48 protein-coding genes (2 of these 48 only partly in view) are annotated in these 57,671 nt (G+C 57.4%); 21 read left to right on the top strand and 27 right to left on the bottom strand.

The annotated features are described in order from the left end of the window. From ACP7AJ_RS05190 to ACP7AJ_RS05165, 6 genes are all read right to left on the bottom strand, one after another. A protein-coding gene (locus ACP7AJ_RS05190; RefSeq protein WP_426059136.1) for an ATP-binding protein crosses the window boundary here: on the bottom strand, nucleotides 1-2,537 show its 5' portion. Its footprint begins 277 nt before the window's first position; the window shows 2,537 of its 2,814 coding nt (coding positions 1-2,537); it begins with the start codon at nucleotides 2,535-2,537; the stop codon falls past the left edge of the window. Between the two features lie 104 nt (nucleotides 2,538-2,641). Further along, the gene (locus tag ACP7AJ_RS05185) at nucleotides 2,642-2,884 is read right to left on the bottom strand and encodes a hypothetical protein (RefSeq protein ID WP_426059135.1); all 243 of its coding nucleotides are present in this window, start codon (nucleotides 2,882-2,884) and stop codon (nucleotides 2,642-2,644) included. Between the two features lie 105 nt (nucleotides 2,885-2,989). Further along, nucleotides 2,990-4,498, bottom strand: coding sequence for an MFS transporter (locus ACP7AJ_RS05180; protein WP_426059134.1), 1,509 nt, complete (start codon nucleotides 4,496-4,498; stop codon nucleotides 2,990-2,992). A 46-nt stretch (nucleotides 4,499-4,544) separates the two neighbouring features. After that, a complete protein-coding gene (locus tag ACP7AJ_RS05175) occupies nucleotides 4,545-6,182 on the bottom strand; it encodes a hypothetical protein (RefSeq protein WP_426059133.1) in 1,638 nt (545 codons plus the stop codon). A 165-nt stretch (nucleotides 6,183-6,347) separates the two neighbouring features. Further along, complete coding sequence (locus ACP7AJ_RS05170) at nucleotides 6,348-6,770, bottom strand: transposase (RefSeq protein WP_426059132.1); 423 nt, start codon at nucleotides 6,768-6,770, stop codon at nucleotides 6,348-6,350. 89 nt (nucleotides 6,771-6,859) lie between these two features. Next, on the bottom strand, nucleotides 6,860-7,801 hold the full coding sequence (locus ACP7AJ_RS05165; protein WP_426059131.1) for a M28 family peptidase: 942 nt from the start codon (nucleotides 7,799-7,801) through the stop codon (nucleotides 6,860-6,862). Between the two features lie 138 nt (nucleotides 7,802-7,939). On the opposite strand from ACP7AJ_RS05165, the gene ACP7AJ_RS05160 reads away from it, so the two are divergent. Next, nucleotides 7,940-8,872 (top strand): flavin reductase family protein, encoded by a 933-nt coding sequence (locus ACP7AJ_RS05160; protein WP_426059130.1) that lies wholly within the window; start codon nucleotides 7,940-7,942, stop codon nucleotides 8,870-8,872. Nucleotides 8,873-8,920: 48 nt separating this feature from the next. Here the strand turns inward: ACP7AJ_RS05160 and ACP7AJ_RS05155 are convergent, their stop codons facing one another. After that, the gene (locus ACP7AJ_RS05155; protein WP_426059129.1) at nucleotides 8,921-9,781 is read right to left on the bottom strand and encodes a GNAT family N-acetyltransferase; all 861 of its coding nucleotides are present in this window, start codon (nucleotides 9,779-9,781) and stop codon (nucleotides 8,921-8,923) included. Between the two features lie 58 nt (nucleotides 9,782-9,839). Here ACP7AJ_RS05155 and ACP7AJ_RS05150 point away from each other — a divergent pair, with 58 nt between their 5' ends. Next, nucleotides 9,840-10,046, top strand: coding sequence for a hypothetical protein (locus tag ACP7AJ_RS05150; protein ID WP_426059128.1), 207 nt, complete (start codon nucleotides 9,840-9,842; stop codon nucleotides 10,044-10,046). A 23-nt stretch (nucleotides 10,047-10,069) separates the two neighbouring features. Here ACP7AJ_RS05150 and ACP7AJ_RS05145 read toward each other — a convergent pair whose 3' ends face one another. The 3 genes from ACP7AJ_RS05145 to tsaE all read right to left on the bottom strand — a co-directional run bounded on the left by ACP7AJ_RS05145 (nucleotide 10,070) and on the right by tsaE (nucleotide 12,510). After that, a complete protein-coding gene (locus ACP7AJ_RS05145; protein WP_426059127.1) occupies nucleotides 10,070-10,726 on the bottom strand; it encodes a hypothetical protein in 657 nt (218 codons plus the stop codon). Nucleotides 10,727-10,744: 18 nt separating this feature from the next. After that, entirely contained in the window at nucleotides 10,745-11,971 is a 1,227-nt protein-coding gene (locus ACP7AJ_RS05140; protein WP_426059126.1) for an alanine dehydrogenase, read from the bottom strand. A 101-nt stretch (nucleotides 11,972-12,072) separates the two neighbouring features. Further along, nucleotides 12,073-12,510 carry a tRNA (adenosine(37)-N6)-threonylcarbamoyltransferase complex ATPase subunit type 1 TsaE gene (gene tsaE, locus ACP7AJ_RS05135; RefSeq protein ID WP_426059125.1) on the bottom strand — a complete coding sequence of 146 codons (438 nt, stop codon included), beginning with the start codon at nucleotides 12,508-12,510 and terminating at the stop codon, nucleotides 12,073-12,075. A 290-nt stretch (nucleotides 12,511-12,800) separates the two neighbouring features. Between tsaE and ACP7AJ_RS05130 the strand changes: the two genes are divergently transcribed. The 3 genes from ACP7AJ_RS05130 (at nucleotide 12,801) to ACP7AJ_RS05120 (ending at nucleotide 17,193) form a co-directional block, all read left to right on the top strand. Beyond that, entirely contained in the window at nucleotides 12,801-15,197 is a 2,397-nt protein-coding gene (locus tag ACP7AJ_RS05130; RefSeq protein WP_426059124.1) for an outer membrane beta-barrel protein, read from the top strand. A 258-nt stretch (nucleotides 15,198-15,455) separates the two neighbouring features. Continuing rightward, on the top strand, nucleotides 15,456-16,712 hold the full coding sequence (locus ACP7AJ_RS05125) for a pyridoxal phosphate-dependent aminotransferase (RefSeq protein ID WP_426059123.1): 1,257 nt from the start codon (nucleotides 15,456-15,458) through the stop codon (nucleotides 16,710-16,712). A 49-nt stretch (nucleotides 16,713-16,761) separates the two neighbouring features. Further along, nucleotides 16,762-17,193 (top strand): TonB-dependent receptor plug domain-containing protein, encoded by a 432-nt coding sequence (locus tag ACP7AJ_RS05120; RefSeq protein WP_426059122.1) that lies wholly within the window; start codon nucleotides 16,762-16,764, stop codon nucleotides 17,191-17,193. A gap of 33 nt (nucleotides 17,194-17,226) precedes the next feature. Here ACP7AJ_RS05120 and ACP7AJ_RS05115 read toward each other — a convergent pair whose 3' ends face one another. Beyond that, a complete protein-coding gene (locus ACP7AJ_RS05115; protein ID WP_426059121.1) occupies nucleotides 17,227-18,795 on the bottom strand; it encodes a PglZ domain-containing protein in 1,569 nt (522 codons plus the stop codon). A gap of 359 nt (nucleotides 18,796-19,154) precedes the next feature. Between ACP7AJ_RS05115 and ACP7AJ_RS05110 the strand changes: the two genes are divergently transcribed. The 6 genes from ACP7AJ_RS05110 (at nucleotide 19,155) to ACP7AJ_RS05085 (ending at nucleotide 25,300) form a co-directional block, all read left to right on the top strand. Then, nucleotides 19,155-20,384: an HD domain-containing protein gene (locus tag ACP7AJ_RS05110; protein WP_426059120.1), complete on the top strand. Its 1,230-nt coding sequence runs from the start codon at nucleotides 19,155-19,157 to the stop codon at nucleotides 20,382-20,384. Between the two features lie 162 nt (nucleotides 20,385-20,546). Next, nucleotides 20,547-21,587: a UDP-3-O-(3-hydroxymyristoyl)glucosamine N-acyltransferase gene (gene lpxD, locus ACP7AJ_RS05105; protein WP_426059119.1), complete on the top strand. Its 1,041-nt coding sequence runs from the start codon at nucleotides 20,547-20,549 to the stop codon at nucleotides 21,585-21,587. 99 nt (nucleotides 21,588-21,686) lie between these two features. Next, nucleotides 21,687-23,081: a bifunctional UDP-3-O-[3-hydroxymyristoyl] N-acetylglucosamine deacetylase/3-hydroxyacyl-ACP dehydratase gene (locus ACP7AJ_RS05100; protein WP_426059118.1), complete on the top strand. Its 1,395-nt coding sequence runs from the start codon at nucleotides 21,687-21,689 to the stop codon at nucleotides 23,079-23,081. Nucleotides 23,082-23,187: 106 nt separating this feature from the next. Beyond that, nucleotides 23,188-23,994, top strand: a complete 807-nt coding sequence (gene lpxA, locus ACP7AJ_RS05095; RefSeq protein WP_426059117.1) for an acyl-ACP--UDP-N-acetylglucosamine O-acyltransferase — start codon at nucleotides 23,188-23,190, stop codon at nucleotides 23,992-23,994. A 106-nt stretch (nucleotides 23,995-24,100) separates the two neighbouring features. Then, nucleotides 24,101-24,736 carry an ABC transporter ATP-binding protein gene (locus tag ACP7AJ_RS05090; RefSeq protein ID WP_426059116.1) on the top strand — a complete coding sequence of 212 codons (636 nt, stop codon included), beginning with the start codon at nucleotides 24,101-24,103 and terminating at the stop codon, nucleotides 24,734-24,736. 198 nt (nucleotides 24,737-24,934) lie between these two features. Continuing rightward, nucleotides 24,935-25,300, top strand: a complete 366-nt coding sequence (locus tag ACP7AJ_RS05085; RefSeq protein WP_426059115.1) for a hypothetical protein — start codon at nucleotides 24,935-24,937, stop codon at nucleotides 25,298-25,300. An 85-nt stretch (nucleotides 25,301-25,385) separates the two neighbouring features. On the opposite strand, the gene ACP7AJ_RS05080 is transcribed toward ACP7AJ_RS05085, so the two are convergent. Next, nucleotides 25,386-26,228, bottom strand: a complete 843-nt coding sequence (locus ACP7AJ_RS05080) for a DUF4197 domain-containing protein (RefSeq protein WP_426059114.1) — start codon at nucleotides 26,226-26,228, stop codon at nucleotides 25,386-25,388. Between the two features lie 112 nt (nucleotides 26,229-26,340). On the opposite strand from ACP7AJ_RS05080, the gene ACP7AJ_RS05075 reads away from it, so the two are divergent. After that, on the top strand, nucleotides 26,341-27,654 hold the full coding sequence (locus ACP7AJ_RS05075) for a competence/damage-inducible protein A (protein ID WP_426059113.1): 1,314 nt from the start codon (nucleotides 26,341-26,343) through the stop codon (nucleotides 27,652-27,654). 419 nt (nucleotides 27,655-28,073) lie between these two features. Here ACP7AJ_RS05075 and ACP7AJ_RS05070 read toward each other — a convergent pair whose 3' ends face one another. From ACP7AJ_RS05070 to dnaG, 6 genes are all read right to left on the bottom strand, one after another. Beyond that, nucleotides 28,074-28,280 carry a hypothetical protein gene (locus ACP7AJ_RS05070; RefSeq protein ID WP_426059112.1) on the bottom strand — a complete coding sequence of 69 codons (207 nt, stop codon included), beginning with the start codon at nucleotides 28,278-28,280 and terminating at the stop codon, nucleotides 28,074-28,076. Nucleotides 28,281-28,517: 237 nt separating this feature from the next. Beyond that, nucleotides 28,518-29,747, bottom strand: coding sequence for a bifunctional 3,4-dihydroxy-2-butanone-4-phosphate synthase/GTP cyclohydrolase II (locus tag ACP7AJ_RS05065; protein ID WP_426059111.1), 1,230 nt, complete (start codon nucleotides 29,745-29,747; stop codon nucleotides 28,518-28,520). An 81-nt stretch (nucleotides 29,748-29,828) separates the two neighbouring features. Further along, nucleotides 29,829-31,022 (bottom strand): glycosyltransferase, encoded by a 1,194-nt coding sequence (locus ACP7AJ_RS05060; protein WP_426059110.1) that lies wholly within the window; start codon nucleotides 31,020-31,022, stop codon nucleotides 29,829-29,831. After that, entirely contained in the window at nucleotides 31,022-32,248 is a 1,227-nt protein-coding gene (locus ACP7AJ_RS05055; RefSeq protein WP_426059109.1) for a glycosyltransferase family 4 protein, read from the bottom strand. Before ACP7AJ_RS05055 ends, ACP7AJ_RS05060 begins: the two co-directional genes overlap by 1 nt. 44 nt (nucleotides 32,249-32,292) lie before the next feature. After that, nucleotides 32,293-33,363 carry a potassium channel family protein gene (locus ACP7AJ_RS05050; protein WP_426059108.1) on the bottom strand — a complete coding sequence of 357 codons (1,071 nt, stop codon included), beginning with the start codon at nucleotides 33,361-33,363 and terminating at the stop codon, nucleotides 32,293-32,295. A gap of 96 nt (nucleotides 33,364-33,459) precedes the next feature. Then, on the bottom strand, nucleotides 33,460-35,550 hold the full coding sequence (gene dnaG, locus ACP7AJ_RS05045) for a DNA primase (protein WP_426059107.1): 2,091 nt from the start codon (nucleotides 35,548-35,550) through the stop codon (nucleotides 33,460-33,462). Between the two features lie 222 nt (nucleotides 35,551-35,772). On the opposite strand from dnaG, the gene leuS reads away from it, so the two are divergent. Then, entirely contained in the window at nucleotides 35,773-38,556 is a 2,784-nt protein-coding gene (gene leuS / locus ACP7AJ_RS05040) for a leucine--tRNA ligase (RefSeq protein ID WP_426059106.1), read from the top strand. A 162-nt stretch (nucleotides 38,557-38,718) separates the two neighbouring features. Beyond that, complete coding sequence (locus tag ACP7AJ_RS05035) at nucleotides 38,719-40,398, top strand: T9SS type A sorting domain-containing protein (RefSeq protein WP_426059105.1); 1,680 nt, start codon at nucleotides 38,719-38,721, stop codon at nucleotides 40,396-40,398. 75 nt (nucleotides 40,399-40,473) lie between these two features. On the opposite strand, the gene ACP7AJ_RS05030 is transcribed toward ACP7AJ_RS05035, so the two are convergent. Then, nucleotides 40,474-40,737 (bottom strand): hypothetical protein, encoded by a 264-nt coding sequence (locus tag ACP7AJ_RS05030; RefSeq protein ID WP_426059104.1) that lies wholly within the window; start codon nucleotides 40,735-40,737, stop codon nucleotides 40,474-40,476. Between the two features lie 277 nt (nucleotides 40,738-41,014). Between ACP7AJ_RS05030 and ACP7AJ_RS05025 the strand changes: the two genes are divergently transcribed. Next, the gene (locus ACP7AJ_RS05025) at nucleotides 41,015-43,624 is read left to right on the top strand and encodes a M14 family metallopeptidase (RefSeq protein WP_426059103.1); all 2,610 of its coding nucleotides are present in this window, start codon (nucleotides 41,015-41,017) and stop codon (nucleotides 43,622-43,624) included. A 306-nt stretch (nucleotides 43,625-43,930) separates the two neighbouring features. On the opposite strand, the gene ACP7AJ_RS05020 is transcribed toward ACP7AJ_RS05025, so the two are convergent. The 3 genes from ACP7AJ_RS05020 to ACP7AJ_RS05010 form a co-directional block, all read right to left on the bottom strand. Continuing rightward, a complete protein-coding gene (locus tag ACP7AJ_RS05020; protein WP_426059102.1) occupies nucleotides 43,931-44,275 on the bottom strand; it encodes an MmcQ/YjbR family DNA-binding protein in 345 nt (114 codons plus the stop codon). An 11-nt stretch (nucleotides 44,276-44,286) separates the two neighbouring features. Further along, nucleotides 44,287-44,460, bottom strand: a complete 174-nt coding sequence (locus ACP7AJ_RS05015) for a DUF6728 family protein (protein ID WP_426059101.1) — start codon at nucleotides 44,458-44,460, stop codon at nucleotides 44,287-44,289. A gap of 213 nt (nucleotides 44,461-44,673) precedes the next feature. Next, nucleotides 44,674-45,414 (bottom strand): phytanoyl-CoA dioxygenase family protein, encoded by a 741-nt coding sequence (locus ACP7AJ_RS05010; RefSeq protein ID WP_426059100.1) that lies wholly within the window; start codon nucleotides 45,412-45,414, stop codon nucleotides 44,674-44,676. 89 nt (nucleotides 45,415-45,503) lie between these two features. Here ACP7AJ_RS05010 and ACP7AJ_RS05005 point away from each other — a divergent pair, with 89 nt between their 5' ends. Then, nucleotides 45,504-45,974: a nuclear transport factor 2 family protein gene (locus tag ACP7AJ_RS05005; protein WP_426059099.1), complete on the top strand. Its 471-nt coding sequence runs from the start codon at nucleotides 45,504-45,506 to the stop codon at nucleotides 45,972-45,974. Nucleotides 45,975-45,980: 6 nt separating this feature from the next. Here ACP7AJ_RS05005 and ACP7AJ_RS05000 read toward each other — a convergent pair whose 3' ends face one another. Together ACP7AJ_RS05000 and ispG are read right to left on the bottom strand one after the other, a co-directional pair. Continuing rightward, nucleotides 45,981-46,301 carry a DUF6984 family protein gene (locus ACP7AJ_RS05000; protein ID WP_426059098.1) on the bottom strand — a complete coding sequence of 107 codons (321 nt, stop codon included), beginning with the start codon at nucleotides 46,299-46,301 and terminating at the stop codon, nucleotides 45,981-45,983. A gap of 38 nt (nucleotides 46,302-46,339) precedes the next feature. Continuing rightward, a complete protein-coding gene (gene ispG / locus ACP7AJ_RS04995) occupies nucleotides 46,340-48,328 on the bottom strand; it encodes a (E)-4-hydroxy-3-methylbut-2-enyl-diphosphate synthase (RefSeq protein WP_426059097.1) in 1,989 nt (662 codons plus the stop codon). A 171-nt stretch (nucleotides 48,329-48,499) separates the two neighbouring features. Here ispG and ACP7AJ_RS04990 point away from each other — a divergent pair, with 171 nt between their 5' ends. Then, complete coding sequence (locus tag ACP7AJ_RS04990) at nucleotides 48,500-48,985, top strand: TlpA family protein disulfide reductase (protein ID WP_426059096.1); 486 nt, start codon at nucleotides 48,500-48,502, stop codon at nucleotides 48,983-48,985. Between the two features lie 32 nt (nucleotides 48,986-49,017). Then, nucleotides 49,018-49,626, top strand: coding sequence for a thioredoxin family protein (locus tag ACP7AJ_RS04985; RefSeq protein ID WP_426059095.1), 609 nt, complete (start codon nucleotides 49,018-49,020; stop codon nucleotides 49,624-49,626). 165 nt (nucleotides 49,627-49,791) lie between these two features. Here the strand turns inward: ACP7AJ_RS04985 and ACP7AJ_RS04980 are convergent, their stop codons facing one another. After that, nucleotides 49,792-50,766 (bottom strand): NAD(P)H-quinone oxidoreductase, encoded by a 975-nt coding sequence (locus tag ACP7AJ_RS04980; protein WP_426059094.1) that lies wholly within the window; start codon nucleotides 50,764-50,766, stop codon nucleotides 49,792-49,794. 147 nt (nucleotides 50,767-50,913) lie between these two features. Then, nucleotides 50,914-51,069: a hypothetical protein gene (locus ACP7AJ_RS04975; RefSeq protein WP_426059093.1), complete on the bottom strand. Its 156-nt coding sequence runs from the start codon at nucleotides 51,067-51,069 to the stop codon at nucleotides 50,914-50,916. 208 nt (nucleotides 51,070-51,277) lie between these two features. Between ACP7AJ_RS04975 and ACP7AJ_RS04970 the strand changes: the two genes are divergently transcribed. Beyond that, nucleotides 51,278-51,874, top strand: a complete 597-nt coding sequence (locus tag ACP7AJ_RS04970) for a hypothetical protein (RefSeq protein ID WP_426059092.1) — start codon at nucleotides 51,278-51,280, stop codon at nucleotides 51,872-51,874. 155 nt (nucleotides 51,875-52,029) lie between these two features. On the opposite strand, the gene ACP7AJ_RS04965 is transcribed toward ACP7AJ_RS04970, so the two are convergent. Continuing rightward, the gene (locus ACP7AJ_RS04965; RefSeq protein WP_426059091.1) at nucleotides 52,030-54,219 is read right to left on the bottom strand and encodes a glutamine synthetase III; all 2,190 of its coding nucleotides are present in this window, start codon (nucleotides 54,217-54,219) and stop codon (nucleotides 52,030-52,032) included. A 247-nt stretch (nucleotides 54,220-54,466) separates the two neighbouring features. Here ACP7AJ_RS04965 and ACP7AJ_RS04960 point away from each other — a divergent pair, with 247 nt between their 5' ends. Then, on the top strand, nucleotides 54,467-56,329 hold the full coding sequence (locus ACP7AJ_RS04960) for an LTA synthase family protein (protein ID WP_426059090.1): 1,863 nt from the start codon (nucleotides 54,467-54,469) through the stop codon (nucleotides 56,327-56,329). A gap of 125 nt (nucleotides 56,330-56,454) precedes the next feature. Continuing rightward, nucleotides 56,455-57,671: the 5' portion of a tRNA (N(6)-L-threonylcarbamoyladenosine(37)-C(2))-methylthiotransferase MtaB gene (mtaB, locus tag ACP7AJ_RS04955; RefSeq protein WP_426059089.1), read on the top strand. 118 nt of this gene lie beyond the right edge of the window; only the first 1,217 of its 1,335 coding nucleotides appear in the window; it begins with the start codon at nucleotides 56,455-56,457; its stop codon lies beyond the right edge, outside the window.

Genomic DNA, 57,671 nt, shown 5'->3' with positions numbered 1-57,671 from the left:
CGCAAAGGCAGTGCGGCATAGGTAAGGGCCAGTTTAATTCGGCCAGAGCCATCGGGCCGGCAGGCTTTAATGGAGTTGGACAGCAGGTTGACCAACACCTGCATCAGGCGGTCGCGGTCGGCGGGCAAGGCGGGCAGACCGGGGGGCACGGCCACTTCCAGTGCGATGTGCTTGTCGCGCAGCAGTTGGCCCACAGCTTCCACGGCCTCGTCGAGCAATTCGGCCATGGGCACGGGATGGCGCTCCAGCGTGGCCTGGCCCGATTCAAACTTCTCCAGGTCGAGCACCAGGGAAATGAGGCGGGTCAGGCGCTCTGCCTCGCGGCTGATGGTGAGCTGGAATCGCTGCCGTTCTTCTTCCTCCAATTCGGGGTTGTCGGCCAGGATTTCGGCCAGCGCCCGAATGCTGGTGAGCGGCGTGCGCAGCTCGTGCGTGACGGTGTATAGAAACTCGTCTTTGCGGTGGTCCAGGGCCTGAAGCTGGTCATAGGCCACGCGTAGCTCGTCGGTGAGGCGCTGCAGTTGGCGCGACTGTTTCTGGAGCTGGCGGTTGGCCTCGAGCAGCTGCTGGCTTTCTCGGAGAATGCCCACCACGTTGTCGTAGTTGATTTGCTCCTCCCCCGCTACCGAGGCCACCAGCATGCGCGCCGAGGCCGGCCCTAGGCTACCGGCCAGCAGCTTTTCGGCGTAGGTGAGCAGGCGCGGGTCAGCCGAGGCAGCCGGAAGCGGCAGGCCCGCCGAAGGAGGCCCGTCAGTGGGAAGCGGCAGGGCGTCGGGAAACCGCGTGGCAAAGGTTCGCAGGGCTTGGTTGGTGCGCTTTTTTCCCAGGAAGCCAAGCAGCAGGCCCCGCACATCGGGGAAGGGCGTGAGGCCCTGCCAGCCAGCCACCTCCTCGGCCAGACTGCGGCGCTGAAACACGTCGACAAACACATCGGCCTGCCGCAGCTCGAGAGCAGTGGGCGGCTTGGCCAGCGAAATGCCCACATACAGCCCAATGTTAAAAAACCAACTCCAAAACAGGCCGTGCGAGAGGTAGTCGAGGCCTTCTAGGCCAAATAAAGCAAAGGGCCGTAGCACCGCCAGGCCGCCTATTCCCTCAGTAAGGATGGATACAGGCAGCTTACCGGACCCAATTATCGTGGGCAATACCAGCGTATAAAACCAAATACCAAAGCCCGCCAGCAGCCCTACCGTGGCTCCGCGTCGGGTGCCGCCCTTCCAATAGAGGCCACCCAACACGGCCGGCACAAACTGCGCCACCGCTGCAAACGAAACCAGACCTGTATTCACCAGCGGTAGCTGCTTGCCCACCTCGGCATAATAGCCATAGGCCAACAGCAGCACCGCCACCACGGCCAGGCGGCGGCTTTGCAGCGCCACCCGGCCCAAATAAGCAAACCAGCGGGTTTGGAGCGAGGGCCGCGTTGCGGGTACCCGCACCAGCAGGGGCATGAGCAAGTGATTGCTCATCATCACGCTTAGGGCAATGGTTTCGACGATAATCATGCTGCTGGCCGCCGAAATACCTCCCAGGTACGTGAGCAGGGCCAACCAAGAGTGCCCCGCTGCCAGCGGCAGGGCCAGCACAAACGTATCGGCGTCGATGCCACTGCTACCCAGCCGCAGCATGCCGCCAAAGGCGATGGGCAGCACAAAAATGTTGATGATGATGAGGTAGAGCGGAAAAAGCCACATGGCCTTACGCAGGTGGTCCTCGTCGACGTTTTCGACCACCGAGACCTGAAACTGCCGGGGCAGCAGCAACACCGCCGACATGCTGAGAATAAGCAGCGTCAGCCAGCCGCTGCCCGTTACGCCGGCCCCGTGCAGGGTAAACAGCTGCCGCAGGGCAGGCACCGCCGCAGCCTGGTCAAACAAATCGGTGAAGCCGCCGAACAAGCCAAACGTGACAAACAAGCCCAGCACCAGAAACGCCACCAGTTTCAGCAGGCTCTCGACCGCCACCGCCAGTACTATGCCCTCGTGGCGCTCGGTGGCTTCTACCGAGCGCACCCCGAATAGGATGGTGAAGACCGCAAGGGCCCCCGTAGTGTATAAAGCCGTAGCCGCCGCCGGGCCCTCTACCCCGGCGCCGCTGCCTGTCATGGTCACAAACGAAGCCGCAATAGCCTTGATTTGCAATGCAATATAGGGCACCACCCCGAGCACGCACACCACCGTTACCAGCGCCCCCAAGGCAGCACTCTTGCCGTAGCGCGCCGAAATAAAGTCGGCTATGGAGGTTAGCCGCTGTTGCCGGCATATCCTAATAATCTTGCGTAATACCAGCCACCAAACCGGGGCCAGCAAGGTGGGTCCAAGGTAAATGGCCACAAATTCGAGGCCGTGATTCGCGGCCCGCCCTACGCTGCCATAGTATGTCCAGGCGGTGCAATACACGGCCATGCTCAGGGCGTAGACGTACGGGTTGCTCACCAGGCTTTTGTGCGCTTTTGAGCGGCGCTCCGCGGCATAGGCTACGCCAAAGAGCAAAGCCAGGTAGCCAAACGAAAAAGCGATGACAAGCAGCTTGGACATCGGAACAGTTAAGAGTAAACAGTTAGCCGCATCTGGCGCTCCGGCATAAAACGTATCCGGAGCACTTTTCTGGGGTGAGCTCCTTCCCCGTCGGAACGCGTTGCTTATTCAATTTTTCGGACCAAGTAGCCCGTCACGGCCACAATGGCGACCCACATCACCAGAATATACACGTAGACCAAAGGCAACCCACCCACGCGGCCGTCGTGGTCGAACACGGCCAACAGGGGAAAGCTGAGCATCAATCCAAACAGAACAGCCAGAAATAGGAGGCGCTGCCCGCGCCGAATCTCAGCATCTTCGGGGCGCGTGCGGTTGGGCATGGGCAAGAGGGGCTCGGTGGGCATGGCGGGGGCGTGACGGTGGTTGCAGTAGCCCTCCAATTTAACGGAAAAGCCGCTGGCCCTACAGGCCAGCGGCTTATTTCACGCTTAGGAGCTACGAGTCAACCCTCAGGTAGTCGACGGATTGTCATCCATGAGCTTCACGTTGCGCACGTCCTTCATGTAGATGGAACCGATGAAGAAGCATATAAGCGCAATAACAACGGGATAAATCAGGCCCATATAAATGCTGTGCTCCTTGGCAAAGGTGCCCTCGGGGCGGGTGGCAGCCCACACCGTAAGCGACGTGGCGATGAACGGCACAAAGCCACCAAACACGCCGTTGCCAATGTGGTAAGGCAGCGACAGTGAGGTATAGCGGACCTTGGTCGGAAATAGCTCGACCAAGTAAGCGGCAATGGGACCGTAGGCCATGGTCACGAACAGCACTAGGCAGAAGGTGAGCAGAATCATGGGCAGCAGCTGCGGCGAGGCCGACTGCATTACGGCAGGCACGGCGTCTACGGCGGCGCCAGTGGCGTCGACGGTGGCTGGAACCGCGGCAGTTTTCTCTGTTAGCGGCCCTGCAAACTGCTTCAGGCCGTAGAAGATGGGCACCGTGAAGAGCGCACCGCACAGCAGGCCGGTCATGATAATTTTCTTCCGCCCGATGCGGTCCGAGAGGCTACCGAAATACACAAAGAAGGGCGTGGCTAATGCCAGAGCGGAACATAACACAATGGCGGCGTCCACAATACTCATTTTAAGGGTGGAGAGCATAAACGAGTAGGCGTAGAACTGGCCGGTGTACCACACCACGCCCTGGCCCATGGTAGCCCCAAACAAGGCGATGAGCACCAGGCGGCGGTTAACGGGGTTCACGAAGGACTCGCGCAGCGGGTTGGTGCTGGTTTTGCCCTCGGCTTTGGCTTTGGCAAACAGTGGCGATTCGGCCAGCTTGCGGCGGATGTAGTAGGAGGCCACAATCAGCACACCCGACAGCAGGAAAGGCAGGCGCCATCCCCACTCCTTGAAGGCTTCTTCGCCCACAATCTTGCGAGTAGCCAAAATCACGAGCACCGACAGAAACAAACCGGCCGTGGCCGTAATCTGAATAAAGCTGGTGTAGTAGCCCCGCTTATTGTCAGGCGAGTATTCGGCCACGTACGTTGTGGCGCCGCCGTACTCACCGCCCAAGGCCAGGCCCTGCAGCAGGCGCAACACCACTACAATGGCGGGGGCTGCCAGCCCGATTTTATCGTAGCTCGGAATCAGACCCGTCACGAACGTGGCCCCGCCCATGATGAGCAGCGTGAGCAAGAAGGTGTACTTACGGCCAATCATATCGCCGATGCGGCCAAAGAACACGGCCCCAAACGGGCGCACCACAAAGCCGGCCCCAAACACAGCCAGGGCCCCGAGCAGGGTGTCCTCAATTTTGCCCTTCGAGCCGAAAAGCACCGGACCGATGATGGTAGCCAGCGAGCCAAAAATGTAGAAGTCGTACCACTCGATAACCGTGCCTACAGAAGAGGCCGTTATCACCTGCCAGATTTTGCTGGTCGGCGTGGTGTTATTGTCGTGGGCAACCTCGGTATCGACCGGAGCACCGTACGGGGGTGAAACGCTTTGTTCCATGGTTTTGCAAAAAAGATGGCTGAATAAGAGATTATGAGGGGTCGGCCTACAAGGCCACCTGCGTCTGCAGCGTGATTTCGGGGCGGTACTTCACGTCGTTCACGTTCGTGAAGTCGGGCCGGGGGCGGTAGTTCAGGGTGACCTTGGCGTTGTGGCCGTCAATGTAAAAGTTCGAGCCGATGTCGAACACGTTCACGTTCTTGATATTGCCGTCGCTGGTCCGGAGGCCTTCGTAGCTGGCGAGCAGGTGCGAGGCATAAGGCTGCACGCGCACTTTAGGCCCAAGCAAGGCTTTTGGCAAAAGGTAACCGGCTTCGAGAAAGCCAATGTGGCCTGTGCCCGAAGTCGGTATGGCGTTGCCACGGCGCGGGTCGGTGCCATAGCCGGTGTTCGAAAGCCCGATAAAACGCGTGTGGTTCGGACCCATATTATAGTTGTAGTACACAGCGTAGGCAGTGAAGGCCGTTCCTGTTTCCTTGTTGATGGGCGTATCGAAGAAGGCGTCCAGCGACCACAGGCCGATGTCGTGCAGCCGCGTGCCGTTCGCACCGTTGCTGTAGGAGCCGATGCCTCCGCCCAGCGCGGCGTCGATGGCGGCGGCATTCATGATGCTGCCACCGGGACGGGATACCATACCTTCCGGGTTGTAGAAGAAACCGCCGCCTAGGTTAAACACCCGTTTGGTGCCCAGGTACGTGCCCACGTTGAAGGGAATTAGGTTGGCTTCCAGGTCTAGGAACTCCCAACTCACGTAGCCCTGGTATATTTTCTTGGTGCCCTGAGGGTTGTATTGAGCCGTGTTGGTGCCCGTGTTTACCCGGCCAGCACCCGTCCCGGTCGTCACGCCCAGGCCAACCGGCGTGCTAAAGGCGCCCGTTTGGTTGGTCAGAAAAGGTTCGTTCACGCTAAACGCATAGTCAAGCCTGCTCACGCGGCCCTTGGCATAGAAGCCGATGCCGCGTACAAACTGGTCGATGGCTTCAATGACGGGCCAGTTGGTGATGGGCGCGTCCATGGTCAGGAAGTTGACCGTGCTGGCCCGGGTCATTCGCGAAAGACCATTCTGGTAGTGCATGCCCCCTCCCAGGCTCAGGTACTGGTTTACCTTGTACTCCACCACAGCTTCGTGAATAAAAAGCTGGGGCTTTTTACCGTCCGTGGCAGGGTTCACGCCCCCACTCACGGCCGTCTGGTTGTTAATACCAAAGTGGACGTACGTCATGAACCGCGGGTTCAGCTGCGACAGCACCAGAAAGCGGGAGCGGCGCAGCACGAAATCCAGCTGGTCGTCTTGCGGTTTGCCGGGCGCGCGCAAGGTTCCGGTGTTGTTCTCGGTGTAGCGCGCCCAGACCTGGTGCCAGGTAAGAAAACGCAGGTATTTGCTGCCGTCGGGCGAGAGGTTCACCTTCATGCCTGCGCCGTAAGAAACCGGCTCTACGGGGGTGGGGGTGGCACCACTGCCCGCTGGCGGTGCTACTGGCGCCGAGGGTGTTTGCTGGCCCGAGGGCACTGGGTTGTTTCCGGCCGGAATTGGCGTGGTCGTGGGTGCGGGAGCCGGCTCGGCCACTGGCGGAGGCGTACCCACTGGCGCCGGAGGCGTTGGGGGGGTCACCTGACCAAATGAGGCACCAGCACCGGCTAACATCAGGCCGCTTAGGGCCACAGCGTAGCGGGGAATTCTCATAAGTGATGAAAGAAGTGAGAAGAGAAAGATGAGACAGCACCATTCAGACCAGGCTCGTGCCCAGATGAATATTGCGCCGGCTAAGTAGCAGCCCCCACGCGCCCTTTGCTACACTACCACTATACTTTTGCTAAAATCTATAGCCTTCCTGCTTCTTCAGCTTATCTACCCTGCCCGGAATCGCTCCCAGCGAATGACCATGAACTTATCACCCAACTCCGTTACTACCATTCCGGCCCCTTTCAAATTGCCTGGCAATTGAAAAAAAGCAGCCAATTCATTCTGGTTAAATATTTTATAAGTGGGGTGGTATTCGGTTTGTCGCGGGGCGCGCACGCCGTATTTCTTTACCCAGTTCATTACACTCACGTGGCTCACGCCCAGCAGGCGTTCTATTTCGCGGTAGCTCACGCCCTCAATATAAAGTTGTAAGGCCTTAATTACGTAGTAGCTATCTACTTCTCGCCCCATCTTCGCCACCGTGTAGTGATAGCCGCAGCTTTTGCACTTAAACCGCTGTCGATTGTTCACCACGCCGCTTTTGGTGGCTTCTGCTGATTCGCATTTTGGGCAGTCAGGACTGGTCATAGATTGGAATAAAGAGTGTAAGCACCTTAAAGCTACATCTGTTGAGCAAACATATACCAGTTTAGCAAATAACCATTTATCTACGCCTCTTAATTCTTATCAGCCAGCACGGTAGCCAGCAGGGCATTTACAGCCAACCCCAGGCGGCGCATGTCGAGCCGGGCGACGGTGTCGGTCGTTTCGTGGTAGCTCTGGTTGCGGTAAAACGCCGTGTCGGTAAGGAGCACGGCGGAATATCCAAAACGCCAATAGTTGAGGTGGTCTGAAAAATCAATACCAGGCAGCCAAGTCGGGGCTTTAAAGCGCTTGACTGGCAGAGCTGCCGCGTACTTGTAGTGCCTGGCGAACTGCCGTCCGAAGCTGCCATTGCCAAATTTTTGCGCCACTGTGACGTAGTTACCACGGCTGCCATAGACAAACTTCAGCGGCCAAAGCGGGTAACGCTGGCTCCCGCGCCGGTCGTCGAAATACCCCAGCATCTCGAGCGCTACCATGCCGCGCACGGACACCCCGGCTTCCTGCAGGCTGGCCGCGTGCACGTAGCTGCCCATGTGCTTGGTGCGAAAAAAAGGCGGCTCTTCCAGGGTGTAAGCCACCAAGTCGATGCGGTACGGCAGCGGGGTAGAATGCTGCCCCAGCAGCCGGGCTACCTCGAGCAGCGCAGCCACGCCGGTGCCATTGTCATCGGCACCGGGCTGCTCGCCGCACACATCGTAGTGCGCCCCAATTATGAGCCGCGGCCCGGCCTCGGGGCCATACGTGGCAATAACGTTGCGATAGGTCTGTCCCTGCACCACATAAGGCTGTTCCGAAAGGCGGGCCCCTGCTGCTTGCAACTGTTGGCTCAGATAAGCCGCTACCGTGTCGAGCACCACCGGGTGCTGGTAATTACGGGGGCTGGAAGTAGTGGTCAGGTATTGCAAATGCCGGCGTAGCCGGGCCGTATCGGCATGGGCCAGGCCGGTACCCGTCTGGGCCGTAGCCGAGGAAGCAAGTGTAGCAAATGTGAGCAGCAGAAAAAGTGCTTTCATACGGCTAAAGCTACTTGGTGCAGATTCATAACGGGTATAAGGCCAGGGCGTAGATGAGCCTTCTTGGGAATAGAACATTAAAACGGCTCTAGCTTTGACGAGCCATGCGGGGTCAACCACTGCTTCGCTCCTAATTATATGCCTTCACCCGAAACCGTCTTCCACTCCCTGACTCCCTCCGACCTGAAGCCTAGCGAATGGCACCCCTTTATGGTGGGAGCAGTAGCCCCTCGCCCGGTGGCATTCGCCAGCACTATCGATGCCGAAGGACGAGTGAACCTCAGCCCCTATAGCTTCTTCAATGCTTTCAGCTCCAATCCGCCCATTCTGGTGTTTTCGCCAGCCAATCGGGTGCGCGACAACACGCAAAAGCACACGCTGCAAAATGTCCGCGAAGTGCCGGAAGTCGTCATCAACATCTGCGATTTTGCGCTGGTAGAGCAAATGTCTCTGGCTAGCACCGAGTACGACAAGGGCGTAAACGAATTCACAAAAGCTGGCCTCACCGAACTGGCCTCGGAGCGGGTGCGGCCGCCACGCGTGGCGGAGGCCCCCGCCGCCTTCGAATGTGTTGTCGAGCAGATTATTGAGCTGGGCCAAAACAACGGCGCGGGCAATCTTATCATTTGCCGGGTGGTGAGGGCCCATTTCCGCCAAGATATCCTTCTGCCCGATGCCATCGGCATCGACCCCTTCAAGCTCGACGCAGTGGCCCGCCTGGGCGGCGACTGGTATTGCCGCGCTAGTGGCGCCAGCCTCTTCGAAGCACCCAAGCCCAATCGCCACATCGGCATCGGCTTCGATGAGCTGCCGGACCATATTCGCAACAGCGACGTGCTAACCGGCAATGAGCTGGGCCGGTTGGCCAACATCGAGCGCGATGCCTTGCCCACACCCGAGCAAATCGAAGCCTTTAAAGCAGAGCCCATGGTGGCGTACCTGCTGAATAAACACCGCAACGACGCACCGGAGCGTGCGAAACAGCTGGTGCAGCTGAGCCGTCAGTTTCTGGCCGAGGGGCGGCAGGTAGAAGCGTGGAAAGCACTCCAGCTTGAGTTGCCGGCAAGCTAAAGCGCGGCCCAGGCTTGCCAGCACAATTGACAATTGAAATTATCGCGCTTAGTTGCCCACCACTTGGGGCAGCGGCAACACCATCTCAAACAGCGTGAGGGCCTGCGGCTGCCAGCCCCGCGCAGCCAAAAACATAGCAAACGGGCCAGGCGCCACCGAGGGCGCCATGAATGCCCGGTCCGCGTAGGAACCCTCGAGTAGGTGCAGCAGCCGGGTGCCCCACCCTTGCCCACGCCAGGTTTTGGGCACTATCAGCGTCAGCAGCAAGGTGCGGTGGGGGTCGGCTCGTACAATGGCAAACGCCTTTCCCTCCAGGTGAAAACCCCGAACGGGAGGCGCCACTGCCGCAAGTGTTTCGGGAGCAAACATCCAAGGTAGCTCGGCATCGACCTCTGCACTTAGCCTGCGGGCTACCTCCCGCGGGTCGGTTTCGGTTAGGGCCGGCGGGGAGCTTTGGGCGCGGTCGATGGGGCAGTTAAAGCTCGTGAGCAACCGGGTATTACGAAAGCCCAACCCCTCGTATAAGCGGCGGGCGGGCTCATTGGGCGCGAATACTTCCAAAAGCAGCTTACGGTCGCCACGTGCTGTGGCCTCTTTGATGGCCGCGCGCAGCATCGTCTTGCCATAGCCTTTCCCCCGGGCTTCTACCACCAGGCCCATGGCGGCTACCCGACTGTTCCAGCCCCGGCGCGCTATCAGCACCAACCCCACCAGCTCCTCGCCTCTAAACCAGAGCTTGCTGGCTTCTGCGTCCACATTTTCGCCTCGAAAGCGGCGCTCGAAACTGGCTGCATCGAAAACCAACGGCACGAAATATTGCTCGAAGGAGCGATTCATGGCCTCGCAGGCTACGGCGGCCGTAAATTCAAGCAGCTGCCGGGACGTGAGCTCCATTGGGCTTATTGGCATAAAGCGTGGAAAGTACAGGAGGGAAAAGTTGCCAAGTTGTTGCCTGATGCCCTGCAATTTGATTCACTCTGAAATAGAAATCATGGGCTTATACCCCACACCTAACGAAGTGGAAGCGTTTAAAAACGAGACTATGCTAGCCTACCTGCTTAACCGCTACTACGACGATGTACCGGAACTGAAGAAGCAATTGCTACAATTGGCCGGGCAGTTGCTGGCCGAAGGGTGGCTGGTGGAAACCTGGAATGCTTTGTTATTATTATAACACAACTTCTTTACTCCTCAGTGTCAAGACTGCATATTTAATGACAGTATAATTCGTCCATCACTGGTTCTATAAAGTAGAACTTCTGCTAATACCAAGTCAGCAATGTCATGTCCCCAAATACCATACTTGCCATCCGTTTGGTTTCTGTTGTAAGTTGTGATTCTCTCGTTGATGGGTATAGTTTTGACTGTAGCGGTCTGTTCTTCCTCTTGATACAGTTTATAATATGCTTTGCTGACACTGCGAAGGATTTGAACTCTGGTGAGCCCCTTTCGGGATTCTAAATCAATGTAAAATCTATTCGTTAATGGATAGTCAATTATAAGTGTTGCCTTGCCTTTTGGAACAACTATTTTGTTTCCGTCAATGAGGTGCGGAATATCTTCCTCCGGACTTTCTATAACGGTCCATGGAATAACTCCATTTTCGAATTCCTTTTTGTTGTCGGTTCTTACTTCAAATGGAATTGAAGCCAATAACTTGCCCAGATTATTAGTCTGCCTTTCCGCGTAAGTTTTTTCTCTTTGGGCTAGGACAGTGTGATAATTGCTTGCAACTATTTCGTCTTGATAGCCAATCACATGTGGCTTTTCTTGCCCATTCGGCTTATTACAACCAAAAAAACTGCCAACAGAAGAGTTACTGCCGACTCTGAATAGCGCATGATTTTTAGGCAAAGCGTGCTTTTACTTAATCTAATTCCGTACTGCAATCAACAAGCCCAATTCCTTGTACCGCAGGTTAAACTTCTTCGCAATTGCCGCATTCGTCAGCGAGCCGCGGTAGATGTACACGCCGCTGCGGAAGTGCTCATTCGTGAACAGCACTTCGTTGATACCGCCGTGCTGGCTGATTTCCTGTAGAATGGGCGTGAAGATGTTGCTCAGGGCGTTGGTGGCGGTGCGGGGCACGCGGGAGGCAATATTGGGCACACAGTAGTGTACCACGTCGTACTTGCGGAAGATGGGGCTGCTGTGGCTGGTCATCTCGCTGGTTTCGAAGCAGCCGCCCTGGTCGATGCTCACGTCGATGATAACGGAGCCAGACGCCATGCTGGCCACCATTTCTTCCGATACCATAAAGGGTATGCGGCCGTCTTCCACGGTGAGGGCCCCAATCACCACATCGGCGCGCCGAATTTGCTGGCTGAGGGCAAACGTGTCGAGCGTGCTGGTGTAAAGCTGCATGCCCAGGTTGTGCTTGAGACGGCGCAGCTTGTAGAGGTGGTTGTCAAATATTTTTACTTCGGCCCCCAAGCCAGTGGCGGCTCGGGCGGCGTACTCGGCCACCGTACCAGCCCCCAGGATAACGACTTGCGAGGGCGGCACGCCCGTGATGCCGCCCAGAATAATGCCCTTGCCCTCGTTGGAGCGGGCCAGGTATTCAGCGGCAATGAGCATGACCGTGGAACCGGCAATTTCGCTCATGGCCCGCACCACGGGGCGTGCGCCGCTGGGGTCTTTCATCAGCTCGAAGCCAATGGCATTAATTTTTTTGCGGGTCAGAGCCGAGATATACTCCTGGGTCATGGAGCCCATTTGCAGAGCTGAAATCAGGGTTTGGCCAGGGTGCAGCAGTTCTATCTCATCGAGTGTGGGCGGGGCTACTTTTAGCAGTACGTCGGCCTTAAACACTTCCTCGGCCGAGTAAGCAATTTGAGCACCGGCCTCGGAATAGGCATGGTCGGCGTATTTACTGGGCTCCCCGGCGCCGGCCTCTATGAGGACTTCGTGGCCTTCGGTTACGAGGTGCTGCACGGCTTCCGGCGTCAGGCCAATCCGGTTTTCCTGGAGCGAGGTTTCGCGGGGCAACCCAATGAAGAGCTTGCGCTTGCGCGTTTCCACGGCCAGCATCGACTCCTGGGTGAAATAGGCGCGGCTCGTAGCCAGTGACTCAAAACCAGATGGAAGCTGTTCGGCCATGTTTTCAGTTAACAGTTATCAATTAGCGGGTTTGCAACAAGAATGCCGCATGGGGCAAGTGCCTTATTAAAACGCTAATCAGCAAGCATTAATGTTAATTATTAAGTAATAACTGTTATTTGAATGCTCCGGGCTTCGGCACTTAGTACGTCCAGGCGCACCTCAAGCCGGGGCTCCGGCAATAACTCAGCCACGCGGGCTGGCCATTCCACCAAACAAAGATACCCGGAATCGAGGTACTCTGCGGCGCCTATTCGCTCGGCTTCGTTGATGGAATCAATGCGATAAAAGTCGAAATGGTACACGGGCTGGTTGCGCCCGTCGCGGTACTCGTTGACCAGGGCGAAGGTGGGGCTGCTCACGTCGTCGCCGATGCCTAGGGTGCGCGCCAACTCACGAATGAGTGTGGTTTTGCCAGCTCCCATCTCGCCCTCAAAAGCCACCACCTGGCACCCCGACTTGGCAATGGCCACTTGTACCTGATGAGCGGCAGCGGGTAGGCTGGCCAAAGTAGGAACTTGGATAGTTACAGGAAGCATGTGGCAAATTTACCTGCTGTGCAGCAATAGCACATCCCATTTTGGATTATTGGCGACTGTGCTCCACCTTTACGTTTCGCCACGTGCTCTAACGTGTTCACTTAAAAGGGGGTACAGTGCGTGCATGTACCTACCTTTTTTAGTATTACCTTAAGCGAAGCAACCAGCCGCTAGTTGGTTTGCAATTGCACTTCCAACTTCTACCCAGTTATCATTACATGTTCAATTTCGCCCCAACTCGGTGCGTGCCCGTGCCTTCTCCCAGCATGCGGTGGCTACTACTTAGCCTTGTGCTATTATCGCCACAAACCCTTTGGGCTCAGCAGTATGCCAGTGTAACCGGGTCGATTGCCAAAAGCACCGGCGGGCCCATCGAATTTGCTACGGTTACGCTACACTTGGCCGCCGACTCATCGGTGGTGAAAACTGAATTCAGCGACGGGCAAGGCGCGTTTCGGTTGGATGCAGCGGGTGACACCTACCTTGTATCGGTGGCACAAGTGGGCTTTAATCGGTACTGGAGCCCGGCGTTTAAAGTCACAGCGCCTGGCCTGGCCCTGCCGAGCATTCAGTTAGTGCCCAGCCAGGCCACCGCCCTCAAAGATGTGGTGGTAACGGCGCGCAAGCCCCTTTTCGAACACAAGGGCGACCGCATTGTAGTTAACGTAGCCGACAGCCCGCTTTCCTCGGGAGCCACTGCGCTGGATGTGCTGGGCCGCGCCCCCGCCATAACGCTGGATTCTTACGAAAACATTAGCCTGCGCGGGCGGCAGGGCCTGTTGGTCATCATCGACGGCAAGCGCACCCCCCTCACGGGCCGGGAACTAGCCGATTTTCTGCGCTCCCTGCCCGCCGAGCAGCTTCAAACCATCGAACTCATTACCAATCCGCCCGCTCAATACGATGCGCAGGGTGGAGCGGGCATCATCGCCATCAACCTTAAGAAAGACCAGCGCCTGGGCACCAACGGCAGTGCCAACATCAGCTACGGCCGCGGGGTGTATGGCAAATTCACGAGCGGACTGTCCCTGAATCACCGCAGCAAGAACACCAACATCTACGGCAGCTACGCTTATACCGAACGCCGAGGATTTGTGCTGCAGAACTTCAGCCGACAGTACTTGGCCACGCCTCAGCTGCCCTTTGCCAGCAGTGTCATTGCCAACGAGCAGCGCTCACACCTGCGCTCCCACAGCGCCAAGACAGGCCTGGATTTAGCGCTGACGGGGCGAACGTTGCTGGGAATATCAGCTACCGCGCTGCTTAGCGATACCAACGCCGGCACGGACAACAAAACTTTGATTTACAACAAAGAGAACGATGTTTCGGGCCGCTACTATTCCAGGTCAGAGCAGGACATCAACCGGCCCAATGGCACGCTAAACTTCAACCTTCGCCACTCTTTCGCCGACTCGGCCAATGCAAGCTCCCTCACGGCAGATGCCGATTTTGGTCGTTACGATATCAACCGTCTGCAGGAGCTACGCACGGTTTTCGAGCAGCCCGCATTTCCCAACAGCGTGCTTTTGGGGGACCAGCAGAGCAAGCTCACCATTCAGGCGTTGAAGTCTGATTTTAGCCAGCCCCTTCCCCACCGGGCTCGCCTGGAAATGGGCGTAAAGGCTACTCGGGTAGTCTCGGATAATATCGTGGTTTTCGACCGCATTACCAATGGCACCACCACGCGTGACAATGTTATTTCGACCCCCTTCCGCTACGAGGAAAACGTGAATGCGGCCTACGTAAGCGTGCGGGGCATACGCGCCGGAACGGCCCTGCAAGCGGGCCTGCGCGCCGAACAGACCAATACCCTAGCCGCCATAGAGGGTGCTGGTTCGCTCCGGCAGAATTATATGCAGCTTTTCCCGAGCGCTTCGCTGCAACGCACGCTTAGCGAGCGGCATGCTCTAGCGGCAACACTAGCCCGCCGCATCGACCGTCCTAGCTACGGGCAGGTCAACCCGCTCCGCACCTACTTTGACATCACTTCCTACCGCTCGGGCAACCCCACTCTGGTGGCTCAAACCAGCTACAACGTTGAGCTGACCCATACTTACCGCCAGAAATTCATCACCGCCCTAGCCTACGCCCAAACCGACCGGCCCATTGTGAACGTGGTGCAGCCCTCCCCCGATGGCGGCCGCCTGGTGGTGAACCGCGACGTGAACCTGAGCACCCAGCACTATTATGCACTCAGCCTTACCGCACCGCTCGAACCTACCAAATGGTGGACGCTCTACGCCAACGGGGTATTCTATTACTCCCGCTTTCAGGGCGAATTGGCTGAAACCAAGCTTGACCGCAGTCGGCCGGCCTTTTTGTTCTCGGCCAATAACAACTTCACCCTGCCCCGCGGGTGGGCAGCCGAGCTGAACGGCAACTTTCAGTCGCGTGAAATCTGGGGGTTTGAGGATGCTCGGGCGCGTGGACAAGTGGGGGCCAGCCTGCAAAAAAGCCTGTGGAACAAGCAAGGCTCTTTTCGCCTGAATCTGACGGATATTCTTTACACTAACATCCTCCGGGCGACGTCGGATTACGCCAACTTTTCCGAGACCTTCCGTTTCGCGCAGGATAGCCTGGTGATGACAGCCGCGTTAACTTACCGCTTCGGCAACAGCAAAGTAGCCGCCACGCGCAAGCGAATCGTGGGCGCCGATGATGAGCTCCGACGGGCCGGCGGGCAGTAAAACGGGGACCTGCGCCCCAAACCCAAGGACTGCTTCAATTGAAAGCTTGCGACCACAGCTAGGCAATTATTCCTGCGCAATGCCTCGATGCATATTGCAGCGATGACCCTTTCTTGCCCTTCTTTGGCTGCTAGCGATGAGCGGCTCATCATCTTACCCGTAACTGAAAAGCAGTAGTACACCAGCCCGATGCAGGCAATTTGCTCGCGCTGAAATACCTTCGCGGGCCAGTGTGGCATTTCTTTTCAAGTTTTTCTTATGCAAGTTTCAAAGATGGCGGCCGGCCTTAGCGGCTCCGAGATTATTCGAATTGGCAACCAGGTAAGCGAGCAGGTGCGTCAGGGTGCCAACATTTGCAACCTGACCATTGGCGACTTCGACCCCAAGATTTTCCCCATTCCGGCCGAGCTTAACTCGGGCATTACGCAGGCTTACCAGCAAGGCCTCACCAATTATCCCCCTGCGGCGGGCATGGGCGAATTGCGCGAGGCGGTTTCCGAGTTTTTGAAGACGCGTCAGGGGCTGGACTATGGCCCGAACGATATTCTGGTGGCCGGCGGCTCTCGCCCCCTCATCTACGCTACCTACCGCGCCCTGGTCGACCCCGGCGACCGGGTGGTGTTCCCCCTGCCGAGCTGGAACAACAACCACTACTGCCACCTCACTGGTGCCACGCAGGTGGCCGTGCCCACGCAGCCGGAAAACGACTTTATGCCCACCGCCGCCGACCTGGCTCCTCACCTACCGGGGGCCACCTTGCTGGCTCTGTGCTCCCCGCTGAACCCCACGGGCACGGTGTTTACCAAAGCCGGCCTCGAAGAAATCTGCGACTTGGTGCTGGCCGAAAACAAGCGCCGGGGCGCCGATGAAAAACCACTCTACGTTCTCTACGACCAGATTTACTGGCTGCTGACCTTCGGCGAAACCCAACACTTCGACCCCATTAGCCTGCGGCCCGAGTTGCGCCCTTACGTCGTTTATATCGATGGCATCTCTAAGTGCTTTGCCGCTACCGGCGTGCGCGTGGGCTATAGCTTTGGCCCCACGGCTATCATCGATAAAATGAAATCCATCCTAGGACACGTAGGCGCCTGGGCTCCCAAAGCCGAGCAGGTGGCCACTGCCCATTTCCTCCCGGAAGCCGGCGCCGTCGACTCCTTTATTAGCGATATGAAAACCCAGCTGCAAGGTTCACTGCAAGCACTTTTCGAAGGCTTGAAAGACCTGCAGTCCCAAGGCTATCCCGTTGATGCTGTGGCCCCTGCTGGCGCTATCTACCTTACCGCCAAAATCGATGTACTCGGCCGCACCGCGCCCGACGGCACGGTACTAGCCACCACCGCGGAGCTGACCTCTTACCTGATTTCGGAGGCTAAGCTGGCGCTTGTTCCTTTTAGTGCTTTTGGTTCGCCCGCTTCGGAGCCGTGGTTCCGCGCCTCGGTTGGTGCTGAGACAGTGGAGTCGGTTTTAGCAGCGCTGCCGCGGCTGCGGGCTGCTTTGGACAAAATTAAATAGCGGATATTATCGTGTGTAATTTTCATTGACAAGCATATGATGCTTGTCAATGAAAATTACCTCCATGAAGAGTAACCTTGTCTTTGCTTGCCTTCTAATTGGTTTGCAGCACCCTTCAGAAGCTACAGCGCAAGCTGTACTAACAATTTCTCCTAAAGCAGTGGACGTGGTCGGTGTGCAGGCACCTCGTATTACAATCAATACAGCAGCTTCTGATTCGCTGAGAAAACGTTCCTTCCGGTATGGCCCTCCACTAAGCTGGTATGAGAATCATCAAGAACCCCTTTATGTGATTGATGGCAAAATAGCTGACAGCGAAACCCTAAAGAGCATCAGCCCACAAGACATCGAAAACATTGACGTTATCAAGGGAGTACGAGCCGTTACTTTTTACGGCCATCTTGGTGCTGGCGGCGCTATTATCATCACAACTAGGAAGCCACGAATAAATCAATCAAAAGAAAAGGGCCGCCTCGATTGAGGTGGCCCTTTTCTTTTGCGTTAGCACTAACTATTAGCCCTTCGCGGTCAGCGTCACATAAGGAATGATACATTCCTCCAGCGAAATACCGCCGTGCTGGAACGTGTCCTTGTAGTAGTTCACGTAGTAATTGTAGTTGTTGGGGTACGCGAAGAAGTAGTCGCCAATGGTGAATACATACGCCGTGCTCACGTTTTCACGCGGCAGGAAAATGCTTTCCGGCTTGCGCACCACGTACACGTCGCGCGAGTCGTCGAAGCCCAGGTTTTTGCCGTGCTTGTAGCGCAGGTTGGTGTTGGTGTTCCGGTCGCCCACAATCTTGTAGGGGCGCTTGCAGCGGATGGTGCCGTGGTCGGTGGTGATAATGAGCTTGCCTTTCTTGTCGGCAATGGTTTGCAGCATCTCATACAGCGGTGAGTGCAGGAACCACGAGCGGGTGATGCTACGGTAAGCCGATTCATCGGCCGCCAGCTCCCGAATCATGGCCATATCGGTGCGGGCGTGCGAGAGCATGTCCACGAAGTTGTACACGATGACGTTGCACTTGTAGTTGTTGTGCAGGTTGCTCATCTTGCCCAGCAGGTCCTTGCCGGCCTGCAGGTTGGTCACTTTGTGGTAACTGTGCTTCACCTTCTGGTTGTTCTTCTGGAAATTGATTTCCATGAACTCGGCCTCGTGCAGGTTTTTGCCTTCGTCGTCGTCGTCGGTCACCCACAGGTTGGGGTATTTCTTCTGAATTTCAGACGGCATCATGCCCGAGAAAATGGCATTCCGTGCATACGCCGTGGTAGTGGGCAGAATGGCGTAATACATCTCCTCGCTGTCCACGGTGAACATCTCGGTGATGATGGGCTCAAGCACCTTCCACTGGTCGTAGCGCAGGTTGTCAATCAGCACGAAGTACACAGGCGTGTCGCCAGTGGCCTTCAGCGTAGGGAACACCCGGTCCTTGAATAGCTGGTGCGACATAAGCGGCGCGTCCTTGTCGTCACCATTTACCCAGTCTTCGTAGCTCTCCGTAATGAAACGACCGAAGTAGGTGTTGGCTTCGTCTTTCTGCATGTTGAAGACCTCGGCCATGCTCTTGCCTTCGGTCTCGTTAATTTCTAACTCCCAGTACACCAGCTTTTTGTACACCTCGGCCCACTCGGCAGGCGAAAGACGGTCAGAAAGCTGCATGCCCAGCTGGCGGAAATCGCGCTGGTAACCGCTGTTGGTGGCTTCGCTCACCAAACGTTTGTTGTCGAGCACCTTTTTAACGGAAAGCAGAATCTGGCTCGGGTTCACCGGCTTGATGAGGTAATCGGCAATTTTGGCGCCGATGGCCGATTCCATGATGTGCTCCTCCTCGCTTTTGGTAATCATCACCACCGGCACCGTGGGGCGGATGGCTTTGATTTCGGTAAGGGTTTGCAGGCCAGTGAGGCCGGGCATGTTCTCGTCGAGAAACACCAAGTCGTAGCTCTGCTCCTGAATTTGCTCGATGGCGTCGGCGCCGCTGTTAACGGGCGTCACATCGTAGCCTTTTTCTTTAAGAAATAACAAATGGGGCTTGAGCAAATCGATTTCATCGTCGGCCCAAAGAATTGTAGTTTGTTGCATAGTAAAGCGCCAAGAGAAAGGTGGCGAATCAGAAATACGGTGCGCACGAGGCGTCCGTGGGTGAATGTTGCCAAGCGTTTAGGCTCCAGCGTAGGGAGTAAACGGTAGAATGAGCACCCTAGTGCCCTACCCACCGGCCAAACCTTAAAGCTTTACCGTAAACGAGGCAGTTTGGTTATTCAATTGTCGTTAGCTGAACAGTGAGCCCCGCGGTAGGCCAAAGGTCTCACATCTGCCCAATTCGGTTGCGCAAAATGGCAGTCAGTCCCCCACAATCGCATAAACCCCACCGGGCTGTCGTTCTTTTGTACCACGAAGTCTTGGTTCTTCGCCCCGTTAGCCTATAGCTAACGCTTTATATGAATAAAAAGAAAATTTTTAACGACCCGGTGTACGGCTTCGTCACCATTCCCACAGAGCTGCTGTTTGACCTCATCGAGCATCGTTATTTCCAGCGGCTGCGGCGCATTCAGCAACTGGGCCTCACTGGCTTTGTTTACCCCGGGGCGTTGCACACGCGCTTTCACCACGCGTTGGGCGCCATGCACCTCATGTCGTTGGCGCTGCGCACGCTCAAAGACAAGGGCGTGAAGATTTCGGCGGCCGAGGGCGAAGCTGCGCTGGCGGCCATCCTGCTGCACGATGTAGGCCACGGCCCCCTCTCCCACGCCCTGGAAACCGCCATTTTCCAGGATGTGCCGCACGAACAGCTCTCGCTTTTTCTGATGCAGCGCCTCAACGTTGAGTTTGAAGGCCGCCTGACCCTGGCCATTGAGATGTTCCGCGGCAGCTACAAGCGACCCTTTTTTCATCAGCTGGTGAGCAGCCAACTCGACATGGACCGCCTCGATTACCTCAACCGCGACTCTTTTTACACCGGCGTGGAAGAAGGCCGGCCCGGCGCCGACCGCCTCATCAAAATGCTGCGCGTGCACGACGAACGGCTGGTGCTGGAAGAAAAAGCCGTGTATTCGGTCGAGAATTTCCTGGTTAGCCGACGCCTGATGTACTGGCAGGTGTACCTGCACAAAACCGTGACCAGCGCCGAACAAATGGTCATTCGGGTGGTGCAGCGCGCGCGCGACCTGGCCCGCCAAGGCGTAGACGTACCCGCTAACAGCTGCCTGGGTTATTTTCTGGGCCGGGCCGTGAGCTTGGACGATTTTGAGCGCGACGACAAAATACTCAGCCACTTCGTGGAGCTCGACGACCACGACTTTTGGTCGGCAATAAAGAACTGGGCCAGTCACCCCGATAAGGTCCTCAGCTACCTTGCCAAAAGCATCCTACACCGTAACCTGCTCAAAATTGTGCTCGCCCCTGAGCCCTTCGACGAGGAGTTTCGCCTGGGCATTCAAGAGTTGATTGAAGAAAAATTCAACCTGCCGCCCGCCGAAGCCGCCCTACTCATGATATCCGGCCGCCTCAGCAACAGTGCCTACAACGCCGAAAGTCAGGAGCCGATTGAAATTTTGACCAAAAGAGGCGACGTTGTGAACGTAATGGAAGCTTCCGACTTGCCTAATATCCGGGCCCTCAGCCAGCGCGTCGAAAAGTTTTATATCTGCTACCCAAAGGAGATTGTGTAGCGTGAGCATCAATACCAATAACCTCATGCTGAGCGGAGCCGAAGCATCTCGCTCGCATCGTCCTCACAATTGAGTTACTACCACACGCATACCACACGCGAGATTCTTCGGCTCTGCTCAGCATGACGGCCTTTAAGCCCGCTAGCCTTAATTTTGCCCGCTATGGAATTTACTGTTCAGCAAATCGCCGAAGTCCTCGGCGGCACCGTGGAAGGCGACGCCACCCAACGCATTTCCAGCTTAGCCAAAATAGAAGAAGCCCAGGCCGGTTCCCTCACCTTCCTGTCTAACAATAAATACGAATCCTTTTTATACGAAACCGGCGCTTCCGCCGTCATCGTAGCCAACACCCAGGAGTTGCGCTCGGCCATCAAGCCCGCTCTTATCCGGGTTGAGTACCCGTATTCGGCCTTTAGCCAGCTGCTGGAATTCTACGCCCAGGCCACTCGCACCGGCAAGCGGGGCGTCGAGCAGCCTTCCTTTATCGGCGAAGGCTCCCAAATTGGCTCAGGGCACTACCGGGGAGCTTTTTCTTACATCGGTGATAACTGCAAGTTGGGCGAAAATGTGCTCATTTTCCCGCATGCCTACATCGGCGACCGGGTCACAATTGGCGAAGGCAGCGTCATTCACGTCGGGGCCAAAATATATGCCGACACCGTCATTGGCCGGTTTTGCGTGGTAAAAGCCGGTGCGGTGGTGGGCTCCGACGGCTTTGGTTTCGCGCCCCAGCCCGATGGCTCCTACAAGGCCATTCCGCAGATTGGCAACGTGGTGCTGGAAGACTACGTGAGCATCGGGGCCAACGCCACGGTCGACTGCGCCACGTTGGGCTCCACGCGCGTGGGCCGAGGCAGTAAAATTGACAACCTCGTGCAGTTGGCCCACAACGTGGAAATCGGCCAGCATACGGTTATTGCGTCTCAAACGGGCATCGCTGGCTCGGCCAAGATTGGCGACCATTGCGTGCTGGCCGGGCAGGTCGGAATGGCCGGCCACGTCACGCTAGCCAACAAAACCACCGTCACGGCCCAGTCGGGCGTGGGCAAGAACGTGAAGCAGGAAGGCCTGATTCTGCAGGGTTCTACCGCCTTTGATTTCAAGCAGAACCAACGCGCCCAAATCGTTTTTCGGCGGCTGCCCGAATTAGAGCAACGCGTGGAGCGGCTGGAGAAGGCTAAAAGCGCGACGGAAAAGCCCTAGCTTTGCGGCTTCTTAGTTGCCAGTTGCTCGTTGTCAGTCGCCAAGACTTTGTCTTTGAAACACGCACAACTGACAACCGGCAACTGACAATTGACCAGAATGAACGACAAGCAACATACCATCAAGGCGCCCGTCACGGTGCGCGGCATCGGACTGCACACGGGCGTAGAAGCCACCATGACGTTTTGCCCCGCGCCGGTGGGCCATGGCTACAAATTCCAGCGCGTGGATTTGCCCGGCCAGCCCGTCGTGGATGCCGACGTGGACAACGTGGTAGACCTCAGCCGGGGCACCACCATCGAGCAAAACGGGGCCCGCATCAACACCGTGGAGCACACCTTGGCGGCGTTGGTGGGCATGCAGCTCGACAACGTGCTCATTCAGCTCTCAGGCCCCGAGCCACCCATCATGGACGGCTCTTCGGCTGAGTTCATCAAGGCTCTCCAAACGGTAGGACTGGAAGAGCAGAACGCCTTGCGTAACTACTACGAGATTCCGGAGAGCATTCGCTACGTCGACAATGCCCGCGGTGTCGAAATTGCGGCCTTGCCCCTGTCCGACTACCGCCTCACGGTGATGGTGGACTACAACTCCCCGGTGCTGGGCTCGCAGCACGCCACCCTCACGGATATTGGCCTGTTTGGCGAAGAAATAGCCTCCTCGCGCACGTTCTGCTTCCTGCACGAGCTGGAGATGCTCTACAAGAACAACCTCATCCGCGGCGGCGACCTCAGCAACGCCATTGTGGTGGTAGACCGCGTCGTGACGGACGAGGAGCTCAACGACCTGGCCAAAATGCTGGGCAAGCCCCGTGTCTCGGTCAAGAAGGAAGGCATTCTCAACAACGTCGACCTGCGCCACAAAAACGAGCCAGCCCGCCACAAGCTGCTCGACTTGGTGGGCGACCTGGCCCTCGTGGGCCGCCCGCTAAAGGGCCAGATTCTCGCGGCCCGCCCGGGCCACGCGGCCAACGTGGCCTTCGCCAAGCGCATCAAGAAAAAGATGCTCGAAGCCCGCAGCAACCCCGTGCCGGTGTACGACCCAAACCGCGAGCCCGTGATGGACATCAACCGCATTATGCAGGTGCTGCCCCATCGCTACCCCTTTTTGCTGATTGACAAAATTATCCATCTCGACGACCACATGGTGACGTCAGTGAAGAACGTGACCATGAACGAGCCCTTCTTCCAGGGCCACTTCCCGGGCAACCCCGTCATGCCCGGCGTGCTTCAGGTGGAGGCCATGGCCCAGACCGGTGGCATCCTGGTAATGAACACCGTGCCCGACCCCGAGAACTACTGGCAGTACTTTTTGGGCATTGAAAATTGCCGCTTCCGCAAAAAAGTATTGCCCGGCGACACAATCCTATTCCATTGTCAGTTGTTAGCACCAATTAAGCGGGGCATTGCCAAGATGCGGGGTCAGGCTTTCGTAAATGGCAAAGTGGTAATGGACGCTGAAATGAGCGCCGCCATTGTTCGCAAAGACGCTTAATTCATTTAACAATTAACAGTTACCATTTAACAATCGCTGCTTTGCCTCAAGTTTACGATGTTGCAGCGACCTGTTAAATGTTAAATGATACATGACTTTTGAGTACATGATTTCCCCCCTCGCCTACATTCATCCTTCCGCTCGTATTGCCCCTGGCGTAACCGTTGAACCGTTTACGACCATTGCGGCTGATGTTGAGATTGGGGAAGGCAGCTGGATTGGGCCGAACGTTACCGTCATGAGCGGGGCCCGCATCGGGCAGTTTTGCCAGATATTCCCGGGGGCCGTGGTAGGAGCCGTGCCGCAGGACCTCAAATTTGCCGGCGAGCAAACCACTGCCGTTATCGGCGACTACACCGTGATTCGGGAGTGCGTGACGGTGAACCGGGGGACCATCGACCGGGGCGAAACCCGCGTGGGCAGCCATTGCCTGCTTATGGCCTACGTGCACGTCGCCCACGACTGCATCATCGGCAATCACTGCATTTTGGCCAATACCGTGCAGGTAGCCGGCCACGTTGAGATTGGCGACTATGCCATTATAGGCGGCTCTTCAGCAGTACATCAATTTGTTAAGATTGGAACCCACGCCATGATTTCGGGCGGCTCGCTGGTGCGCAAAGACGTGCCTCCCTATGTAAAGGCTGGTCGCGAACCACTTTCTTACGCTGGCGCCAACTCGGTGGGCCTGCGCCGTCGGGGCTTCTCCGAAGAGTCCATCAATATGGTGCAGCAGCTCTACCGCACACTTTTCCTGGGCGGGTTTAACACTCACGACGCCCTGGCTCAGATTGAGCAGGAGCTCCCAGCTTCGCCCGAGCGCGAAACGGCCGTGGGCTTCGTACGTGCGGCTACCCGCGGCATCATCAAAGGCCCCAAGCGCGGCCGCCCCGATGGGGGCGAGGCGGAATAATCTCCTGGCTTGGTGTTGTCGGTTATTCGCACTGCGTTTGAGTTACGGCTTAATGCCAGAATGCCCTCCTTCTGACAACTGACAACGCCTAACCGCTAACTTCACCTTGCTAATTACTGCCACCGGCCTGGGCAAGCGCTTCCAACGCGACTGGATATACCGAGGCCTCACGCGCACGTTCCGGCCCGGCAGCGCCACCGCGGTGCTAGGGCCCAATGGTGCCGGCAAAAGCACGTTGCTAAACACGATTTCGGGCCAACTGTTACCCACTGAGGGCACGTTGGGCTTCTCAATGGCCGGGCAGCCCGTGGCCGTGGAAGACCTGCCCCAGCACCTGGCCTACGCCGCGCCATATCTTGAACTGCTGGAAGAGCTGACGCTGGTGGAGCTACTGCACTTCCATACTCAGTTCAAAGCGCTGCGGCCCGGTACCACCCTCGATGGGTTGATTGACCTGATGTACCTCGAGAAAGCCCGCCACCGGCTGGTGCGCGAGTTTTCATCAGGCATGAAGCAGCGCCTGAAGCTGGCGTTGGCCTTGTACGCCCAGGCCCCCCTGCTGCTGCTCGATGAACCTACTACCAACCTCGACGCAACAGGTGTGGCTTGGTACCAAGAACACGTGCAGGCTACCCGCCAAGGCCGCACTCTGCTGCTGAGCTCCAATGTGCCGGCTGAATACGCGTTCTGTGATGAACAATTACTGGTGACCGACTTTCAAAATACCCATACCAAAGATTAAGCTGGGGCGCTGCGCCAACTTCTTAACTTATTGGCGGAAACAAGGTGTACATTTCAGCTCAAACAAGCTCAATGCAAGGCTTGAGCTTACTTTTTACGCGTAAAATTCGGGTAAATAGTCAGCCGAAAAATCGCCCGGGCCGTATCTTCGCGGCCGCCTTAACCACAATTCTCCACCTCAATTTAATCCGCCCTGGCCATGATTGATGACGACGACCTGGACGACGACCTGCTCGCCGACGACGATATCCTAGACTCCTACGCTGCCAAAGGCGGCGCCGCCGCTCTTGGCAGCTCCGAAGACCGCCTCTCGGCCAAATATGCCGACTACCTGATGTGGACCGACACGGGCTCTTCCCACGACGAAGCCCTGGACTTGGCCAACATGACAGAGGAGGAGTTTGTGGAAGCCGAGCGTGCAGAAAATGCCGACCGCGGTGCCTTCACCAGCCTTGACGATGAGGAAGACGAGTTTGCCGATGATGACGACGACGATGCCGACGAAGGGTATGCCAGCGGCCGCGGCAGCCGCCGTGGCAGCAGCTTCGACAGCGACGACTTCTAGGCTCTTGTGTAAAGACAACCATTACAAAAAAGCCCTTGCTGAAAATTCAGCAAGGGCTTTTTCAATGCGCAACACTTTGCGGGTTCTACTTGCGGCCAAATACCTGCTTCAGGATGTCGGTGGTGCGAGCGGCGGGGTTCTTGCGAATCTTGCCTTCCTCGTTGGCCAGCAGGATAAACAAGCCGTCTACGGCTTTCTGCGTGGTGTAAGCCGTGAGGTCGGTTTGCACGGGCGTCATGAGGGGGATGCGGTTGTACTGGTTGGTCATTTTGGCGTAGGCCGCACCAGCGCCAACCTGGTCGATGGCGGCGCTGATGTCGGGACGGAACGTGGCTATCAGCTGCGCTTCAGTGGCCCGGCGCAGAAACTGCGTGGCAGCATCCGTCGAGCTGCTGGTAACCAAGCTCAGAGCGTCGGTAATGCTGATGTTGGCTAGCGCATTCAGGAAAATGTCCTTGGCCTTGGGCGCGGCAGCTTCGGCTGCCCGGTTGAGCTGGGTTTCGAAGGTAGCAATGAGGGTGTTCATGCCCGGAAACTTGCTCAGGGTGGTTTTCATCAAAATGGCATCTTCCGGGAAAGGAATGTGGATGTCATCGTTGGTATTAAAACCATCGGGCTCGGAGGCAAATTGCACAGCCTTGATGATGCCTTTGTTGAGGGCTTCTTTCACCCCCGCGCTGGCCTGGGCCTCGGTGAGCGGGGCGGGAGGCGGAACGGCAGCCGCCGCCGCCTTTTCTGCCGCAGCTTTGGCAGCAGCGGTCTTAGCAGCGGCTGCTTTGTTGGCAGCGGCCTTTTGCGTTGCTGCTTTTTGAGCCGCAGCTTTTTGAGCCGCAGCTTTTTTGGCGGCAGTGGTTTGAGCGTGGGCGGCGGGGGCCGTCGAGGCCAGAAGGCCAGCTACCAGCAGGGCGCTGGCAATGCGAGTGAACATGAAATAAACAGCTGCGACGGGAAAACCGGATAGCCCCTATGACTGTCCTTGGACCGCCGCTTATGCAAATTGCAGACAATTTTGCGGCCAAACCTATTTTTAACTCCTCAGTATGCCTGCTTCCACCCCGGTCCAATACCCTGCTGCGTTCACTCCGGCCTTCACCGCACCACCCGATGTGGAAATAATGACCATTGGCGATGAGCTACTTTACGGACAAGTAGTGGATACCAACTCTTCCTTCATGGGCCAGGAGCTGGGTAAAATTGGCTTGCGGGTGCGGCAAATATCTTCGGTTTCGGACCGCGCCGATGAGATTGTAGCCGCACTCGACCAAGCCCGTCAGCGGGCCCGGGTAGTGCTCATCACCGGCGGCCTGGGCCCCACCAAGGACGACCTGACCAAGCACGTGCTGGCCCGCTACTTCGGCTCGGAGCTGGTGATGCACGAGCCCACGCTGCTCCACGTGGAAGAAATATTCCGGCGTTTCCAGCGCCCCATGCTCGACGTAAACCGCCAGCAGGCCATGGTGCCTGCCAATTGCGAAGTGCTGCACAATGCGGTGGGTACTGCCCCGGGCATGTGGTTTGAGGACCAGGGCACGGTGTTCGTGAGCATGCCCGGCGTGCCCTTTGAAATGAAGCGGCTGATGACCGACCACGTGCTGCCGCGTTTGCAAGCCCGGTTTCACATCGCGCCCATTGAGCACGTGGTGGTGATGACGGCCGGCCTGGGCGAGTCGTTTTTAGCCGCAAAAATTGCTGATTGGGAAGAAGCTCTCCCCGTCAATATCAAGCTGGCCTATTTGCCTAGTTTCGGGGCCGTGCGCCTCCGCCTCACCGGCTCCGACGACGGCCTGCCCGACTTGCGCGGCCGCATGCTAGCCCTGCTGCCCGCGCTGCGCGAGCGCATTGGCGAGTACATCTTTGCCGAAGAAGAAACCACATTGGAAGCTGCTATTGGCAAGCTGCTACTGGCCCAGAACCTGACCATTGGCACTGCCGAAAGCTGCACCGGGGGCCTTGTGGCGCACCGGCTCACCAGCGTGCCGGGCAGCTCGGGCTATTTCCGGGGCAGCATAGTGGCCTACCACAACGACATCAAGCAGGAAGAGCTGAGCGTTAAGACCGAGACGTTGGCGCAATATGGTGCCGTGAGCGAAGCCACCGTACGCGAGATGGCCGAAGGGGCCCGTCGTCGCCTCGGCGTGGACGTAGCCGTGGCCACCAGCGGAATTGCAGGCCCCGGCGGAGCCACCGAGACCAAAAAAGTAGGCACCGTCTGCCTGGCCTACGCCGACGCTACCCAAACCATCAGCAAAGAATACGTCCTGGACCGCGGCCGGGCTCTGAACGTGGAATACGCCGCGCAATCCTTGCTGACCATGTTGCGCCAGGAGTTAGCCAACTTGCCAGCAAAGCCCTGAACTGCTTTTCACTAGCTTCACTTTAAAAAAGGCTTCTCAACGGCTGCCGATACTTGTCAGCGAAATCACATAACTCACTAGTTCGTGTGAAGTTCCGCTGCTGTACTTATGCCAAGGCCCAGGGCCTTGGCATAAGCCTGCAATTGCTGAGCCTGCTGCGGGAAAGCCGCCATCAGGCCTTTTTGACGTTACGGAGGGGAATAATTTTGCCCGAAGGCCATGCCAAGTAAAAATTATCCCACGGGACGGGCTTGACCTGGTATCGCGTTGGCGGCGAAGCGGGTGGAATGGGATTTTGGCCTCCCGAATTCCTTCCATTCAGGAGCACCACCGGGGCGGGCCTGTTATTGTCCATCGTCCCCATAACCCGCACGCACGTTTGACGGCGCAGTAAGAGCACGGGGCCTTCGCTCAGCTGCTCAAAAGGTAGCCTCGGGGCGCAGGTCCAGGCGCTCTGGTTGCCAGGCTAGCGTCCGAAACAGCCGAATTACGGTGGTATCATAAGTGATGGCAGCACAACGACAACGATTGCGCTGGGGCACCGCAACCTGCCCTTGCACGCCAAACGCTACCTCCTGCGCAGCTACGAACGTCCGAACGCCGCCATCGGGCCGGGTGAGTTGCAAAACATCGGCGATGAGCGCATCGAGATGGGGCCATCGAGGGTATCGCCACTCGCAAGCACCCCGCGGCCAAGTTTAAAATCCTGCCGAATGCCGGTGCTAGGCTGGGCACTGGCAACCCCGCTTCCCATAAGCCAGAGGCTCTCCAAAAACCAACGTTTCATAATTGTGCAGAAAAAAGAAACCCGATAATGCTTCCAAGACAGGAGCATTATCGGGTTTCTTTTAAGTATTCTTTTCTTATGCAGCTTCTGGCTCACCGCCAGGCACTTTGCGCATGATTTCATGCCCAAGTTTGTCCCGCTTGGTGGTGAGGTAGGCTTCGTTGTGCGGGTTGGAGTTGATTTCGATAGGCAGCGTGTCCACAATGGTGAGGCCGTAGCCTACGAGACCGGTGCGCTTGCGGGGGTTGTTGGTGAGCAGGCGCATTTCGGTGATGCCCAGGTCGCGCAGGATTTGGGCGCCCACGCCATAGTCGCGCTCGTCGCTCCTGAAGCCCAGCTCTTCGTTGGCCTGCACGGTGTCGCGGCCCTGTTCCTGCAGCTTGTAAGCCCTGAGCTTGTTGATTAAGCCAATGCCCCGCCCCTCCTGGTTCATGTAGACGATTACGCCGCGGCCTTCCTTGTCAATCTGGCGCATGGCCTGATGGAGTTGAGGGCCGCAGTCGCAGCGGCATGAGCCAAAAATGTCGCCTGTGACGCAGGAGCTGTGCACGCGCACCAGCACCGGCTCGGAACCGCTGATATCGCCTTTCACCAGAGCCAGGTGCTGCACATTGTTGCTGCGCTGGGTGTAGGCGTACAGGTCGAAATCGCCCCATTGGGTGGGCATTTTCACCGAAATGTCGCGATGAATGAGGCTTTCGTGCGCCAGCCGGTACTTAATTAAGTCCTGCACCGAAACCAGTTTCAGGTCCCACTTTTTGGCTACTATTTCCAAATCGGGCAGGCGGGCCATTTCGCCGTCTTCTTTCAGGATTTCAACCAGTACCCCGGCCGGCTCGAACCCCGCCAAGCGGGCCAGGTCGACGGCCGCTTCGGTGTGGCCGGCCCGGCGCAGTACGCCTTCTTTGCGCGCTTTGAGCGGGAAAATATGCCCCGGCTTGCCCAACTCTTCGGGCTTGGTGCTGGGGTCGATGAGGGCCAAGATGGTCTTGCTGCGGTCGGAGGCCGATATGCCGGTGGTCACCCCGTTCTTCAGCAAATCGACGGACACCGTGAACGGCGTGGCGTGCAGGGCGGTATTGTGGCCCACCATCAGGTCGAGGCCCAGCTCCTCGCAGCGCTGCTCGGGCAGGGACGCGCACACCAGACCGCGGCCGTGCGTAGCCATGAAATTGATGATTTCGGGAGTGGCGCACTGGGCGGCGCAAATAAAGTCGCCCTCGTTTTCGCGGTCTTCATCGTCGACGACAATGACAACCTTGCCAGCGCGGATATCGGCAATGGCGGATTCGATGGTATCAAGCATGGATGGGGTATTTCGGGCCATAACAACGAGGGCCGATGCAAAGTTAGCCCCTTAGGCCGAGGCAGCGCTCGCTGCCCCTGGCTAACCTTGCTGGAAGCGTTGGGTAGGGCGCCAAATGGTGGTTTTGATGCCCCGCAAATAGCGCCAGAAGCCCACTAAAAGAGCTGCATTCATGCTGTAGAAATGGGTAATGAACCGCAGCAAGCGCAGGTTTTTGCCAGCCCGGCGCAAGGCTGCATCCAGCAGCAGCAGCAGCGGCAACCCCAGCTGTCCGGCCAGGGCTAGCTGAAAAAACCACCCGTTTCCGCTGGCCACCAGTCCCGCAGTGGCTGCCAGCAGCACCAGAAGCAGCACCGGCGTATACCACCGCAACACCTTGTGCGACCACAACGCAAACGCTACTCCCCGCCAAGGGGGCCACAACAGTGCCCGAAACTCCTTAAGATTCTGGAAGTTGCCGGCCGAAATGCGGGCTTTGCGCCGGAATTCTTCGGGCAGGCGGTCCGACACGTCTTCATAGCACACCGCATCCAGCTCATTGATGGCCTGGTACCCGTCGCGCAGCACGGCCAGCGTGATATAAAAGTCATCAACCAAAAAATCAGCGGGCGCTGGATGGTAGCAGGCCCGCCGCACCGCGAAGCAGCCGCCAAACGCTCCCATCATGCTGCCCCACACCACCCCTTCCTGGTACTTGATGAGGTTCTCGCGCTCCAGATAGGCTTTTTCCTGCCCGGAAATACCCTCGGCCCGGTGCTCGGGGTTGATAATGTGCCCGCCCACAAGGCCAATGGCCGGCTGCCGGAAATGCTTGACGAGGTGATAGAGCGTGTCGGGCGCAAAAAACACGTTGGCGTCGGTGAGCACCAGAATTGGTGCGGTTGCCTGCTGCGCCAGGTTCTCGATGACGCCGGGTTTTCCCGTGCGCTCGGTGTATACCTCCACGCGTAGCTGCGGGTACTGCTGGGCCAGTGCGGCCAACAGGGCGTTGGTTCGGTCCGAAGAATTATCTGAGCCCACCAAGAGTCGGAGACGGTCGAGCGGATAAGTGGTGGCAAACGTGCTGCGCACTTTTTCTTCAATCACCGCCTCCTCATTGTGGGCGGCCAGTAGAATATCGACGGCAGGCAGCTCGGCTGCGGTAGGGAGATACACGTTGCTGTTCTGACGCCGGCCCCGGGCCAGCCGGGCCAGCAGCACCGGAAACAGGACGTAGCTGTGCCCGACCAGCAGCAAGCAACCCCAAAACAGCACCATCAGCAAGCCCGCACCCATCAGGACTTGGCCGGCTGCAGCCGTTGGTAGAGGTCGAAAAAACGCTGCGTTACCCGACGGTTGTCGTAGAGGTCGGCGGCGGTGCGGGCAGCTTCGGCCGCAATTTGAGCGGTCGGCAGCTCGCCGCAGGCCCATGCGCGCAGGGCCGTCAGCCATTCTTCGGCCGAGTCGCGCAGCACGATGTCGTGTCCGTCGCGCACGGCAATTCCTTCGGCGCCGAGGCGGGTGCTGAGCACCGGCTTGCCCATTGTCATGCCCTCGATGATTTTGATGCGCATGCCGCCCCCGCTTAGCAGCGGCACCACCATCAGCTCATATTGCTGCATGAAGGTGGGGGCCGACTTCACAAAGCCGTGCACGACTACGTTGTCGGTTCGGGGCATCAGCAGGCTGTCGGGGGTGCCGCTGCCTGCAATGTGCAGCTCTACGTCGGGCATTTCGGCGTGGAAAGCGGGCCATACTTCGCGCAGCAGCCATTCCAGGCCTTCCAGGTTAGGCAGCCAGTTCAGCGAGCCTATCATGAAGAGCGTGCGCGGCTTGAGCGTGACGCTGGGGTCTGGTTGAAAGCGGGCCAGTTCCACGCCTGCCGGAATGAATTCCACCGGCTCGGGGCAACCAATGCCACGCAGGCGCTGGGCATCGTCGGGCGTGATGGCCGCCACGGCATCGAACTGGGGCAGGTGGCGGCGCTCAAACACTTCGAGCCGGCGGGCCATGGTGCGCAGCAGGAAACGCTTGACGGGGTTAGCCTCTCGCCCGGCCAGCATCTTCCAAATGGTGTGTTCGAGGTTGTGCGCACGCAAAACCAGCGGGGGCACCGTCAGCTCGGGGCTCTGCTGGCGGCCTAAATACTCAGCGTACCAGGCCACGAATGTGCCTTCCATTTGCACCAAATCAACTTTTTCGGTGCGCAACAACTCCACAAGCTTCTCTCCCACCGAAGGGCTGATGAACCGCTCCGCGATGTAGGGCTGGCGGCTAAAAAGCAGGTTTTTCAGGGCTCGTAGCGGCGAAATATCCGTATCAATATCCACCGTCACCAACCGAAAATTGGGGCCCAGGTGGTCGAGGGCAGTGGCGGACTGGTGATGCTTGGGCGTGTTGATGGCCAGCATCGTGACCCGGTGGCCGGCCTGTACTAAGCCGGCCGCCACGTCGTGCATGGCAATAGCTCCCCCGGTAGTAAGTGGAAACGGAACGCGAGGAATGAGTTGCAGGATGTGCATGGCTGGCATAAAGGTAGGAAGCGCCCGGAAGTAGCCGCACCGGGCTACAACTGCCGGAAGCGTACCTCAAAGTTCTCAATCTGCTCCTCGCTGCCGAGCACCAACAGGACGTCGCCCGGCGCTGGCACGTAGTCAACCGGCGGGCTCACGAGCAGTGAGCCCGTAGCTTGCCGGAGCCCAATAATGGTGGCTCCGGTGACGGAACGCACGTCCATCTCCCTGATACTGAGACCGCGCATCTCAAGTCGAATCTGGGCGTACGCCATTTCTTCGAGGCGGAGCTTGTCGGCGCTGAGGCCGGATATGAGGTCGAGGAAACGAATCACTTCCGGCCGCACCACCAGCTTGGCCATGTGCGAGCCTCCGATTTCATCGGGCATCACCACCGAGTCGGCTCCGGCCGAGAGCAGCTTGCTTTCCGAGGTTTTGAGCGAGGCGCGGGCAATGATTTTCAGATTCGGATTGAGGGCGCGGGCCGACAAAGCAACAAAAACGTTGTCGGCGTCTTTGGGCAGGGCCGTGATAAGGGCCGATGCACGCTCCACGCCTGCCTGAATAAGGACTAGGTCGGAAGTGGCATCGCCTGAAACCGAAAAGATGTTGCCTCCTGGCATGCCGTCGCCATTATAATCTTCACCGGTACGGCCCTGGGTGAGGTTTTTCATCAGCTCCTCGCTTTCTTCCACCACCACTACGCGGGCACCATTGGCCCGAAGCTCCTGGTAGGCACGACGCCCGTTGCGGCCAAAACCACAAACGATAACGTGGCCGCTGAAGCTTTTGATTTCCTGGTCGGTTCGATACATTCGGAATAGTTTACGCAGCTCGCCGTCAAAAATAAACGAAGACAAGACCGACACAAGGTAGGCCACCAACACGAGGTTGTAGAGGATATAAAAGGATACGAACACCCGCCCGGGGTCTGAGAGCGGATGCACTTCCCCAAAACCGACCGTCGAAATGGTGATGACGGTCATGTAAAAAGCTTCAATCAGATTGAAGCCCTCGATGTACATAAAGCCGCTCATGCCGATAACCAGGCTTAGCACGGAGAGCACAATGGCCAGAAGCAACCGGTTGAAGTTGAGGCCATGTAATATTCTGTCGTTCAGCATTTACTCATATTAGTCTAAGCCATCAACAATCCTATCGTAAGGCAGCAGCGCTGGCTAAATGAATAGTTAAATGTTGCCTGATATATCTTAAATAAATCAGGCACCCCGCGGAATCACCGTCCCTAGCATGCCGGCCAGCTGGTTGTCGAGCTGCTTGAGGTTTTTAATCTGACCGAGAATTTCGAACATCTCCGCGTCGTCGAGCCCCGGAACGCGCAGGCGCTCCATGGCCCGGTCGAGCTCGCGCTGCACGTGCACCTTGTTGAGGCGCAGCACGGCGTTGTCGCAGGCCAGCTTGGGCATGTCTACTTCGTTGAAAACGTAGATTTCCTTGGTGCGCCAGTTGGGGCTCAGCTCGTAGCGCTCGGTGGCCAGGTCGGTGATGAGGCTCCGGATGTCGGCCCGCTCGTTTTGGGCCAGCATGCGGGCGTCGGGGAAGCGGCCGGCCAAGAGCTCCTGGCGGCAGATTTCCCACATTTCGGCAAAGAGCGGCGTTTTGAAGGGCGCATCCTCCAGCTGATTGAGCAGGTAAGCGGCCACGCTGACTTCGGTTTCTACTTCGAGCGAAGAATACAGCACCAGCAGGCGCAGCACTTCCCGCTCACACACCTGGAGCATGTCGGGCAGGTCTTCCTTCTCGGCATCCGACGGCGTGGGCTGGTAGCTGACGCCCGCCCCGAGTATCTCTACCGTCGCCTCGTGGCCGCCATACATCAGCATTTCGGCCTCTTCCTCGTCCGACATTGGGCGGGCGGCCGGGGCCGGGCGGCTACTGCTGCTGGGCGGATAGCCGGTGTTGGCGCTGCCGGCGCCGTTGCCGTAGTTGCCGGCATTGCCGCCGCTGCTTTGCTTGGCTGCTGGGGACTTCACCAGCTTGTTATATTCGGTGATAAGCACTTGCTCGTCGATGCCGAACGTGGCCGAAGTCTGCTGCAAAAACACCTGTCGCTTGATGGCATCGGGCACCTTGGCAATGCTGTGGAGCACGTCGCGGATGGCCTCGGCCTTCTTCACCGGGTCGTTGCTGGCCTCGCGGGCCACCAGCGTGGTCTTGAATGAGATGAAGTCCTGGCTCTGGTTTTCGATGTAGTCGGTGAAGCGCTTGTCGCCGACTTTGCGAATGTAGCTGTCGGGGTCGTCGCCGTCGGGGAATAGCACCACGCGCACGTTTAGGCCGCCTTCGAGCAGCAAATCGGTGCCGCGCAGCGACGCTTTAATGCCAGCCGCATCGCCGTCATACAGCACCGTCACGTTATCGGAATACCGCTTGATAAGGCGAATCTGGCCTTCGGTGAGCGAGGTACCCGAAGAGGCCACCACGTTTTTAATGCCTCCCTGGTAGAGGCTGAGCACGTCGAGGTAGCCCTCCACCAGGTAGCAAACTTCCTGCGTCCGGATTGCCTGCCGGGCCTGAAACAGACCGTAGAGCACATCCGATTTGTGGTAAATGTCCGACTCCGGCGAGTTGAGGTACTTCGCCATCTTGTCATCGCGCTTCAGGGTGCGCGCCCCGAAGCCCACCACCCGGCCGCTGATGTTGTGGATGGGGAACATCACACGACCCCGAAACCGGTCGTAGCGCCGGCCGGTGTCGTGGCCCTGGTCGTCGGTTTTAGTGACAGTCAGGCCAGTTTTCTCGAGGTATTTTTTCTCGTAGCCGGCGGTTTCGGCGGCTTTCAGCAGGTCGTCCCAGCTATCGAGGGAGTAGCCCAGCTCGAACTGCTGAATGGTGCTCAGGTTCAGGCCGCGCTCTTTGAGATAGCCATAGCCAATGCTCATGCCCTCCTCGGAGTTGAGCAGGAGCTTGTGGTAGTGGTTTTTGGCCCAGTCGGAAACGATGAACTGGGAATCCCGCTCGTTCTGCTCCAGCTGCTGCTGGGGCGTTTTTTCCTCTTCCTCAATGGTAATGGCGTACTTCTTGGCCAGGTATTTCAGGGCCTCGACGTAGCTGGTGCCTTCCACGTCCATCACAAACTGCACCACGCCACCGGCCTTGCCGCAGCCAAAGCACTTGTAGAGTGACTTGGCCGGGTTGACGGAGAAAGACGGGGACTTTTCGTTGTGGAACGGGCAGGGAGCCCACAAATTCTGCCCCTTGCGTTTGAGCTGCACGAAGTCACCGACTACTTCTACGATGTCGGCGGTTTGAATAATGTGGTCGACTAGTTCTTTGGGGATGCGGGCCATCAGGGGCGAGATATCAATTACTGGCTTTTCAGAACGTCATGCTGAGCTTGTCGAAGCATCTCTACCGCTTCGTTGCATTTGGCTTTGATTAGTTCTGCGGTAGAGATGCTTCGACAAGCTCAGCATAACGTGCCCTCAAATGCGCACAGAACTCTACCTCCAACAAAGTTCGCCCTACTTCCGCTACCTCCTACCTTTGCTCCCGAATAAACTCCGCCGAAGATGCCCGCATACCGCCCCGAAGAAATTGAAAAGAAGTGGCAGGCCCACTGGAAGCAGCACCGCACCTTCCACGCCGACAACCACTCTGAGAAGCCCAAGTACTACGTGCTCGATATGTTTCCCTACCCTTCTGGGGCCGGATTGCACGTAGGCCACCCCCTGGGCTACATAGCCTCCGACATCGTGACGCGCTACAAGCGCTTGCAGGGCTTCAACGTGTTGCATCCCATGGGTTTCGACTCCTTCGGCCTGCCGGCTGAGCAGTACGCCATCCAGACCGGGCAGCACCCCGAAAAGACTACCCGCGAGAACATCACCCGCTACATTGAGCAGCTCAGCAGCCTGGGCTTCAGCTACGACTGGGAGCGCGAAATCCGCACCTCCGACGCCAGCTACTACAAGTGGACGCAGTGGATTTTCCTCAAGCTGTTTAACTCCTGGTATAACCTCGACACCGACCGCGCCGAGCCGCTAACGGAGCTCACCGCCCGCTTTGCCGAGCGCGGCAGCGAAGGCATCAACGCCGCCGGCGATGCCGATGAGCGCCAGGTGTTCACCGCCGGCCAGTGGCAGCTCTTCACTGAGCACCAAAAGCTGGCGGCCGTGCACCCCTACCGCCTGGCCTACCAGCAAGACACCTACGTGAACTGGTGCGCCGGTCTGGGCACCGTGCTGAGCAACGACGAAGTGAAAGACGGCGTCTCGGAGCGCGGCGGCTACCCCGTCGAGCGCCGCCTCATGCCCCAGTGGAACCTGCGCATCACGGCTTATGCCGACCGCCTTCTCCAGGGCCTCGACACCATCGACTGGCCCGATGCCGTGAAGGAAATGCAGCGCAACTGGATAGGCAAGAGCATAGGCGCTGAAGTCACCTTCCCGGTAAAAGACCACGAAAACGCCCAAATCAAGGTTTACACCACGCGGGTGGACACTATTTACGGTGCTACGTTCCTGGTGCTGGCCCCCGAGCACGAGTTGGTAGATGAGTTGACCACGCCCGAGCAACGCGCCGCCGTGGACGAGTACATCGCCGCCACCAAGCGCCGCTCGGAGCGCGACCGTATGGCCGACACCAAAACCGTGTCCGGTGTCTTCACCGGCGCCTACGGCCTGAATCCGGTTAACAATGAGCCCGTGCAAATCTGGCTGGCTGACTACGTGCTGGCCGGCTACGGCACCGGCGCCGTGATGGCTGTGCCCAGCGGCGACCAGCGCGACTACTTGTTTGCCCAGCATTTTGGCCTGCCCATCCCGGCTATTTCCGATGCCCAGCAGGGCCTCGACCAGCAAGCCGACCCCACCAAGGAAGGCCGCTACATCAACTCAGGCATCATCAACGGTCTCACCTATAAGGAGGCCACCCCAAAGCTCATCGCCTTCCTCGAAGAGAAAGGCCTGGGCCGCGGCAAGGTCAACTTTCGTCTGCGTGATTCCATTTTCGGCCGTCAGCGCTACTGGGGCGAGCCCATCCCGATTTACTACAAGGACGGCACCGCCTATGGCATCGCCGAAAGCGACCTTCCTTTGGTACTTCCCGAAATCGATGAGTACAAGCCCACTGAAACCGGTGAGCCGCCTCTGGGCCGCGCCCAAAACTGGCTCTACCGCGACCAGTACCCCTATGAGTTGAGCACCATGCCCGGTTGGGCAGGCTCGTCGTGGTACTACCTCCGCTACATGGACCCCACCAACGAAGCCCGCTTCGTCAGCGAGGAAGCCGAGCAGTACTGGGGCACCGTGGACCTCTACATGGGCGGCGCCGAGCACGCCACCGGCCACTTGCTCTACGCCCGCTTCTGGTATCTGTTTCTGAAAGACTTAGGCCTCGTGAGCGGCAACGAGCCTTTCCAGAAGCTGATTAACCAAGGGATGATTCTGGGGCGGTCGAACTTCGTGTATCGCATCAACGGCACCAATAAATTCGTCACACTGGGAAAGAAAGACCAGTACGAAACTACTGCTTTGCACGTCGATGTATCGATTGTTGAGAACGACATTCTCGATATGGATGCCTTCCGTAAATGGCGTCCTGATTACAAGGACGCCGAATTCATCACGGAAGACAACGGGACTTATGTGAGTGGGTGGGAAGTAGAAAAAATGTCGAAAGGCAAATTCAACGTCGTTAATCCCGACGTGCTTATCGGCAAATACGGTGCAGACGCCCTGCGTCTCTACGAAATGTTCCTTGGCCCGCTGGAGCAGTACAAGCCCTGGAACACCAACGGCATCAGCGGCGTGGGCAGCTTCCTCAAGAAGTTCTGGCGCCTCTTCCATCCCGAAGACGGTCCACTGGCCGTGACCGACGAGCCTGCGAACCCCGCCGAGCTGAAGGCCCTGCACAAGGCCATTAAGAAGGTGCAGGAAGACATTGACAAGTTCAGCTTTAATACCTCCGTGAGCGTGTTCATGATTACCGTGAACGAGCTGACGGCCCTCAACTCTCATAAGCGCGCTATCCTGGAGCCGCTGACAGTTCTGCTCTCCCCCTACGCCCCCCACCTGGCCGAGGAGCTGTGGCAGGAGCTGGGCCACGAGGCCGGCAGCATCAGCAGCGCCAGCTACCCCGAGTTCCGCGAGGAATATCTGGTGGAAGACACGGTGACGTACCCAATTGCCATCAACGGCAAGGTGCGCGAGCAGCTGCAGTTTGCGGCGGCGGCCACGGCCTCGGAGATTGAAACCGCCGTGCTGGCTACAGATTTCCTGGCGCGTTTTGGCGAAGGCAAATCGGCCAAGAAGGTGATTGTGGTGCCCGGCCGCATGGTGAATGTGGTAGTGTAATCATCATTGCTAAAATGCAAAACAAAAAAGCCCGCTGAAAATTCAGCGGGCTTTTTTGTTTAATAATATCCTAAATCGATTAGATGAGATAACTAAAATTCAATGAAAATCTAATAAGCCAAACTGGTATATTTGAATGTTTATTCCACACTCATTTATTTCATGAAAAAACTTCTACCACTGTTACTGAGCGCCTTCTCTCTGGGGGCGCAGGCCCAAAGCGCCCCGGCCTGGACCTGGGCCCGTTCGCTGAATAGCAGCGCCACTTCCACTTCCAGCTCGATTACCACCGATGCGGCAGGCAATACCTATGTAACGGGCAGTTTCACCCAACCCATTACCCTGGCACCAGGCACCGTGCTCACCAGCGCGGGTGGCGTAGACGGCTTTGTGGCCAAGTACGACGCAGCCGGCGCCCTGCTGTGGTCGCGCCAACTTGCAGGCACAGCCAATGAATTATTTCAGCAAGTTGTACTCGATGCCTCGGGCAATGTGACCCTGGTGGGCATGGCCAGCGACGGCACCACCTTAGGTAACTTCACATTCACGAACAGCGGCTTTGGTACCTCCCTCGTTCTGGCTCATCTCAGCGCCCAGGGCCAGGTGCTGAAAGTAGATGAAATTGGCAGCGGCTCTATCCTTCTTATCGTTTCAGACTTGGCCCTTGATGCGGCAGGCAATGCCTACGTTAGCGGCACCTTTGGAATCGACGCCACCTTTGGCCAGTTCAACGTCACAACACCCATCGTGGGCATGGACGTGACGGTCGACCAGTTTCTGGTAAAAGTTTCGCCGCAAGGCGTTCCGCTGTGGGTGCAGCAGGGCGGCCGCACCCCGGTTCCGGCCGGAACGCCGGGTCAGTTTCACTACAGCAGCTTGGCCGTTGAGCCCAACGGCACCAGCTACCTCACCTGGACCTGCAACCCCAACGCGGGCGATTTTGGCAGCATCCCGATGCCCCTAGGCTTCGGCAGCTTCGACGCAATGGTGGTAAAATACGACACCCAGGGCACACCCCTCTGGATATCAAGGGGCGGTAGCGCTGGCCATGACTTTGCGGGTCGCATAACCCTCGACGCCAGCGGCCGGGTAGTGGTGCCGGGCATGGTGCCAGCACCCGGCACGTTTGCCGGGCAGCAGGTGGCAGTCAGCAGCACTCCCATGGGCTTTCTGTGGGTAGTGGAGCCGGCTGCCGGAACCACGGTTTGGGTCCGCAGCATTGGCGCCACCCAAGGGGCCGCTTACCGGGCCGCAACCGCCGATGCGGCTGGCAATATTTACGTGGCAGGACACTATACCGGCCAAGGCACTTTGGGCACCACCACCCTCAACGGGGCAGGCGGGTTCGACGGCGTGGTGGCGAGTTACTCCGCCAACGGCGGGCTACGCTGGACCCAGCAGACTGCCGGCACCGGCGATGAAGCACCCTTTTCCATATCACTCGACGGCACCAACCATTTGGCAGTCGGCGGATTTTTGGGCGGTGCGGGCTTATTTGGCACGGTGGCCGTCACGGGCCAAAGTGCTGTGCCCAGCAATGGTGCTACGCCCGGCAATTTATTTGTGGCTCACCTGGGCAGCGTGACTACACCTACGGCCACCAAAGCGGCCCGCGCGGCCCTTTCCTTAGCCCTGTACCCCAATCCTGCCGCTACCGACGAGACCGTGGTGCTGCCGACCCTCCCCTCCGGTACCCTAACAACCATTACCGACGCAATGGGCCGCACGACCCGTCAACCTGCCGCCAGACTACTGCTTTCCGGGCTAGCTCCCGGTGTTTACGTAGTAGTGGCTCAGGCCCCCGACGGACAGCAGTGGGTCAATAGATTGGTGGTGAAATAGCGTTGCTCTCTACTATCTTAAAAATAAAGGCCCGCTGCACAAGCAGCGGGCCTTTATTTTTAAGATGGCTAACCCTCACCCAACCTTGGTGTCTGCTTCAATTAGCTGATAGCCGCTGGCTTCGAGAGCTGCTCGGATAGCATCCAGGCCGGGGCCGTTGTTGTGGGTTGAGGCAATTTCTGCTTCGCCTTCCCCTATCCGGTCCACCACGAAGCCCAGGCCGGTTAGTTGCTCACGCACCTGCGCAATGGACTCCGGGCCCTTCATGTTGCCGATGGTCAGGACGTAACGCACAAGCTGGGAAAGCGCGGCATCGGGATTGTGTTTCGGAGAGTCCATTGCAGAGCAGGATTGGCTAGTAATTTTTTGCTTATTCGTTTAGCTGCAACGCAGTTATTGCGTTGCATGTTTCGCCCAGCTTTACCTTCCACTATGCCTTAAGGCATGAAGCCCGAATGCCGCGGGTCATGCTTGTTAGCTGCCTATCTGCAGGTTCCCCTGCTTGCTGCTTCTGATAGATGGTAAGCATTCTACAGGTCCACATTTGGTAAGTTCAGCATTGCATCTTTGTGTATAGGCAGCAAATTCTTAACTCTTCACGCACACGCTCATTTTGATGAACTCCCTAGTTTCTGGCAACTACCACCCGCTCCATGCTTTGCGCATTCTGGGTTTTTGGCTGCTCAGCCTCTCGCTTTCTTTTGAAAGCCAAGCCCAAAGTGTTTCAGCACCAACTGCTGGCTCGCTGCTTACGCCAGACCAGTTTCTGGGCTACAAGCTGGGCTCTCGCTTCACCACGCACGCCGAAATTTTGCGCTACGTCGACCACGTGGTGGCCCACACGCCCAGCCGCATGAAGCTGGTGCGCTACGGCAGCACTTACGAGAAGCGCCCGCTGGAAGTGGTGCAGATAGCTAGCGCCGAGAACTTTGGCCGCCTGGAAGACGTGCGCCACAATAACCTTAAACTCGCTGGCTTAGAATCCGGCACCGGGCAGCGCCAGCAGCCCGCCGTGTGCTGGCTGAGCTACAACGTGCACGGCGATGAAGCCGTGTCCTCCGAGGCCGTGATGCAAGTGCTCTACGACCTGGCCAACCCGCAAGACCAGCAAATGCAGGAATGGCTAAAAAATACCGTCGTCATCGTAGACCCCTGCGTGAACCCCGACGGCCGCGACCGCTACGCCAACTGGTACAACCGCGTGCACAACCAGGCCACCAACGCCAACCCCGATTCCTGGGAGCACCACCAGCCCTGGCCCGGTGGCCGCTACAACCATTACTATTTTGACCTGAACCGCGACTGGGCCTGGCAAACGCAGACCGAGTCGAAGCAGCGCATTGTGCTTTATAACCAGTGGCTGCCTGCCGTGCACGCCGACTTCCACGAGATGGGGCCGAACAATACCTACTACTTCTCCCCCGCTGCCAAGCCCTTCCACGCCGACATTACGCCCTGGCAGCGCAAGTTTCAGGACATTCTGGGCGACTACAACAAGGTGGCTTTCGACAAAAACAACTGGCTCTATTTCACCCGCGAAACCTACGACCTGTTTGCTCCCACCTACGGCGACACCTGGCCTACCTTCAACGGCGCCATCGGCATGACCTATGAGCAGGGCGGCGGCGGCCCCGCCGGCGTGGCCTATGCTCGACAAGACGGTGACACCCTCACCCTGGGCCAGCGCATTGCCCACCACCACTCCGCCAGCCGCGCCACCATTCAAGCCACGGCCGAACGCCATGATGACCTGCTGCGCGAATTCCAGGCCTACTTCACCAACGCCAAAAACAAGCCTCAAGGCGAATTCAAGACCTACGTTGTCTCGGCCGGCAACGACCCGGGCCAGCTGCGCAATTTTACGCAGTACCTCGACCGCCAGCAAATCAGCTACGGCTACGCCGCCAAGCGCACCAAAACCCGCGGCTACAACTACACTTCTGGCAAAACTGAAAGCGTCCAAATCGAGCCACGCGATGTGGTGGTGAGCATGTATCAGCCCAAGTCTACGCTAGCAAAAGTGCTGTTTGAACCCCGGCCGCAGCTAGAAGACTCTCTCACCTACGACATCACTTCCTGGGCTCTGCCCTACGCTTTTGGTGTAAAAGCCTACGCCCTCCCCGGCCGCCTCGACGCTTCCGGCGCCACGCCCAACCCCGCCATGGTGCGCGGCAGTGCGGCCGCCCCCGCCGAGCGCCCCTACGCCTACCTGGCTCGCTGGAACAGCCTGCAGGATGTCCGCTTCCTAAGCCGCCTGTTGCAGCAAAAGGTCAAGGTGCGCTACGCCAGCAAGGAATTTGAAGCCGAAGGCCAGAAGTTTGCCCCCGGCACCCTCGTCATCACCCGGACCGGCAACGAGGCCATGGGCCCGCTTTTCGACCAGCTGGTGCGCGCCCAGGCCGACTCGGCCGGCACGGTTGTTACGGCCGTGAAATCGGGATTTTCTACTTCCGGCCGCGACCTCGGCTCGGGCACCGTGCACTTCGTGAAGCAGCCGAATGTGGCCGTAGTGGCCGGTCCTGGTATCGACGCCACTGCTTTCGGCGAAGTATGGCACTTCTTCGAGCAGCAGCTCGGCTACCCCATCACCGTACTGGGCAGCGACTACCTCAGCCGCGTGTCGATGCAGAAATACGACGTTCTGATTCTGCCCAACGGAAACTACGCCGATATCTACCCCGATAAGGCCCTGGAAAGCCTGAAGGCCTGGGTGCGCGACGGCGGTAAGCTCATCGCCCTGGAAGGAGCCGCCAAATTCCTCTCTTCCAAGAAGGACTTTTTGCTTAAAACCAAAGCGGCTGACTCCGTTGCTATTAAAAAGGAAGCAAAAGCCAATCCCTACAAGCTGCTTCGCCGTTACGGCGATGCCGACCGTGAAGAAGCCGGCGAAGCCGTGCAAGGCAGCGTTTTTCGGGTACAGCTCGACAACACGCACCCGCTTGCCTTCGGCTACGGCGACACCTACTTTGCCCTGATTCGCACGCCACTGAACTACCGCTTCATGGAAAAAGGCGGCTGGAATGTCGGCGTGATTAAAAAAGACAGTTACTCGGCCGGCTTCATCGGCGCCAAGGCCCGCAAGGAGCTCACGGATACGTTCGTAGTAGGCACGCAGGAGCTCGGCAAGGGCGAGGTTGTTTACCTCGGCGATAATCCCCTGTTCCGCGCCTTCTGGCAAGGCGGCAAGCTACTGTTTGGCAACGCCGTATTCCTGGTAGGTCAGTAGCAGACCTTAAACCGCCTGTCATGCTGAGCTTGCGAAGCATCCTCTCCCCGACAAACGATTAGTGCTTGCGTTACAGGATGCTTCGCAAGCTCAGCATGACAGGCGGTTTATTGGCGAAGCGGGATGTTTGGCAGTGCAGACCTTTGTTTCGCTACTCTCTGGACTGCAAACTGAAAGGTTTAGTTTGAATAGATATCAGCGTTGATAAGTAAAGGCCTCGCCAACTAATTGGCGAGGCCTTTACTTATTAAACAAGCGCCGGGTGCAGCGCGAAATAAGAAACATGTTTAGCAGCTAAATCGGCAGCTACAACTCCACACTAACTGCTTTTGGCAATGATGCCAGCACTAGCTCATAGGAGTGGTCAATCAACTCGCGAAGCTGCCTAACGGGAGCGCCGGCATCAATAAGCACCGTGTTCCAATGCTTCTTGTTCATGTGGTAGCCGGGCAGCACGTAGTCGTGAGCTTCGCGTAGTTCTATGGCTCGCTCAGGGTCACATTTAAGATTAATGCTGCCGAAGGTGTCAATATCAGTGAGGGCGAAAATTTTACCGCCCACTTTCAGAACGAGGGTTTCGGGACCAAAGGGTGTTTCCTCCGTCACGCCGGGTTTGGCCATGCAATAATCCCGAAATTCCTCGATGTTCATCGACCTGGCAATTAGAATACGTAGCGTACTAACATTACCACCAAGCACACCAGAAACATCGCCAAGCTGAGCTTATTGATGAAGTGCATGGTCTTCATGTTAAAGTTGGTTTTGCGGTTGGGGTCTTTGCCGCGGAAGTAATAACCGAGGACCGGACCGAAGTTAAAAAGGTTTTTACCGTTCATGGCGCGTGGTATTTTGGTTCAGTAAAGTAACAAAGCGCAGGTCAGAATGATTTGCTTTTGCCAGATATTTTCTCATTCATTTTCAGTGATTTATCCTTGTGATTTCAAATATTAATGCTTTGAACCAAAGGGTTATATCTCACCAATTGCTCACCTTTATGCATCAAATCATACCATGCTAGAAATCAGGAATGACTGAGTCAATTTAGCCTTTTAGAACCTCTCTTGCACGAGCCGTCGCTCCCGCCACTCCAACTCCCCGGGCAACTCTACCGAGGCAAATTCCAGGTGCACCACGCGCCGCGGCCGGTTGCTAATGCTTCGATTTGAAGCATGCAATAGCAGTGGCCGCATGAGCATGGCTCCGCCGGCCGGCACTGCACATACTACCGCTGCGGGAGTGAGCGCGGGCAACGCAGCCGGTAATAAAACCCCGTGCTGGTGGGAGCCAGCCACGACCTTGAGCGCCCCGTTGCTGGCGTCACAATCATCAAGGTGAATACGAATCGTGCATACATTCTGGAGCACGTCCACAGGCGGCAGCACGGATATTCCCTCCGATTTGCTGGTCCAGGGGCCAAACCCCTGGACATCGGCCCGGCGGTCCACGTTTATCATCAAGTCCTGGTGCCAGGCCACCAACCAATTCGACAGCGCCGGCTTATCGAAATAGATAGACTTGACAAGGTGGCAACCGTCCGGAAAAAGCTGCCGCAGCAGCGTGCGCAGGACGGTCGTATCCAGGAGCGGCCACAATTCCGGCACCTCACCTACCACGTTCCGAATGGCAAACAACTCCTGGCTGCGCCGAAAATTGGGCCCGCTGCCTGGCGCACTCTCGATGCAATGAAGCAATGCCTTTACTTCAGCCGGCTCGTATAGGCCGGGCACAATGGCAAAGCCATCAGCCGGAAACTGGCCCAGCATTTTGTCCTGGGAAGCGCTTACTTTCATGTGCTGGCAAAGCTAAGGCAAGCAACCAATTTAGTTCTCGCGCACCTTTTTACCCAGCTTATTGCCCTTGCCCCACAATATCCCTCGACATGAAGAAAATTATTACCCCTCTGTTCTTTTCCTTACCGCTTTGCGTCAGCCTCGCATCTCACGCGCAGAGTGCCTCCTCTGAGACTGCCGAGGTTCAAAAAACCATCAATACTTTCTTCGACGGCATGCGGCGGGGCGACAGCGCCACGGTCCGCCGCACCCTAGCACCGGCCACGGTGTTTCACACCATTGGCGGTAAAGCCGGCCAAGCCTCCACCCTACAAATTGAGAACATCAACGGCTTTTTAAAAGCAGTGGGCACGCCCCACCCCAAAGTATGGGACGAGCGCATCACCTTCGACAAGGTCCTAATTGACGCCAACCTGGCCAGCGTCTGGACGCCCTACGAGTTCTACATCGGCGACACGTTCAGCCATTGCGGCTACAACTCGTTTCAGTTAGTGAAGCTCGCCGATGGTTGGAAAATTGCTCACATCATCGACACGCGGCGCAAGGATAAGTGTAAATAGCGAACGTTAGAAATTAGGTATCCTTATTAAAGGAGAATAATTGACTTTCCAACTATCTAGCTCATATAACTCGCCTTCTTTATCCAGGTAAAGAGCGACCAATACCGGAACACCGTCGTCGTCATTAAACTGAAGCGCAGCAGTAACTGAACCTCTTTTTCGGTTTGGCTTAGAACTAGCAAACCGCAAGCTTCCCATTCCCCCGTCATTCATATCCTCAACTTCTATCGTTGGCAACTGGAAAAGAAAGCGCTCTGAGTCAGGCTTTTCACGTAGCATGTAAAGCAGCAATGCAAGTTCAGGAAGGGATAGCAAACGCTTGGCCACTGATTTCAGGTTTCTACACGCTCAGTTCAGATAGGGATTCATACTCCCACGGGCTCTTCCAAAACCTCCTTCTCAATCCAGCGGCCATCCTCGCGCATAAGTTCAATCAGTTCATCCACGGCCGCTTCTTCGGGCACCGATTTCTTAATGACCTCCTGCCCACGGTAGAGCGAGATTTTTCCCTTGCCCACGCCCACGTAGCCGTAGTCGGCATCGGCCATTTCGCCGGGGCCATTCACGATGCAACCCATGATGCCGATTTTAACCCCCTTGAGGTGGTCAGTGCGCTTGCGAATCATGGCGGTGGTTTCCTGCAGGTCGAACAAGGTACGGCCGCAGCTGGGGCAGCTGATGTATTCGGTTTTGCTCATGCGGGTGCGGGCCGCTTGCAGGATGCCGAACGACAGCTGATTGAGGCTATCGAGGGTCGTGAGCCATTCTTCCTTGCTGCGCTCGGGCAGCAGCTCGGTGCTGAGCACAATGCCGTCGCCCAAGCCGTCGAGTAGGAGTCCGCCCCCGTCGGTGGCGGCGTAAAGCTGAGTTTCCTCGGGGGTTAAGGCCGGGTACTGGCGGTTGATGACCACGGGACAGGTCACGCCAGCATGCATCAACTCAAAGAAGGCCCGCCGGATTTCTGGCATGGCGTGCGCATTGTCGGAGTAGAGAATGACGACGGCTGTGCTATCGGCGCGCAGCTTATCGAGGATTGGGCCGGTGAGCGAGGCCAGGTTCTGGAACACAAAATTTAACTCCGGGTGGCGCACGGCCGTCACGGCGTATTCGGCCGGCGTGAAGACGGGAAAATGCTCTTCCCGGTGCCCGGCGTCGCGCCAAGCGGCGTAGTCCACAATCTCCTTCAGACCGTTGGGCAGCATGAATGGCGCTGGCCGCTGGCCGGTGTAGATGTAATCCGCTCCCAGGTCCGACATCTGGAATTTGTCGAGGAACGGCGAGTACAAGTGCCCGGCCGCCCGCAAATCGGCGTACTCCAGATTGGGCAGGCGCGAGAGGTCGGTAATAACGCGGGGCACGTTTTGGCCGCCCAGGTTGGCCACCTCGCGGGTGATGCGACGGATGTATTGAAACGGATTAATCGGCATTTCGCCCGCCAGCGGCGCTATCGGCTTGGCCAGCTCAGCGCGGTTGGCATAGCGGTCAATCAGCATTTTGGCTACTGGTGCTTCGGCTTCAGGCGCTTCGGTAAGGCTCACGCGCACGGTATCGCCGAGGCCGTCCTCCAGTAGTGTGCCAATACCGACGGCCGACTTGATGCGGCCGTCTTCGGCCTCGCCGGCCTCGGTCACGCCCAGGTGCAGCGGGTAGGGCTGCAGGCCTTCTTCGTCCAGCTTTTGCACCAGCAGGCGGTAGGCCTGCACCATTACCTGGGTGTTGCTGGCCTTCATGCTCAGCACCACGTCGTAGTAGTTTTCTTCCTCGCAGAGGCGTAGGAACTCTAGCGCCGACTCCACCATGCCCAGCGGCGTGTCGCCGTAGCGGCTCAGAATGCGGTCGGACAAGGAGCCGTGGTTCGTGCCGATGCGCATGGCCGTGCCATACTGCTTGCAGATTTTAACCAGCGGCCGGAACCTCTCCCTAATGCGGTCTACCTCAGCCGCGTAGGTCGTATCGGTGTATTCTATCTCTTCGAATTTCTTTTTATCGGCGTAGTTGCCGGGGTTCACGCGCACCTTCTCTACTATGCGGGCGGCCAGCTCAGCAGCATTGGGCGTGAAGTGGATGTCGGCAATGAGCGGCACGTTGCAGCCGCGCTTGCGCAGCTCCTTTTTAATTTCCAGCAGGTTCTGGGCCTCCTTTATGCTAGGAGCCGTAATGCGAACGTACTCGCAGCCAGCCGCTACCATGCGCAGTGTCTGTTCCACCGAGCCCATGGTGTCCATGGTGTCAACAGTGGTCATGCTCTGCACCCGAATGGGGTTGTTACCACCCAGCGGCACCTCGCCAATGTTAACCACGCGGGCTACGCGGCGCTTGTATTCGGTCAGGCTGGGGCAATACGTTTTGTTCATAACCCAAAAACTATGGTCGGAGGGCGAAAGTTGCGCCGTAGCACAAAGGTAAAGCGGTTCGGGGCGGGCCCTCTCCTATTTTGTTCCCGCAACTTATGACTTGCTTGGTTGTCTATTCGTTAGCCTTGGCTTTGTAGCGGCTGCTACTTTGCTTCTCTATTCCCTTATGTTATGCCACGAATAAAATCCTATCTGCTTGGCTTTAGCCTGCTGGTGGCGTCGCCGAGCGTTGCCCAACAGGTTGCGGTCATCAAGTTTCCGGAGCTGCAAAAGCGCCTGGCTAGTCCCACTGATACCACTTACGTGGTGAATTTTTGGGCCACCTGGTGCGGCCCCTGCGTGAAAGAGCTGCCCAACTTCGAGCAAGTGCGCACCACGTATGCCAACAAAAAGGTCAAAGTGCTCCTGGTAAGCCTCGACTACGCCTCGCAGCTGGACAAGAAAGTTAAGCCTTTCGTGAAGCAGCGGGGCTTGAAATCGGAAGTAGTGGTGCTGAACGAGAGTGACCCCAACTCCTGGCTGGAAAAAGTTGACCCCAAGTGGTCAGGCTCCCTGCCCTTCACCCTGATTGTCAACAACAAGACAAAAAAACGCGCTACATTCGAAAAAGAGCTTTCGAAAGCCGAGCTGACCGCGGCCCTCCAAAATTTCCTGTAATTTTCTCCTCTAAACCCTTAATGTTTTATCTCATGAAAAAGGCCCTCCCTTACTTTACCCTTTGCTTTGCCCTGCTGCTGAGCAGCTTCATGTTCCGCCCCCTGGCCGAAGGATACCGGGTGGGCGACAAAGCCGCTGATTTCAAGCTGAAGAACATCGACGGCAAAATGGTATCTCTGGCCGACAATAAGGCGGCTAAAGGCTACATCGTGGTGTTTACCTGCAACACCTGCCCCTACGCCAAGGCTTACGAGAACCGGATTATTCAGCTCAACCAGAAGTACGCCCCACAGGGCTACCCCGTGGTGGCCATCAACCCGAACGACCCCAACGTAGCTCCTGGCGACTCCTTTGAGGCCATGAAGACCAAAAAGTACGCTTTCCCCTACCTGATTGATGAAACCCAGCAGGTAGCCAAAGCCTACGGTGCCACCCGCACCCCCCACCTGTATGTACTCAAGCGCCAGGGCGATGACTTTGTGGTGTCGTACATCGGCGCCATCGACGACAACTCCGAAGATGCTAAGATGGTGAAGACGAAGTACGTAGAGAATGCCATGAACGAAATCATGGCCGGCAAGCCCGCCTCTACCAGCTCTACTAAAGCCATTGGCTGCACTATCAAGTGGAAGCGGGCATAGGACCGACCTAAGGGCCTGAACACACCGCTTCGCCCACCAATCGGCTGTCATAACTGGGCCTGCGGTTCGCAGGCCCAGTTATGACAGCCGATTTTGTTACTACTGCTCTCGAGAAGCTGCGGCTGCGCCCGGCATGACGCTCACTATGCTGTCTAAGTTAATACATCAGTCATTTATGTTCAGGACAATCTTCCCAATATGCGCGCTACTCTCCATCAATTGATGCGCTGCAACTGCTTCAGAGAGTGGGAAAGTTTTGTAAATAACCGGCCGGAACTTGCCCGCAGCCAGCAGCGGCCACACGTGTTTTTCAACTTCGGCAGCTAAGGCTGATTTAAAATCAGCCGAGCGGGGCCGCAGGGTGCTGCCGGTAATGTGAAGCCGCCGACGCATTATATCCAGCGCATTGAACTCGGCAGCGGCCCCTTGCATGGCATTGATGAAGACGAGGCGTCCATCGTCTTTTAGCAGACGCAGGTTTTTGGCGGTGTACTCCCCACCTATCATGTCAAGCACCACGTCAACGCCCTCGGCACTCAGCACTTCTTCGAAATCCTTGGCTTTGTAGTTGATGGCCCAATCGGCGCCCAGCTGTTGGCAGGCCTCGCACTTGGCTTCGTCGCCGGCCGTGATGGCCACTCGGCTGCCCAGCGCTTTGGCTAGTTGAATGGCCGTGGTGCCAATGCCGCTGCTGCCGCCGTGAACCAACAACGTTTCGCCGGCTTGCAGCCCCCCTCGCTGAAATACGTTATGCCACACGGTGAATACCGTTTCGGGAAGCGCAGCGGCTTCCGTCATGCTCATGCCCGCAGGCACGGGCAAGCAGTGGCGGGCATCAACCACCGCGAATTCGGCATAAGCACCTGCCGGCAGCAGTGCGCACACAGCATCGCCCAGGTGCCACCTTGTTACCGCAGCGCCACTAGCTTCAATGGTGCCAGCCAGCTCCAAGCCGGGCACCATACCCGAAACGTCGCCGCTGCCGGCATACTTCCCTTGCCGCATCATCACATCGGGGCGGTTTATACCCGCGGCGTGCACTTTTATGACAACTTCGTGGGCAGCGGGGCTCGGCTTAGGTAGCTGTTGCAGCTGTAAAACCTCGGCCCCGCCGGGCTGCTGGATGACAATGGCATTCATAAAGAAAACTGCGTTTGGTAATTACCCAGTGCTACTGGCATAGTTCCCTAACGAGAAACGGCTCTTCGGAGCCGTTTTACATATTATTCTTAACGTAAAGTAGGTCTAGCTTTCACCCAGCTGCTTCAAAGCCTGTGTTTCATGCTCCTAATCAAGTGCCCGAAACATCACCTTGGCTTCCAAATCGGAGTAGGTGGCCTTGAGCTGCTCGCGCATCTGGCGCTGCTCCTGAATGTCGTTACAAGTGCCGAACCAGGCGGTAATCTGACCATCTTCGCCACGGCGGGGCAAGACCTGGCCCAAAAACCAACGTTAAAAACCGTCTTTGGCTCTGAAGCGGTATTCTATCCGGCAACAGAGCGGACATATGATAAAAAGCGACAACCGCCCAACCGCAAAAATCAGTCAGCGCACAACGACTGCACCCCCGGCTAACAACTGCAGCAAACTCTAATGCCCGCTGGCACGTTCCTTTGACACTACAACTTATGCTGCTTTAGGCTACTTCCACGTGAGAAAACCCCTTTTTATTCCTGCTTTAGTTGGCGCCGCGCGCTTCACCGGTTTAGCGGCCTGGCAAACGGGCCGCCTGTTTCGGCAGCTGGCTGCCCGCGCCCTCGACAGCGTTCAGGACGTGCTGCGGGCCGAAGTAGAAAAAGGCAACCTAAAGCTTGTAGCTGACTTCCTGGCCGATAAAGCTTTACCAGCCGCCCGCATTATTCTAGTCGAGCGCATGACGGTGACCCTGTTGGTGCGCCTGGGGCTGCGCGGCGCGCTCGCCTCCAATGTGGTGGGCTGGATAATGCCTTTCGTGGTTGAGAAGCTTATCATGGTGGGCAACCAGACGGGCCTGTTTGACAAGATAAAAGCCAACGCAACTGTGGGCGAGGCACTTGCTAAGCTTGACGAGCTACGCAGTGCCACTTGGAAAATGCTAGTCCCCGACCCCGGCAGCAGTGTCGAAGTGCTCGATGATGAACAAGGCGTAACACCGCGTCTGCCGTTGCTGCTGGCGGCACCAGCCAACGAGAAGGTGGAGCGCCCTAAAACGGCCAAAAGCCCACTAAACGCGGAAAAAGCTGCGGGCCCTTACTCGGGCTCTGCATAAGGTGGAGGTACACTACATCTAATGGCGGGAAAACATTTTCCGCAAACGTTTGCGGCCGCTCTCCAAAAAAAGCCATCTCACCTGAGATGGCTCTTTCAAAACCGGGGCGCGGCGAGAATTCCCACCCAACACCGGACCCGATTCCGCCCCCTGATTTATCGGCTGAACAAAAGTTCGCGATATTTCACCAGGGGCCAGTCCTCGTCGGCCACCATACGCTCGAGCTTGTCTACAGCGCGGCGGATGGGGTCGAATTTTGGTTTTATCTCTTCGCAGTAAGCTACCGCTAATTCGCGGGCGTCTCCGATTTTATTGGCTTGCTTCCGCGCTTCGGTCATCTCATCTACATTGGTTTTGATGGTGGCAACGTAGCGTGAAATGTTCTTAATCATGTCAACCGTGACCTGGCTGTTCTCATCGTCGAGGCCTAGCTCGCGCAGGCCGCGCACGTTGTTCACCAACTTGGTCTGGTAGGACAGCGCGGTTGGGATAACGTGGTTTACGGCCAAATCACCCAGTACGCGGCTTTCAATCTGAATTTTCTTCTGGTATTCCTCCAGCAAGATTTCGTGGCGGGCGTGTAGCTCCACTTCCGAGAAAATGCCGTGGCGGGCAAACAGCTCGGCGGCGTCTTCCCGCACCAAAGCGTCGAGGGCCTGGGGCGTGGTGGCAATGTTGTTGAGGCCACGACGCTCGGCTTCCTGCTTCCACTCCTCAGAGTAGCCGTTGCCTTCGAAACGGATGGCTTTGGAACTGATGACGTACTCGCGCAGCACTTCCACAATGGCTACTTCCTTCTTCTTCCCTTGGTCGATGAGGGAATCAACAGAGTTCTTGAAGTCAATGAGCTGGTCGGCCACAATGGTGTTGAGCACCGTCATCGACGACGAGCAGTTGGCCGAAGAACCTACGGCGCGGAATTCAAACTTGTTGCCGGTGAAGGCAAAAGGCGAAGTCCGGTTCCGGTCAGTATTGTCGAGCAGAATGGCCGGAATCTTATCGATGCCGAGCTTGAGGTAGATGTTGTCGCCTTTGTCGAGCGGCAGCTTGGCGGTGCGCTCCAGCTCGTCGAGCACGGAATCCAGCATCGAGCCCACGAATACCGAAACGATGGCCGGGGGGGCCTCGTTGGCACCCAGGCGATGGTCGTTCGACGCCGAGGCAATGCTTGAGCGCAGCAGGTCGGCGTAGCGGTGCACGGCCTGAATGGTGGTAATGAAGAAGGCCAGGAATTGCAGGTTCTCCTTCGGCCGACGGCCGGGGGCGAGCAGGTTGACGCCCGTGTCGGTGCTCAACGCCCAGTTATTGTGCTTGCCGCTGCCGTTTACGCCGGCATAAGGCTTCTCGTGCAGCAGCACTTTGAAGTTGTGACGCTCGGCTACGCGGTCCATCACGTCCATCAACAGCTGGTTGTGGTCGATGGCAAGGTTGGCATCTTCGAACGTGGGAGCGCACTCAAACTGGTTCGGGGCGACCTCGTTGTGACGGGTGCGCAGCGGAATGCCAAGCAAGTTGGCTTCTTCTTCGAACTCAAGCATGAAACCATGCACACGTGCCGGAATCGAGCCGAAGTAATGGTCGTCGAGCTGCTGGCCTTTGGCGGGCGCGTGGCCAAACAAGGTCCGGCCGGTCATCACCAAGTCAGGCCGCGCATCGTACAGCGCCTTGTCTACGAGGAAGTACTCCTGCTCGATGCCCAGGGTAGTATTTACCCGGCTAACGTCTTTGTCGAAGTACTGGCATACATCCAGGGCAGCTCTTTCCAGCACCGCCAGTGACTTCAGCAGCGGGGCTTTGTAGTCGAGCGCTTCGCCGGTGTAAGCCACAAAAATCGTTGGGATGCAAAGCGTCTTGGCACCTACCGTTTCGATAATGAAAGCTGGCGAGGTGGGGTCCCAGGCGGTGTAGCCGCGGGCCTCAAACGTGTTGCGAATGCCACCGTTCGGAAACGATGAAGCATCGGGCTCTTGCTGCACCAGCGCCGAGCCTTTGAAGTTTTCAATCGGACGTCCGTCGGAGTTCAGGTCGAAGAAAGAATCGTGCTTCTCTGCCGTCGAGCCGGTGAGGGGCTGGAACCAGTGCGTGTAGTGCGTAGCACCTTTGGCCATGGCCCAGGTCTTCATGGCAGAAGCCACCGCATCGGCTACATTGCGCTCCACGTTGGCACCTTGCTTTATGGCCGACTGCAGCTTCTTAAAATAATCGCCGGGCATGGTTGCCCGCATGGCTTCCAGGTTGAACACGTTTTGTCCAAAGCTGGTGGAACGACGCGCAGCAGCAGGAACTACTGTAATGGGAGTACGCTGATTAACGAGTTCTAATGCTTTGAAGCGGAGAATTGCCATGAGGGGGGTAACCGAACGGGATGTAATCTGAACTATTGGGTCGCTATTCTGAGGGCAAAGATAAAACAAGAATCAGTTTCTCGTTAATACTACCCCAAAATAAAAGGTCGTTTTTATTTCAAAGGCAACTTTCAGGCAGCAACGACCCTATATAGAACCCTGCTTTCGAAATTTAGTACACATTATTGATAAACAAACTGATTTTTTACGTTTCCGGCCAGTTATATGAGGCCTCTATCTTTGTGAGGTGAAAAACCGCTTCGCGTTTCAGCCGCGCTACTTCTTCTTTTGGCTCCTGTTTTTTTTCTTAGGGCGTACCTGTTTTCTGGCGTATCACAATTCAGCCACCTTACAGCTTCCTTTCGGCACAGTACTGGGCACTTTTGCTTACGGCCTGCGCCTCGACGCTTCCGTTGCAGCCTACGTCTGCCTGCTGCCGTTTGTGGCCATTATAGTAGGCAGCCTGTTGCCACGCTTTCCGCTGGCCGGCATTATCAAGGCCTACTCCATAGCCGTGGGCGTTTTTCTGACGCTGCTGATAACCATTGACCTGGAGCTATACCGAACCTGGGGCTTTCGGCTCGATGACACACCGCTCCAGTATCTAAACTCTCCGAAGGAAATGATGGCTTCGGCCGGAAGTGCGCCCCTGGCGTTGCTTGCAGCGCTCTTCGTGGGGTTGCTCGTTAGTAGCTGGGGTTTATATAAGCTTGTGGTGGGCGGCCTGCTGCCCCTGCCAGAATGGTTTGCCAGGGGCCGTGCGGCCCTCGCGTCATTTTTATACGCGGCCTTGCTAATAATTCCCCTGCGTGGAGGTACCCAACAGATTCCCGTTAACCAAAGCGACGTGTATTTTTCCCGCGTCGCCTTTGCCAATCACTCGGCCCTGAATGCCCCCTGGAACCTGGTAAGTGCCCTTATTCTGCGCTCGGGCGAGCAGCTGCCCTCAGCCTTCATGCCCGACAGCACCGCTCGGCGGCTGGTCGCGGCCGTCTATCCGCGGGCGGTAGCAGCTCCGGTTGCTGCTGCGCCTACTCCCTCCTTGCTCACTATTCCTCGGCCCAATGTGCTTTTCATCATTCTCGAAAGCTTTACCTCCAAGCTAGTGGGTTGCGTGGGCGGAGAGCTTGGCGTTACCCCCACGCTGGACAGCTTAGCGCGGACGGGCGTCCTCTTTAATAACATCTACGCGGCCGGCGACCGTAGCCAAAAAGGGTTGGTGTCGTTGCTGTCGGGCTATCCGAACCAGCCTACCACCAGCATCATTAAGTTTCCGAGAAAAAACGAGCACCTCCCGCACCTGAACCGCTCATTGGAAGCAGCCGGCTACAGCTCGCATTATTATTATGGCGGCGAGCTCGCCTTTGCCAACATGCGGGGCTACCTGCAAACGGCCGGCTATGAAAGAATTACCGAACGAGCCGATTTCTCCCTGGCCGAGCAAAACTCGAAGTGGGGCGCCCACGATGGAACCCTCTTCAACCGCATTTTGGCCGATGCCCGGCAACAGCGGCAGCCCTTCTTTATCACGGCCTTCACACTGAGCAGCCACGAGCCATTCGAGGTGCCCATGAAAACCAGGTTTCCGGGCGAAACCGAGGAGGAGATGTTCCGCAATTCAGTTTACTATACGGACTTCGCCTTGGGAAAATTTCTGCAGGAAGCTAAAAAACAGCCCTGGTACGCCAATACGCTGCTGGTGTTAGTGGCAGACCACGGCCATCACCTGCCGGGCAACTCCGCCAATCGCAGTCCCGAAAAATTTCGCATTCCGCTGCTGCTGGCCGGGGGCGCGCTTCGGGCCGAAGCGCGGGGACGGGTTGTAGAAACCATTGGCTCGCAGACAGACGTGGCCGCCACGCTCCTTCAGCAGCTGGGCTTGCCTTCCACCAGATTCGTTTGGAGCCGCGACCTGCTGGCTGCCAACTCCCCTTCCTTCGCATACTATTGTTTTAACAATGGATTTGGCTCAGTGTCGCCCACTGGCTCCGTCACCTTTGACAACGTGAGCCGGCAAGTGGCTGACCGCGACGAGAAGGTGACCAACATACAGCTTGAACTGGGCAAGGCCATGCAGCAGCTTACCTTGGACGATTTTGCGAAGAAGTAAGGCAAATTGAAAGTAATGCATATGCGAGGTTGAGCCTCGCCTGTGCTAGTTCGTAGCACAATCAGGTGCTACCTGTTCGAACGGCGTTCTTTCGCCATCGGCTTCGTTCGTACCTTTGCGGGACTATGCCTACCCCCCAATCTGTTGCATTTTATACCCTCGGCTGCAAGCTGAACTTCTCCGAAACTTCGGCCATTGGGCGCCAGTTCGAGGAGAAAGGCTTTCAGAAACTCCCCTTCGAAGCCGGGGCCGATTTATACGTTATTAACACCTGCTCCGTCACCGACCATGCTGACCGCAAGTGCCGGAAAGTGGTGCAGCAAGCCCTGAAGCATAATCCCGAGGCTTTCGTAGCCATTGTGGGGTGCTATGCACAGCTTAAGCCTCAGGAAATCGCCACCATTCCCGGCGTGAGCGCAGTGCTTGGGGCAGCCGAGAAGTTTCAGCTTGTCGACATTCTGGCTGATTTCAAGAAGCCTGCAGCCGGCCAGCCGGGGCAGGTGCACGCCTCCCCCATTTCGGAAGCTACCGAGTTTCACGCGGCCCATTCGTATGGCGACCGTACGCGCACTTTCCTAAAGGTGCAGGACGGCTGCGATTACTCCTGCTCATTCTGCACCATTCCACTGGCGCGGGGCGCCAGTCGCTCGGGCAGCATTGCCAGCGTAGTAGAGCGCGTGGAAAAGCTAGCCGAAACCGGCGTGAAAGAAATAGTGCTGACTGGGGTCAACCTCGGTGACTTTGGCCTGCAGGGGCCCGAGCGCGAGCGGCGAGAAGATTTCACCCAACTGGTGCAGGCCCTGGACGGCGTAACGGGCATTCGCCGGTTTCGCATCAGCAGCTGCGAGCCTAACCTCCTCACCGACGATATCCTGGATACTGTGGCCGCCTCGGCGCGCTTTATGCCGCACTTCCACATTCCGCTGCAAAGTGGCTCCGATAAAATTCTGGGCCTGATGCGCCGGCGCTACCGCCGCGCCCTCTACGCCAGCCGGGTGGCCCGCATCAAGGAGCTGATGCCGCACGCCTGCATTGGGGTCGATGTAATTGTGGGCTTTCCGGGCGAAACCGACGCCGACTTTCTAGACACGTACAACTTCCTCAACGAGCTACCTATCAGCTACCTCCACGTATTTCCCTATTCAGAACGCCCTGACACGCTGGCGCCTACCCTGCCTGGGCGGGTGCAAGACCGGGTGCGGCACGAGCGCACCACGCAGTTGCGCAGCTTATCAGAAAAGAAAAAACGCTTTTTCTACGAACAGCACCTGGGCCTGGAAACCGATGTGCTGTTTGAAGACGACGTAACCGATGGCCGCATAGAAGGCTTCACGCCCAACTA

Source organism: Hymenobacter sp. B1770, assembly GCF_049896385.1.
GTDB lineage: Bacteria > Bacteroidota > Bacteroidia > Cytophagales > Hymenobacteraceae > Hymenobacter.
The sequence above is the reverse complement of the archived record's forward strand: the minus strand, read 5'-3'. Positions and strand labels throughout refer to the sequence as shown.

Bases quoted from the DNA above. Each gene is read 5' to 3' on its own strand.
- ACP7AJ_RS04965 (WP_426059091.1), bottom strand. From the start codon at position 54,219: ATGGCAATTCTCCGCTTCAAAGCATTAGAACTCGTTAATCAGCGTACT.
- ACP7AJ_RS05055 (WP_426059109.1), bottom strand. From the start codon at position 32,248: ATGCACATCCTGCAACTCATTCCTCGCGTTCCGTTTCCACTTACTACC.
- ACP7AJ_RS04985 (WP_426059095.1), top strand. From the start codon at position 49,018: ATGAAAAAGGCCCTCCCTTACTTTACCCTTTGCTTTGCCCTGCTGCTG.
- ACP7AJ_RS05050 (WP_426059108.1), bottom strand. From the start codon at position 33,363: ATGCTGAACGACAGAATATTACATGGCCTCAACTTCAACCGGTTGCTT.
- ACP7AJ_RS05140 (WP_426059126.1), bottom strand. From the start codon at position 11,971: ATGGCCGAACAGCTTCCATCTGGTTTTGAGTCACTGGCTACGAGCCGC.
- ACP7AJ_RS05065 (WP_426059111.1), bottom strand. From the start codon at position 29,747: ATGCTTGATACCATCGAATCCGCCATTGCCGATATCCGCGCTGGCAAG.
- ACP7AJ_RS05085 (WP_426059115.1), top strand. From the start codon at position 24,935: ATGATTGATGACGACGACCTGGACGACGACCTGCTCGCCGACGACGAT.
- ACP7AJ_RS05010 (WP_426059100.1), bottom strand. From the start codon at position 45,414: ATGAAAGTAAGCGCTTCCCAGGACAAAATGCTGGGCCAGTTTCCGGCT.
- ACP7AJ_RS05080 (WP_426059114.1), bottom strand. From the start codon at position 26,228: ATGTTCACTCGCATTGCCAGCGCCCTGCTGGTAGCTGGCCTTCTGGCC.
- lpxA (WP_426059117.1), top strand. From the start codon at position 23,188: ATGATTTCCCCCCTCGCCTACATTCATCCTTCCGCTCGTATTGCCCCT.
- ACP7AJ_RS05165 (WP_426059131.1), bottom strand. From the start codon at position 7,801: ATGAAAGCACTTTTTCTGCTGCTCACATTTGCTACACTTGCTTCCTCG.
- lpxD (WP_426059119.1), top strand. From the start codon at position 20,547: ATGGAATTTACTGTTCAGCAAATCGCCGAAGTCCTCGGCGGCACCGTG.
- dnaG (WP_426059107.1), bottom strand. From the start codon at position 35,550: ATGGCCCGCATCCCCAAAGAACTAGTCGACCACATTATTCAAACCGCC.
- ACP7AJ_RS05185 (WP_426059135.1), bottom strand. From the start codon at position 2,884: ATGCCCACCGAGCCCCTCTTGCCCATGCCCAACCGCACGCGCCCCGAA.
- ACP7AJ_RS05020 (WP_426059102.1), bottom strand. From the start codon at position 44,275: ATGAACATCGAGGAATTTCGGGATTATTGCATGGCCAAACCCGGCGTG.
- ACP7AJ_RS05180 (WP_426059134.1), bottom strand. From the start codon at position 4,498: ATGGAACAAAGCGTTTCACCCCCGTACGGTGCTCCGGTCGATACCGAG.
- ACP7AJ_RS05005 (WP_426059099.1), top strand. From the start codon at position 45,504: ATGAAGAAAATTATTACCCCTCTGTTCTTTTCCTTACCGCTTTGCGTC.
- ACP7AJ_RS05160 (WP_426059130.1), top strand. From the start codon at position 7,940: ATGCCTTCACCCGAAACCGTCTTCCACTCCCTGACTCCCTCCGACCTG.
- ACP7AJ_RS05115 (WP_426059121.1), bottom strand. From the start codon at position 18,795: ATGCAACAAACTACAATTCTTTGGGCCGACGATGAAATCGATTTGCTC.
- ispG (WP_426059097.1), bottom strand. From the start codon at position 48,328: ATGAACAAAACGTATTGCCCCAGCCTGACCGAATACAAGCGCCGCGTA.
- ACP7AJ_RS04990 (WP_426059096.1), top strand. From the start codon at position 48,500: ATGCCACGAATAAAATCCTATCTGCTTGGCTTTAGCCTGCTGGTGGCG.
- ACP7AJ_RS04980 (WP_426059094.1), bottom strand. From the start codon at position 50,766: ATGAATGCCATTGTCATCCAGCAGCCCGGCGGGGCCGAGGTTTTACAG.
- ACP7AJ_RS05125 (WP_426059123.1), top strand. From the start codon at position 15,456: ATGCAAGTTTCAAAGATGGCGGCCGGCCTTAGCGGCTCCGAGATTATT.
- ACP7AJ_RS05155 (WP_426059129.1), bottom strand. From the start codon at position 9,781: ATGCCAATAAGCCCAATGGAGCTCACGTCCCGGCAGCTGCTTGAATTT.
- ACP7AJ_RS05060 (WP_426059110.1), bottom strand. From the start codon at position 31,022: ATGGGTGCGGGCTTGCTGATGGTGCTGTTTTGGGGTTGCTTGCTGCTG.
- ACP7AJ_RS05025 (WP_426059103.1), top strand. From the start codon at position 41,015: ATGAACTCCCTAGTTTCTGGCAACTACCACCCGCTCCATGCTTTGCGC.
- ACP7AJ_RS05015 (WP_426059101.1), bottom strand. From the start codon at position 44,460: ATGAACGGTAAAAACCTTTTTAACTTCGGTCCGGTCCTCGGTTATTAC.
- ACP7AJ_RS05035 (WP_426059105.1), top strand. From the start codon at position 38,719: ATGAAAAAACTTCTACCACTGTTACTGAGCGCCTTCTCTCTGGGGGCG.
- ACP7AJ_RS05030 (WP_426059104.1), bottom strand. From the start codon at position 40,737: ATGGACTCTCCGAAACACAATCCCGATGCCGCGCTTTCCCAGCTTGTG.
- ACP7AJ_RS05100 (WP_426059118.1), top strand. From the start codon at position 21,687: ATGAACGACAAGCAACATACCATCAAGGCGCCCGTCACGGTGCGCGGC.
- ACP7AJ_RS05175 (WP_426059133.1), bottom strand. From the start codon at position 6,182: ATGAGAATTCCCCGCTACGCTGTGGCCCTAAGCGGCCTGATGTTAGCC.
- ACP7AJ_RS05170 (WP_426059132.1), bottom strand. From the start codon at position 6,770: ATGACCAGTCCTGACTGCCCAAAATGCGAATCAGCAGAAGCCACCAAA.
- leuS (WP_426059106.1), top strand. From the start codon at position 35,773: ATGCCCGCATACCGCCCCGAAGAAATTGAAAAGAAGTGGCAGGCCCAC.
- tsaE (WP_426059125.1), bottom strand. From the start codon at position 12,510: ATGCTTCCTGTAACTATCCAAGTTCCTACTTTGGCCAGCCTACCCGCT.
- ACP7AJ_RS05075 (WP_426059113.1), top strand. From the start codon at position 26,341: ATGCCTGCTTCCACCCCGGTCCAATACCCTGCTGCGTTCACTCCGGCC.
- ACP7AJ_RS05110 (WP_426059120.1), top strand. From the start codon at position 19,155: ATGAATAAAAAGAAAATTTTTAACGACCCGGTGTACGGCTTCGTCACC.
- ACP7AJ_RS05120 (WP_426059122.1), top strand. From the start codon at position 16,762: ATGAAAATTACCTCCATGAAGAGTAACCTTGTCTTTGCTTGCCTTCTA.